This is a genomic window from Bacillus sp. JJ1532 (assembly GCF_036965085.1).
Classification (GTDB): Bacteria; Bacillota; Bacilli; order Bacillales; family Cytobacillaceae; genus Cytobacillus.
The window spans coordinates 34,506-90,278 of sequence record NZ_JBALOW010000003.1 but is presented as its reverse complement, the minus strand read 5'-3'; the positions used below and the strand labels follow the sequence as shown (position 1 = coordinate 90,278).

Sequence of the window (55,773 nt, the reverse complement as noted above, 5' to 3'; positions counted from 1 at the left end):
TTTTCCGACTGGACGGGAAACAGATGCTGAGACTGAAGACCCGGACTCGCCTTTTTTGCTGCTTATGGGAATCAAAGCGAGAGTTTGATAACCGTTTACTGCAAATATCCGCCGGGCGGGAACCGTATGCAGTGAATAGTTACGAAGAATACTTTTTTCCCATCCAGAAAGTTAAATAGCTAACTCTCTGGACAGCCCCGCCACCAACATAACCCTATTATTTCTTCACCCACCCAAGCCCCATCGAGCCTTCGCCAAGATGTGTGCCAATGACTGGGCCAAAGTAGCTGATCATAAATTCTACATTCGGGAATTGGCCTTCTAGCTCCGTCTTCCATTCCACGGCCTCTTCTTCCCGATTGGCATGAATAATAACGGCGCGGTAGGGATCGCCGGATTTCACATCTTCTGCCAATAGGTCGACAACTCGCTTTAATGCTTTTTTGCGGGTGCGAATTTTTTCGGAAGGGACGATTTTCTTGTCTACAAAATGGAGAAGTGGTTTAACTTGGAGCAGGCTGCCAATGAGTGCCTGGGCGCTGGAAAGCCGGCCGCCACGCTGCAGATGAGAGAGATCGTCCACCATAAAATAAGCGCGGATGGATTTCTTCATTTCCTTTAGTCGAGCGATGATTTCTTTAGGGGCTTTGCCTGTTGCTGCCATTTCTGCTGCCTCCAGGACATAGAAGCCTTGCACCATGCAGCTAATTTCTGAATCGAATGGGTAAACCTCAATTCCCTCTGCCATTTCACCTGCAGAAACAGCTCCTTGGAACGTGCCGCTAATCCCGCTCGAAAGATGAATGCTGATGACCGCATCATATTCCTTGGCCAAATGGTTGAAAAGCTCTACAAATTGACCGACGGAAGGCTGGGATGTTGTCGGAAGCTCTTTTTGCCTAACCTCTTGATAGAATTGCGAAGCGGTAATTTCGATTTCCTCCTGATAGCTTTCATTTCCGAAGATGACACTGAGAGGGATCATATGTATTTGTAGTGAATCCCGCAATTTCTTCGGGATATAGGCTGTACTATCCGTGACAACGGCCGTTTTCATATTTCGTTACCATCCTTATTTTCTACTAATATAGAATTCATTTTATCTAAAATCAACTATGATTGCATTAAATAAGGATAAAAAAGGCCTAGATATGTATATTTCAAAAATACTATGAAATAACTTTGCTATCAGCATTCTCCTTATCACTTTTTACCTCTAAGCCTCTATTTTCTAATTCTGCAGATAAGATCTCGATAAAGGAAGGGTCAAGGTTTTGATCAATCGCTTTCAAGTACGTATTAATAAGGACTGTATCTGTCAAACACGCTAAACTATTCATAAGTCATTCCTCCTATAACCATATTCCTATTTTGTATAAATTCTCAATTTTTGTAAATAGTTGTAGGCGAATTGTCATTATTTTAACAAATCCGATACAATTTGGCGGTTTTTATCAATTATGGTAAAGTGAACTAATAAGCAGGGTCCCATTGCCGGTTAATCTGCGAAAAAATATCCTTAACAAAGTGCCCTCGATTTCTTCAAAGGGATAAGGATGGAAATATTATTAACACTTGTTCGGGGGAATTTAAAATAAAATGCTACAGAATTATAAGTTCAATCTATTAAAACATGAGCTGGGCCGACACAAATCAATCAAGGTACCGAATATGAACTATTCTATAAGCGGGGATGAATTAGCAGACTGGTTACTTGAGGTTTCCTCTCCACGGGAAGTAGATGAAATCGTTCTGATGATTCAATGTGCACGCAAAAGAGGTTCCAAAATCATGTCACTTCTTCAAACGATCGCAGCCGCGTTATTAAAATAAAGTAAAAAACACGTCATAGCTTTTAACAGCCATCACGTGTTTTTTTCTTTACAATTTAATTACTGTCCAATGAATGGTGCCCTGCACCGACAAAATTTAGCGAACTTCCACCCAGCCATTTTTAATCGCTACGACAACGGCTTGAGTGCGGTCGTTAACATTCATCTTTTGGAGAATATTACTTACGTGGTTTTTAACCGTTTTTTCGCTGATGAAGATGGCTTCGCCGATGCCGCGGTTGCTTTTTCCGTCAGCAAGCAGCTGAAGGACTTCGCATTCGCGGCGAGTTAGCAAGTGAAGCGGGCGGCGAATTTCTACTCTTTGTGTGTAGCCCCCACCCTTGCCTGACTCTTCAAGTGCTAGACGGCGATATTCATTCACCAAATTATGAGTAACTTTTGGATGCAGGTAGGATCCGCCATCTGCAACAACCTTTACAGCCTCGATTAATGCATCCGCATCCATTTCTTTCAATAAATATCCACTGGCGCCAGTTTTAAGTGCATGAGAAACATAATTTTCATCATCGTGAATAGATAGAATGATGACTTTTGATTCTGGATATTTCTCAATTAACTGTCTCGTTGCTTCTACTCCGTTTGTTGTAGGCATATTGATATCCATGATTACAACGTCTGGCAGATTTTTTTCTACAAGGGCTAATGCCTCGCAGCCGTCATCACCTTCTGCAACAACCGAGAATGATTTTTCAAAATCTAGTATTCTCTTTACACCTTCTCTAAACAATTGGTGGTCATCGATTATGACAATCTTTGTAGTCAATTGTGTTCCCTCCCAAATAAATCCCAATTTGTCTAATTCTATTTTTTTCCTCTTATAATTCTACAATTACTATTTAAATACCTGCGTGTTGATTCTGTTACGAACGCCTTTTTGTTTGCAAAAGCCGCTTCTCAGTAAGAGAACCAATTCTGCGGGTATAAGATCTGCATTTTTTACAAGGTCACAATCTCTTTAAAACCTATGTAGTAAAAAACAATTAGTTATAATTGTAATGGAACCTGTATGATGACAATGGTCCCTTTTCCAACTGCTGAATCGATGGCTAGCTGTCCTTCCAGCAACTCGACTCTTTCTCTCATGCCCATAATCCCAAAGGAATTGTGCTTCTTTTCTTGAATATCAAAGCCTTTTCCATCATCTTTAATGACAACCGTTACCTTCGAATTATCCATTTCCAGTCCGACTGTGATCTTATTGGCCTCTGCATGCTTTAAAGCATTTTGCACGGATTCCTGAATAAGGCGGAAAAGAGCTACTTCATATTTACCAGGCAGGCGTTTTTCCTCTTTTATATTTGAAAAATCTATTCTAATCGACTTATGATATTCTTCGATGGTCACTAGGTATTTTTTGAGGGTTGGGACTAAACCTAAATCGTCAAGGGCCATCGGGCGCAAATCATAAATAATCCTTCGAACCTCATAGAGGGCGCTTCGGACCATTTTCTTAAGATCGCGGATTTCCCCAATTGCTGCAGGACCCCCTTGTTCCTTATATACTCGTTCAATCAAATCGGAACGCATCATCACATTCGCCATCATCTGTGCGGGGCCATCGTGAATTTCACGGGACAGCCGCTTTCGCTCTTCTTCCTGCGCTTCGATAATTTTCAAGCCAAATTCCTGTTTCAGCTTGGCGTTTTCCAGCATTTCTCCAACCTGTTTCAGATCACTCATTAAATAATTCATAACCACTGAAATTTGCGATATCAAATGCTCGGCACGTTCAATTGTATCATTTAAGCCCACGAGCCTTCTCTCAATATCATCCCGTCTGTCCCGGAGCTGCTTTTCGAGCTGCTGATTCATGGTATAATCCATTTGCAGGCGGTGAGCCTTTTCATAAGCGTCCCGAACCTCAGCCTCAGAATAGTCCTTAAAGTGCTTGCTAACCTCGGAAAGCTTCTTTCTGGCAAAACGAGTCTGAGCCTCAAGCTTGTCCCCTTCGTCAATGGACTTTTTGACAAGCACCCTCACTTCTTTTAGCTCATCGGATAATGTTAAATGCTCCTTGCGGCATTGTTCACCAATTTGAAACACTTCGTCCTTGCTCGAACCAACTGCTTCAACCATTTGCTCTAAAATCATATCAAGTGTTTTCGTATCAAATTTCTTATTACTCATAAGATTTTCCTCCAATGATTAGACGCCCAAAACATCGCATGAGTTTCACTAGGGTCTAACTCAATTTGGCGGGCTAGCAAAGGCTCATTACCTCTCAACTTAGTATTTTTAGCCTTGCAGCGATCGGAAGAGTACTAACGGCATGTTTACAATGAATAATATTACTAGGTACCTTCTTTTAAGCCCATTACCTATTTCCATTATATTAGTTTTATTTAATAAGAGATACTATCATTCCACCCATTAAATTATACTAAATCATGAAAAAATCGGTAAAAAGCCTCACGCTTGAGTTTTTCCTCTATGTCTTATATCCTAGTATAATGACTATACGTGTGACCAAATTCTAAAGTGTTTTAGCGTTAGGAAGTCAACAATCTGTACTAGCCTAATTACTCACTATTAGGATAGTGTTATTATACCATGGGACTAAAAATGCTATATTAAGATTTCATTACAAAACAAACTATTTTTTTCAAATTTATTATATTTTAGGAAAAGGCGTAACTTTTACCATTATTCATTGATGTAAGATTCGTGTCGAATTATAATGATAAAAGCGGAAACGCCTCGAAACAATCCAATCCCTGCTAAGAATAGTCACTTGTGATCAGCCACGACAAGCAGGTAGGAGGTTGTTCTTAAACTTTCGTTTCGTATTATAATGTAGAAAGGCGATTCAATGTTAGAAGAGAAAGGAGCGGTTATATGCTGCCCCGTTACTATACAGTTAAAGAATACGGCGAAAACGAAATCGTCATCCAAAAATCACGATTTATTGCTTATGTGACAAGAGCAGAGACGGAAGCAGAAGCCCAGGACTTTATCCAGCAAATCAAAAAGAAGCACTGGGATGCTACCCATAACTGCTCTGCCTATATGATCGGTGAAAATGATCAAATTCAAAAGGCAAACGATGACGGAGAGCCAAGCGGCACAGCCGGAGTTCCCATTCTTGAAGTATTGAAGAAAAAACATCTTAAAGATACAGCCGTTGTGATTACCCGTTATTTCGGCGGAATTAAGCTCGGTGCTGGCGGCCTGATCCGCGCCTATGGAAAAGCCACCTCGGAAGGCATCGATGCAACCGGTATCGTCGAACGGAAATTAATGAGAGTCATGCATACAAAAGTCGATTACACCTGGCTTGGCAAGCTAGAAAATGAACTCCGCTCATCCGTTTATACGATTAAAGACATCCATTACCTTGATAATGTCGAGTTTGAAACGTATGTCGAAGAGGAGCAAACGGAGAACTTCATTAACTGGATGGTTGAGCTTACGAATGGACAAGGTGTTATGTCGAAAGGTGACAAGGTGTATTTGGAGGAAGAAGTGGGAAAATAATTATATTTACGATTGCCTATTATTTATGTAAAATTAACTATTGTTTCAACATTTTTTCCTTGTTCAAAAAACACTATATTAATAAATAAAGTAGGGATAGAATGTCTAAATCTAGGTCAAATAGGCGAAAAAACAGAAAAAAGCGCTTTTGGCGAATTACTGTCCTCCTTTTCCTGCTCCTTCTTTTAGGTGGCGGGTCCTATTTTGCTTATAACGTACTTTATCATGCCAACTTAGCCAGTAAGAATATTTATAAAGAAATTGATCGGGATAAAGTAAAGAATCATCGTACAGAAGAAGTTAAAATTACGAAGGATGCTTTTAATATTCTTTTACTAGGGATAGAAGAGCAAGGCGGCGGTGAAAGATCTGATGTTGTCATGCTTGTAACAGTCAGTCCGCAAACAGGAGAAGTATCCATGCTCAGCATTCCTCGGGATACTAGAACGATGATTCCAGCAGCAGGTTTCCAGACAAAAATTACTGAATCCTATAGCTATGGCGGTGTAGAGTCCACTATAGAAACAGTTAATCAGCTATTGGATGTACCGATTGATTACTATATCACGACAAATTTCGAAGGTTTTGAAGATATCGTTGACACCCTTGGCGGCGTTCAGGTGGATGTACCTTTTACATTTAAAGCCCAATTAACAGGGAGTTTAAAATGGAAAACTTACTATGAAGGCCAAATGGACTTAAATGGAAATGAGGCACTTGCCTACGTTAGGATGAGAAAAAAGGATCCAGAAGGTGACAAAGGACGTAATGAAAGACAAAAAGAAGTCATAAAAGCGATCATTGACAAAGGCACTTCTTTTGGAACGATTACAAAAATTGATGATCTATTAGGAGATCTTGGAGAGAATGTTAAAACAAACATCCCTCCATCTCAATTTGCTAGTTTTGTTAAACTTTATTCGAAACTAAAAAGCTCAGAAATTCAAACCCTTGCTATAAGAGGAACAGATGGTAAATATAATGGGATCTCTTACTTTTTCCCAGAAGATGATTCCATCGAAGAAATTAGCACGATTCTTAATAACACGCTCAACAATACGCCTACCAATAACCTGACAGGAAATCAATCATCCGATTCGAGTTCTTCTGAACAGGCGTCAACTGGTGTAGAATACTAATTTCACTTTTTAGCAGATTACAAATTTAATAGACATATAAAAGTTGCCGATGCTGTGCTGAGGCAGCTTTTTTTGTTTTTTTCTCTAAATGGGGTGCTTTGCTCAGCCAATGCTGAGGTTGAACGATTCTATGTTTGCCTTTGGTCTCCTTCCCCGCTAAACCCTTACATTGAACAACCCTATGTTACCGTTTTATCTCTTTCACCCGCTACCCCCTTACATTGAACAACTCAACCTTAACGTTTTTGACTCCCCCACCTTCTAAAAGCAAACATCAAACATTTCTATTTTTAGCTTAATCTACCACCTTACATTTTTTTCATAATTATAAATGCCTAAATTTGCTTTTACGGGTTGGAACATTAGACAAAATTCGCTAGAATAAGGTAGTATCTATTAAATTTTGACAACGGAGGGAAGAAATTTGAAAAAACTCATTGCCTCTTCTGTTCTTGCCACTGCTGCTTTATTCCCTGCCATCGTACAAGCCGAAAATCTAAATACTCCGGCTAATATGTTCGTAGACCAAAATGTTGAGATTAGAAAAGGCGCTACAACTGCCTATCCTCTAATAACATCTCTTCCTATAGGAAAAAGCGTTACAGTCATTGATGAATTCATCAACTCAGCTGGTGAAACATGGTATCGAGTTGATTTAGGCAGCAAACAAGGATGGGGATTAGCGAACAGCTTTACCGAGAATTCTACTAATCAAGCTCCTCTGCAAACAGGGAAAGAAGCAACCATTACAGAAAATCAAGTAAATGTTAGAAAAGGCGCTACAACCTCTTATGAAGTAGTGACGAAGCTATCAAAAGGAACGAAGGTAAAAGTAATTGATACCTTTAAAAATAGCAAAGGGGAATTATGGTACCGAATCGAAGTTGGTTCGATTAAAGGATGGGTCATTCAAAGCTACTTAACCCCGGTGACCGATTCGAAGCCTGCACCTCCTGCTATAGAAAGCAAAACAGTTCAATCACAGTCCGCAGTCAGAAAGGGAGCCACTGGATCCTACAGCATTGTTACATACGTTTATAAAAATCAAAAGATTAATATAATTGACACATTTAAAAATACTGCTGGAGAAACTTGGTATCGTGCAGACTTAGGGACTATTAAGGGCTGGATTCACGAGGATGCCTTTAAGCCCGCTGCCAATCTGCCAAGCCCTCCTGATACAGAGACTCCCTCCCTTCCAGAGGTTGGCAGCTATGTATACAGCAGTCAAAAAGGAATTGATGTAAGAAAAGGAGCGACTGACTCCTATGCATCTGTAACCAAGCTATCGGTAAACCAAAAGGTAAAAGTCATTGATCATTTTACAAATGCAAATGGAACCTCTTGGTTAAGAGTTGAGGTTACCCCAACATTATTAGGCTGGGTCCCAGCTCATACAATAAGTACAACTGAATCATTAAATATTGATTTATATGTAAGTGTAGCAGTAGCCAATTTAAGAAGCGGCCCATCAACAAATGATCCTGTTATTGAACAAGCGACAATGGGAACTTTGTTTACAGCTATAGATAAGGCATACGACCCAAGCGGTGATCTATGGTACAAAGCCCTCAACAGTTCCAATCAAACAGTTTGGTTACATGAAACGGTCGTATCTACTCAGCCAACCTTTAGTAAAGGGGCTACATTAATTGTAGGAGCGAGCAATATTTCTTTACATTCCGGTGCTTCGACCCAATATAAAGTAAAGGAAGTTCTTAAAAAAGATAGTAAAATAACCTTCGTTGGCGACTTTACAAATTCACTCGGTCAATATTGGCTGCAAGTGAAAAGCGCTACAGGAAATACTGGGTGGGTTCAAGGCACACACATGGATTCCCTTCAATTATTAGAGAAGAAGCTTCTTTCTCCTGTAGTGACGAGTTTGGATGGACATCAATATCTAAACTGGAAAAAACCTAGTAAATATTCAATCTCCTACTCTACTTTAACGTCCAATCGATTAAAGCTTTCCGGAGGATTAACGGACGTTGATCTGCCAAAAGGGGCTATTCCAGGTATAAAATCCGTTGAGACAATTTCGTCCGGCAGTGAAAAATCTGTCATCGTCACATTTGAACCAGGTTACTCTTTTACAATCAGAGATTATAACGATAAGTTATCGATCAAAATTGTTCCATTAGGATTGCTTGGCAAGCATATTATTATCGATGCCGGGCATGGCGGAAAAGACGCAGGGGCTGTTGGCCCGACTGGGCTAAAAGAGAAAGATGTGAATTTAGGCACGGCTCTAATCCTCAAGGAGGAACTGGAAGCATATGGAGCGATTGTCACTTTAACTAGGAGTACAGATATCTTTTTAGAGCTATCACAAAGAACCGATATCGCAAATCGTTCACAAGCGGATGCGTTCATTAGCATTCATGGAGACTCTTTTTCTTCAACATCAAAAGGAACAACGACCTATTATAATTCAACCGTTAACTTTAACGGTCCTAGAAGTAAAACGCTAGGAACGGCAATTCAGAAAAATATGGTTTCCTCTATGAATACGTATAATAGAGGTGTAAAGGAACAATCATTCTATGTAAACCGTATGAATGATCTTCCAAGTGTTCTTGTTGAACTAGCATTCATTTCTAACCCAAATGAAGAAGCGTTACTAAAAACAACAGCATTCCGCAAAAAAGCGGCCGTTGGGATCACGAAAGGTTTAGAGGAATACTTTAACAATTTCTAAAATCTAGTAATCCTATTTCCCGACAAAAAAATTTATGTTAATCTACTATATGTAAGTGAATTTGGGTATTTTTTATATAATACCCAAATTTTTTTTTATAAAACTATTACATACATAGGGGGAAAAAATAAATGAACCGGTCTAAAAAATTAATTGTTGCTGGAGCATTGACACTTAGCATTGGAGCAGGCGCTGTATTGGCAACTCCACAGGCGATGAACGCTTCTAGCAATGTTGTATTAGCCAGTGTGGATTGGGTAACCTCTCAATTAAATCCAATGAAGACAAAAATGACTGAGCTTGAGAATAAGATTAATTCACAACAGCAAGAGATTAATAGTATGAAAGCTCAGATTTCTCAACTAGGTTCTAATCCTGTAACGCCACCGCCAACTACGACTCAGCCACCGGCAAACGGAGAACTTCCATCGGCTGTTTATGTAGCCAATGCATCGGTTAATATTCATTCCGGCGCAACGAAAATCTATAAAGTCATCGCTACAAAAACACAAGGAACATCCTTGAAGGTCATTGATCAATTTACTTCCTCAACAGGCCTTTGGTATCGTGTCGAACTTTCAGCTACTGTAAAGGGATGGGTATTTTCGAATGAGGTTTCTGTAACCAAACCGAGCACTAGCGGACCGACACAGGTCGTTACATTTGGAGATGTTCATCTGCGTAAAGGTGCCACGACTAGCTATGCCGTCATCGAAACGCTGAAAAAAGGAACAACTTTGAAATATATTTCAACATTTACTAACGCAAAAGGAGAAGTTTGGTACAATGCTGAAACTTCTGCTGGAGTAAAAGGATGGGTATCCGGATCTCTTAGCGAGGTGAAATAAGTTGAAGAAATTCATTTCTATCATTGCTAGTATACTATTGCTCCTAGTCTATCTTCCAACAGACTCAAAAGCAGCTGAACTAGTAAATTATCCGAAGGAAGTAAATGTATCTGTACATCTGGCAGCTAGTGTTACACTAACTGCAAATGGCAGTTATCAGTTAAGCAACAAAGATACTGCTGAAATCACAGAAATACCACAAGGCACAGTTCTCACCGTTAAAATGGACGGTTCAAATGTAAATGTCACTTTCAATGGGAATAGCCTTAATTCTATAACAGGCTTTAATTTACAGGAAAAAATCAGCACGAGTACATCTCTTGTAAGAGTCAGCAATGGCACTACATATAGAGGAAGCTTCTTTTTAAAGCCAAATGGAAACAAGGTCGAAATCATTAACATTCTTGATATGGAAGATTATTTAAAGGGTGTTGTCCCGAGTGAAATGCCTGCCTCCTTTCATAAGGAAGCACTGAAGGCTCAAGCAATTTCAGCAAGAAGCTATGCTGCCAACACGTTGATGCTGACAAGCACCGCAGCTAGCCAAGTATATCGAGGCTATTCTGGTGAAGATGCAAGAACGAATGCGGCCATTAAGGAAACAGAGGGAATGCTAGTCAAATATAACGGCAAGCCGATCCAAACATTTTTCTTTTCCACTAGCGGCGGCAGAACGGCAAATGTTGGTGATGTTTGGAACTCGAACCAAGCGCATTTTCCATATCTAGTTTCTGTAGATGACCCATATGAGTCATCCCCATTCAGTAACTGGACAGAAACATTTCCTGCTGAAACTCTGCTAAAATCTTTTGGATTCACAGATCTATCAGCACAAATCTATGACATTGCCTTATCAAAAACAGGTGCTAACGGAGAAGTAAGAGGCATTACAATAAAAACCTCTGTAGGGGATAAAACCGTAACGGGAAATGAATCAATTATTCGAAACTATTTTCCGCTGAACAACGTACAGCTGTATAATAAATTGCAATCCAACTGGTTCGATATTCAGCTTAATGGCTCTGCTTCGCAAAATATTTCTGTACAGACTTCTAGCGGAACGTCCGCTCTTGGAGATTTGAAAGGGCAAAAAGTGCAAACAGCAAATGGCGAAGTCACACTGACGGATTCAAAAGTTTCCATTCAAACGGCGAACGGTGTCGTGACGAACGAAGGAACAGGAAACATTACAACTGTTACACTAAACGGGAAAGGCTGGGGCCACCGAGTCGGCATGAGCCAATACGGTGCAAAAGGCTTTGCGGAAAGAGGCTGGACTGCCGAGCAAATCCTTACTCATTACTTCCAGGGAACAACGATATCTCGATAATAAGCTAAAAGCCAATTCCACAATCAGGAATTGGCTTTTTCTTTTCGCTTCATATCAATATTATCCAGAATATCATCGACAATGCTCTTCCATGAATACTGCTCAATCGCAAGCTTGCGTCCATTTTCACTCATGGCTTGATACTCATCATCAGATACTTTCATTAGCTCCTCAATGGCAGCCGCAATTCCCTCTGGGTTTTCCGGCGGAGCAATTTTACCGCAATGATATTCATCCAAAATGGCAGCACTTTCTCCATCCCCGCAGTATAAAACGGGTTTCCCTGAAGAAATAGCAGGGAAAATTTTCGATGGCCTTGCTCCTTTAAACAGTTCAATGTTTCTTAACGAAACAACACTATAATCACAAATCGAGAACATTCTTGGCATTTCCGAGACAGGAACGGAACCGTAGAACGTCACATTATCAAGCTGAAAATCCTCTTTCATTTTCAGCAGCTTTTCTCGCTCCTGACCGTCTCCAACGAAGAGAAAATGTACATCTGGAAGCTTGTCCTTTAATATAAGAGCTGCCCCCAATACAGAATCTAATCCTTGAGCATAGCCCAAAGCACCTGCGTACATAAATACCTTTTTCCCTTGAATGCCGATTTTCTCTAGCAGTTCATGATCTTTTGGAAGTGGCAAAAAGGTATCTGTATTTACTCCATTCGGAAGAAGAAACACATCTGCTTCATCCTTGCCCTTTCGAACCATATAATCCTTAATACCTTCAGTAGCAGTCGCAATTTTCCACGACTTCTTATATAAGAATCTTTCAAGGATCTCCGCCATCCGGATAAAGCTTTTGTTTTTCAAAATGCCAAGCTCCACCGCTGATTCCGGCCAAATATCCGCAATGTTGAAGACAAACTTAGCCCGCTTCATTTTCGCACCGAGGTAACCCGTAATCCCAAGAAATAACGGCGGGGAATTACAGATGATCACATCGGTTGGCTTGGATTTCATAATGGAATAAAAGGCACTAAAGGTGAAGGAAAAATAAGAAGCAAGCCGCTTCCAAAAGCTTCCCTTTGGAGATGGGTAAATCCAAGAACGATGAACAGGGATCCCATCCCACTCTTCAAACATATAAAACTTTCCTCGATATTCCTCTGGGATAATTCCGTGAGGGTGATGAGGAAATGCGGTAATCACTTCCACCTGATGTCCTCTGCTAATTAGCTCTTTACTTACTTCATACACACGAATTTGCGGAGCACCTGTTTCAGGGGGAAAATGTTGACATAAATAAATCACTCTCATTTTCCCATCTCCAATTAGTTCACATTTAACTGTTTAATATACGCTTCCAGCTTATCTTTAAGATCTGGACGTTTTAAAGCATAATCAATTGATGCCTGTAAGAAACCAAATTTATCCCCAACATCGTACCGCTTTCCTTGAAGAATATAGGAATAAATCGATTCTTTTCCTAATAAACGATCAATCGCATCCGTAAGCTGAATTTCACCCTTTTTATCCGGGGCTACCTCTTCAAGCAATTCAAAAATGGCTGGTGATAAAATATAACGCCCCACTATCGCCTGTGTAGATGGAGCCTCTTCAATCGCTGGTTTCTCAACCAAACTTTCTACCTTATAAAGGTCCCCCGATTTTTCTGAGTAATTCACGATTCCATACTTATTTACTTCTGAAAGCGGTACCTCATTACAGCCCAATATGCTGGACTGAACTTGATTATACTGATTAATCATTTGTTTAAGAGCCGGAACCTCACTATCAACGATATCATCACCAAGCAATACCGCAAAAGGCTCGTTTCCGATAAACTTCTTCGCACATAACACAGCATGTCCTAGGCCAAGCGGCTCTTTTTGGCGAACATAATGTATATCAACGAGATTAGAGATATTCTCGACAACTTCGAGCATATCATGCTTGCCAGTTCTTTCAAGCAGCATTTCTAACTCTACGGATTTATCAAAATGGTCCTCAATCGCCCTTTTGCTTCTTCCCGTTACAATAATAATATCCTCAATCCCCGATTCAACGGCTTCTTCAATAATATATTGAATCGTTGGTTTATCAACGATTGGAAGCATTTCTTTCGGCTGTGCTTTTGTTGCCGGCAAAAATCTAGTCCCCAACCCTGCAGCAGGAATTACCGCCTTTTTAATCATGATTTCATCCCCTCTTTCAAGGTTTTTTCATATAGATCTAGCATTCCATTGGCATTATCTACCCAATTATAATGAGCTTTCACATGCTCTATTCCTGCTAGCCCCATTTCTCTGCTCTTTTCTTTATTTTCAACTAAAGAAAGGATGGCTTTTGCTAACTCATTCGGATTTTCCTTCGGTACAACGTATCCAGTCTTGCCTTCAACAACGACTTCAGGCAATCCGCCAACATTAGAAACGACTACCGGTACTCCGCACGCCATCGATTCAACCGCCGCAACACCGAAGCTCTCACTATCCTCTGTTGAAGGGACAGCAAATACATCCATTTTATTGATATATTCCGGAACCTTGTCATTTGGAACCCGTCCAGTAAAAGTAGTGACATCTTCAATTTTCAAATCGCGGGTTAATTGGATATATTCATCTCTTTGACGGCCATCCCCTACAATGAGCAGCCTTGCATTGCTTTTACTCTTATAGATGTCTGCAAAGGCATGAATTAAATCAGCAATCCCATATTTATCTTCGAGTGCCTTTACCGTACCAATCGTAATATGGTCCTCAGATTTTAAGCCTGGAAGAGGTTTGAACTTCGCCATATCTACTCCAAATGGCGTAACAAAAATGTTTTTGTTTGTATACTTATTCGTTTCTTTAGCCATGATATGACTTGTAGAACCAATCACATCCGTTTTCGACAAAGTATATTCAACCATTTTCCGATTTAAACTGCCCTGCTGCGGAAATTGAAAAACATCTCTTCCCCATACAGACAAATAAAAAGGCTTATAATTCGCAAGTGCTCCGACAAAGCCATAGCTTGAGGCGTAATGGGCATGGAAAATATCGGGCTTAAATTGTTTTAGCACCTTCTTAAGGGCAAAAACGCTTGAAAAATAAGATAGCTTCCCCGGTAAAAGCTTTGGAAGTGTAATCGTATCAATTTCCTTCGCATTTTCTTCAGAATAATGGTCCGCAAAGGTAACAACCTTAACCTCTATCCCGTTATTTTTGTAAAATAAGGCCCACTTATGCGTGTGTATCGATCTGCTTGGAGCCAAAATTAATACTTTCATAAATCCTCCTGTAAATGCGCTTTAGCGCCTCGAAACTACTCTTTTACTAAGGCATTCTTAATTTTTTCCACCCTAGCAGTCCATGAATGCTTTTGCAAAAAGGTTTTTTGAATGTTTTCCCGATATCCTGTAGCCTTAAGGGCCATCTCTTTAATGGCTCTTGCCATATCCTCAGGCTTATCCTCGCAAATAATTCCGTACCCATCTGACTCTATTATCTCTCGTTGAGCCTGACAATATGTGGCGACCACTGGCAGTTCATTAGAGAGGTACTCAACAAGCTTAACAGGAACAGAGAAATCATTGTACGTGCTCCGATATCTAGGAATATAGGCAAAGTCCATTTCACGATAAAGATCATTTAATGCTTCGCCGCTTACGTGCTGAATGGTTACATCCATCTCTTGCAGGCGAGCCTTTTTCTCTTCGGGCAATTGTTTGTATTCATCCTCACGGCAAACAATCGTCAATTCGGACACCTTTTCCTGCTTGTTCGCAATTTCTAGTGCATCCAGCAGCAAAAATAATCCGTAATCTTCATTATTAATACCGCCGACATAAAGACCTTGCGCGAACTGAGAATCCTTTTCCTTCTTCACTACGTCCACTTTCTTGCCGCCTGGCGGGAGAGAAATCTTCTCTCTTTGAATATCAACATACTTCCCCATTGCATCGCTAGGCAAGAAAATAACTTGGCAATACTTGTTATAAAACCTTTCCTCCATCCGATAAATGGTTTGCATAACCGTCTTTTTAACACCTTTTAACGGATAAAGCTCATCAAACTTCCAATATACATCACGATAGAAAACGCCAACAGGCACATGACGCTGCTTTAAATAGCTCATCACCTTTTTATCGATCAACGGCTTCTTCGGAATATGCCCTTTATCTGTCAGCCAGAAAGGAATCGTTTGATTTTCCATATAGCAAAACCAAACATTTTCAAGCTTCCCTTCTGCCTTCCATTGTTCAAAAAGGGTTTCCCTCGCAGAAGAATTTCCTGACAAGAGAAGAATTTCGATATTCTCCTTCGCTCCCCATTCCTGAAACGCCTTATACATTTCCTTAGGTCGAAGCTTGGAACCGCTATTCGCATTTTCAGCTATTTCAAAAGGATAATAAAGCAAAACTGATTTCATTATATGTTCTCCTTATCGTTCGTTGCCTGCTTTACAAGAGTAGGGATAAACGCCAAGCCGTATCCTTTAACTAGGCTCTTAAAGCATTTTCGCCCCACCAGTATTTTTCATTAGGACTTTACAGACCCTCTTTTTGAAAAGTAAGCGAATAAATCCAAACGAAGTCTAATAAACAATAGAATTCCCGCGAATAGGCAAGTGATGAAAATCCAAATGGGATTGAATAGAAAATCTGTAAATCCACCTACTAATGTCCGCGGAATATTAATGGAAAAATAAATAAACAGGCATAAAAAGACAGGATTTTTTGGCAGTCTGATAAAAATGATATAGATAAGCTGAACGAGAACCCCCACGTAAATCGTGCCTAGGATAATTCCCAAATAGCCGAAATTCGCATAAGCTTCAGCAATAAATAACGTATTCAGCACTCCGCCAGTCCCATCTTCAATCCGGTTCGGGAAAGCATTCGCCATTACCAATCTCGCGGAACGGACCTGCTCCATATCAAACCTTTCGATAATAATTGACGGAAGACTCCTGCCATTAAGAAATGGGATGGAATGGCCAAAAAGATCCAAATGCAAGAAAGTAGGCGAAATTTGAGCAAGAATAATTCGTCCGATTGGTCCGGATGAATAGTTAAGAAAACTGTCCAGATCATTTACACCTTGGATAAAAACATACATGACAACAATGACTGCTGCTCCACTAATCGTGTAGCCTACTATTTTCTGCCACTTTAACACCAGTTTGCCAACATACAGTCTTACAAATATAAACATAATGATGTAGAAAATAATCGGTGATTTCGATAAGTCATATACACTAATCACCAATGCACTGACAAAAAGGGCGAAGAATAAAAAGATCCATTTCAAATGCCTTGTTTTTACCGCATATACATACGCAATTAACGATAGAAGCGGTGTCAAAGCAATCGCGAAAATATTTCTTATTAATACATTCCCACCAAAGTTCCTTGCTGCTTCAATCCGCTGTAACCCTAATTCCGAAAGATTCCCTTTTAAAAGGGAGAAGATCGGTACTTGATTCGTCTTTAAAAGCGTATAGGCAACGGCCAGCATACAAATCATCGAGAGGCCTAGAAATAACAAGTAAAATTCATTTTTTTGATTAAACGTTTCTTCAATTGGTTTTTTCAAATAGTCATTGAATTCCTTTTTTGCATCAAACCCAGCCAGCTTGCTGACAAGAAACATCGTAAGCGGCAGCATAATCATGACAAAGGATACCGCTCCGAAGCCGATATAGCGATAAACATCATGATCAAGCTTGTTAATCATATAATAATGATCGATGTCTAAAGCAATCAGCAGGCTTCCGATATAACAGGAAACAAACAAGGAGTAATAAAAGATTAATGAATTTAAATTGGGTTTCGTAAAGGAAAGGCTCCCAGACACGCTAGAAAATAGTTTGATGGAAACAATTAATACGATCACCCATATCGTGAAAGCCAACATTCGTCAGCACCTACTTTTTGTTAAGAAGTTCAACAATTTTTTCTGAAGCCTGACCATCACCGAACACTTTTTTATATTCAGGATGAACCTCTTTTTGAACGGCAGCTAAGATTTTTTCAGTATCTGTGCCTGTAAGGATATTGGCTTCCCCTGTTAAGGTCTCTACCCATTCCGTTTGCTCACGGATTGTCACACAAGGTACTTGCATGAAATAGGCTTCCTTCTGAACGCCGCCAGAATCGGTTACAATTTTCTTCGCATTAGCTTCTAAAGTTAACATATCTAAATAGCCAACAGGATCAATGACTTTTAAGTTTGGAACATCTTCGAGATTTAAACCATAGTCAGCCAATTTATGTTTCGTTCTTGGATGAATTGGCCACACCTTAACCTCTTCAATTTTCGAAAAGGCTTCTAAAATATTTTTCATATTTTGCAGATCATCAGTGTTTTCCGCTCTATGAATCGTAATTAAATGATAATTTTTCGAAGTTAATCCAGCTTCAGCTAGGATATTTGATTTTTCCTTTGCTAGCTCACGGTTATACAGAACAGCATCGTACATGACATCCCCGATGTTAAACACATTGCGGGTAATATTTTCGTTTGTTAAATTTTTAACCGCTGTATCTGTTGGGCAGAATAGGAATTCTGAAACATGATCCGTCATGATGCGGTTAATTTCTTCCGGCATTTTCTTGTTAAAGCTTCTTAATCCAGCTTCTATATGAACAACAGGAACGTGCAATTTAGCAGCCACAAGTGCGCCCGCTAGCGTAGAGTTCGTATCCCCATAAACCATTAAATAATCTGGCTTCTCGCTTAATACGATTTCTTCAATTTTCGCAAGCATTTCGCCTGTTTGCTTGCCATGGTTGCCAGATCCGACACCAAGATGATAATCCGGCTTTGGAATATGAAGCTCTTCGAAGAAAATATCAGACATATTTGCATCATAGTGCTGACCCGTATGAATGATTTTCTCATCCATATGCTTTCTTAAAACCCTTGATACCGGTGCTGCTTTAATAAATTGTGGCCTTGCGCCAAGAATCGTTAGTATTTTCATTTAAATTCACCTTTCAAGCTTTGAATATAGTCTTTTGCTAAAAATGAATTAATATTATAAGGCTGTGAATATTTGTATCCATTATGTTTGAAAGACAAAGCCATCACGTACTCAGGATATGTCTTATAAATCCCATACCATTCCATAGGCTCTGTATAGTATTGCTGATAAAGCTTTTTCTTGTTATAGAGCTTTTTCGCCGTATTATAGAAGACACCGTATTTCTGTTTTAAAGATGTCTCCTTCCCAACTGGCTTTACAGGCTCAGGGAAATAATCCGGATACATTTTGTTCAATGTGTAATCATATAAGTACTTCTTGAAGCGATATTCAACAGGGACTGTTTTGAAAAACTCCATTAACCGGTCATCCCATAACGGAATATCCCATCCCTTTTCGTAAAACTCATACACTCGAATAGAGTTGATAATAAACTTTGCCTGCCGCTCTCGCCAATCCCAGTATTCAAATAAGGCGCTTGCCTGCTCATTTGTTTGATACGGGAGGTCTTTGAATGACCTTTTCATCTCAGCTATAACGTCTGTAGCAGATGAGTGAAGCCCTTGTCCCATTTCCCATAACTTGTGATGCTTATTAAGGTTAAACTGTACAACATCGTCAGCCGTAAATTCACGGTCCACCGTGATTTCATAGGCTAAGTGGCTGCCTGCTACAAAGTCGCCGGAATGCCCTGGTATGAAGACGTAATCTGCATCCTGTTTCGTAACAATCTCCCTTACTGCTGGCCAATCCTGAAGATGGGCCATGGACGAACCATTCACAGCAAAATCAACATAGTCCTTCCATTCCTGAGAATGATACCAGCGATGCCAATCATCCTTTTTGTACTCAATAAAGTCCCACTTTAATCCAAGTCGCTGGGCGATATCACGGCTTACCTGAGCTTCTTTATTTTCCCTTTTTCCATATGTGAAGGAAGCAATATGTTCAATCCCATATTCCTTCAGCATAATAGCAATAATCCGCGAATCATATCCGCCACTCAATGGCAAAATCGGAACCTTATTAATCAAACGTTTGATTAAATCATTGAATACCGCATGGAAAACCGCCTGAAGCTCTTCACTGAATTGCTCGAGCTCCTTGTTTTCCGGATGGTGGTAAAATTGGTAGTATTCATGATTATCGACTGTTCCCGCTTCATCGATTTGAATATAAGAGCCGGCTTCAATTTGGTATACCCCTTCATAAAGTGTTTTTTCATTCGCGGTAAACCCTGTAAGAAGGAACTCTTTTGCAGCGGTCTTCTGCAGCATCCGATCTTGCTGATGAGCAATTTTATCTGTCACAATCCAGCGAGATCCTTCTTTATAGTAGAAAAGCGGAATACTGCGCTTCCGATCGACAATCGCTGTTATTCCATTTTGGTCAGCTTGAATAAAAACAAACTCCCCAATTAAATCTTGTAAATGTTTTTCAAAAAAGTTTGCCTCTAGGATATCTTGAATATTATCCTGATGATAATATTTTCCCTGATAAATCACATAGCCGCCAAAATAAGCATGGCCAAAGGGAACTGAAATTTCTTTTATGAGCCTGTTATTGGTAATTCTAACTTCATAGAACAAACGGATCACCTATTTTACATTAAATTGCCCTTGATCTTTTTTTCAATAAATCTTTGTCCACCCGCGATAACAGGATGGCAACGATAAATCCAAGCCAAGCAAAAATGATATTGAGATCAGGGATGCTGCTCTCTTGAATATAGACAATCGCGATCACAGCTAATAGAGAGGTTATGAATAAAAAAGTCATTTTGCCAAATGAAACAGGCACATGGTATAGCTTTTGGCTTTTAAAGAAAATATACGTAATGGCCACGATATAGGAAATCAAATAAGCCGCAACGCTTCCCCAAATCGAAAACGATGGGATTAATACTATGTTTAAAATAATATTCACAACGGCTGCCATTCCAAACGCGTACGAAATAATTTTCGTTTGTTTCGTAAAGAAAATGCCAACTGAAATAATCATATAGAAAAAATTCAGGAAGGTAACAGCCGACAAAATCGCAACATACTGATAGGCTTCATGATATTCGCTGCTTAACATGCGAATAATCCACGGCATAAGTGTGGCAACCATTAAAACACCAATGGTTCCTACTAACAGGATAGCATAGTAGAGCTTCGCAAATAAAACGGGACTGTCCTTTTTGTCCTTTAGTGACATTGAAAAAGGTCTCCAAGCCATTTGCACACCGCTCGTAAGTAGCGTTATTAAAGAAGCAAACTTTACCGCTGACCCGTAAATACCTACTTCGTGAAAAGAAGTAAACTTTTCTAATAGAAGTGAATTCGCGTTGACGATCACCCAGAATGCGAGAGATGCCGGAACAAGCGGTGCCGCATAGATTAAGATTTCCTTTAATAGCTTTTTATTAAAGGTAAATTTAATGAATTTCAATAAAGGCTTGATTAACAGCACAGCAACGATGGCTACACTGATCAGCCGTCCATATAAAATGCCATCGATTGTAGGGCTGACATAAGCTAAAAATCCGTAGGAAAAGACTGCAATTAAGAGCATTTTCAATATCGTAAAGATAACGACCTTTTTTGTAAAAAAGTCGTACCGAAGAACCGTTAAGATTAAGGCGATGACGGTATCCAAGGCCATAACCCCAATGGCAATGTAGAGCAAATTATAGAGGGCGGCATCATCTAAAAGCAGTTGAGCCAGCCATTGGCCGCCGATAAGAAAGACGATAGCAATAATAAGAACAATCAGGAGTCTAAAGGTCATGACGGACCTAACATAATCAAGCTTCTTCTTTTTATCCTCCGATTCGAAGTAATAAAAAGCGAGAGCCGAATCGGTGCCAAAGATGACTAAGAAGGTAAGCATCGAGGTAATCCGATCCAAATAATCTATTACCCCATATTCCGCAGGGGCAAGAAAAGAAGTATAGATAGGAAGCATGATAAAGGCAATCAGCTTCGTACCAACGTTCATAAATGCGTAAAGGAGCGAATCCGCTCCTAAACGCTTAATTTGGGCGAACACCCTATAATAGCTCCCGCTCGTCTACCATTTTGGTGAACTTAGCAGGAACTCCTTTAATCAATGTCTTAGGCTCTGTATCCTTCGTGACTAATGCACCTGCAGCCACAAATGTTTCTTCTGCCACTGTGATTCCAGGCAGGATAATGGAGGCTCCGCCAACACGAGCTCCTTTTTTCACATGGGCGCCCTTGATCTTATCAAAGCGCTCTTCCGTTCTGCCCATAAAATTGTCATTTGTCGTTGTTACGCATGGAGCAATGAATACTTGCTCTTCAAGAGTCGTGTAAGCTGTAATATAAGAGTTAGATTGAATTTTTGTCCGGTCGCCAATCTTCACATAATTCTCTACGGTTACCCCTCTGCCCACAATGACAAGGTTACCGATTTCGACATTTTCTCTAACGCTTGCAAGGTCCGCAATCAGCGTGCTCGAACCAATTTTGGCGCCGCGATAGATCACGCAATTCGCCCCAATTGTCACTTCTTCCCCGATTTCCAGTGCCGGGATTGAAGCCGAAAGCTTAACCGTACTAGTCTTAGCAGGCTTTGGCGGCTTCCCAACAACTGCTCCATCGGCAATTGTCGTGTTGTCGCCAATGATTGTACCTTCGTGAATCGTTACACGGTTACCGATGATGGCATCTTTACCGATTTTCACATCTTTTTCAATAACCGAAAAATGTCCAACTTGAACGGATGGATCTACTTGAGCGGAAGGATCAATATAATTCATATTCGAAAGTCTCCCTTTACCTTTAATAATATAGTTGCGGATATATCGCTAAATTAGCGGATATCTATGCCAATGTCGCGGATATTTCGCCAAAGTGGCGGATATCTGTGCCGATGTCGCGGATATATCGCTAGAGTGGCCGATATCTATTACAATTTAATATATTTATTCGGCTTTTCAATACCTTTCAATGCATTACGCGTATCAAAAATGACTTTGCTCTCTTGCGCAATCATGTTGTAATCGAAATCTGTGTGATCGGTCGTTATTAATACGAGATCTGCCTCATTTAATAGCTCTTTTGACAGCTCGACTGTTTCAACTTGCTGATCACATGATCTGAATGATTTTACATATGGATCAACCACAGTATAATCAGCGCCATGGTGCTCTAATTGCTCAACAATTTTAAGAACTGGTGATTCACGAACATCGTCAATGTCCTTTTTGTAAGCTACACCAAGGACAGCTACTTTTGCACCGCGAAGAGCTTTACCGTCTTCATTTAGAACTTGCATTGAACGTGTAATGACGTATTCTGGCATGCTGTTATTAATTTCGCCTGCAAGCTCGATTAATTTTGTATGGTAATTATATTCGCGCGCTTTCCATGTTAAATAGAATGGGTCGATTGGGATACAGTGACCGCCTAAACCAGGACCTGGGTAGAATGCCATGAATCCGTAAGGCTTTGTTTTCGCTGCATCAATTACTTCCCATACATCGATGCCCATTTTATCACATAAAATCGCCATTTCATTCGCTAAGGCAATGTTAATGTGGCGGAACGTGTTTTCAAAGATTTTCTCCATTTCAGCAATAGCTGGAGAAGATACTTCGTGTACATCCCCTTCAAGGACATTTCGATAAAGGGCAGCTGCCACTTTCGTACAATTTTCGGTAATACCGCCTACAACCTTTGGGGTATTCTTCGTTTTAAATTGCTTGTTACCTGGGTCAACACGCTCTGGTGAATACGCAACAAACACAGTTTCTCCAACTTTAAAGCCTTTCTCTTCAAGAGCTGGCTTTACAATTTCCTCTGTTGTTCCTGGGTAAGTTGTGGACTCTAATACAACAAGCATGCCTTCATGTGCATATTTCGCAATCTCTTTAGATGAGCTTTTCACATAAGAAGTATCCGGCTGCTGATAAATATCAAGTGGTGTTGGCACGCAAATAGCTACAGCATCAACCTCTTGAATTCGAGCGTAATCAGTAGTAGCTTCCAAATGACCGTTCTTGATCATATCCGCTAAATCTTGATCCACAACGTCTCCAATATAGTTAATTCCCATATTTACTTGCTCAACACGCGCTGCCTGCACATCAAAACCGATTACTTTATAGCCGGCTTTTGCTTTTTCAACTGCTAGCGGCAGACCAACATAACCTAGTCCGACTACTCCAATGACAGCTTCTTTCTTTTCAATTTTATTTAATAATGATGTATATACGTCCATCTTTATTTCTCCTTTTAGAGCAGATTACGGGCAGCAAGGCTGCCACTTAATGAAGTTTCACTTATAGAACGACTTTTTTCCCTGTTTCGGCTGATTCTAAAATGGCCAGTATTAATTTTACAGGAGCAAGACCGTCTTCGCCAGTTACAATTGGATTACGATTTTCTTGCACAGCAAGCACCATATCTTCGATGATGCATTGATGCCCTGGCTTCCCAAATGGATCTGCTTTAATTTCATTTTTTATTTTGTCCGCATCCTCTTCAGATACTCCCTCAATGTCCCATGTTTCAATGAAATTAGCATTTCGACCGCTAATTTTCACAGATGCAGTTTCGCCGAAAATCGCAAGGGACTCTTCCAAGTTTTTCGGATAAATGGTTGTCGCTGCTTCAATGACGCCTAGTGCGCCATTTTTAAATTGGACAACAGCCGCCGCAACGTCCTCTGTCTCAATTTTTCGCAGACGGGTTGCTGCCATAGCCTGAACAGATTCAACTGGACCCATTAGCCATAGCATTAAATCAAGATCATGAATGGCCTGATTCATTAGAACACCGCCATCAAACTCCTTCGTTCCTCTCCATTCAGCCTGATCATAATAAGCTTGATTACGATTCCAGCGAACTGTTGCATTCGCATGGCTTAGTTCCCCGAAGGCACCTGCATCCATTTGCTCTCTTAACTTCTGAATCGCTGGTCTGAAACGGTTTGGATGAACGACAGCTAGCTTCACACCGTGGTCATTCGCGTATTGAATCATATCTTCAGCATCCTGAAGCTTTAATGACATCGGCTTTTCTACAATAATATGTCTTCCGTTTTCCGCTACAATTTTCGTCAATCGGGCATGCAGGCCGGATGGTACACAAATATTGACGACATGGATTTCCGGGTTTTCTTCTAGCATTTTTTGAAGATCGGTATACTTTTTCACATTTGAATTATCCATTTCCAAACGTGCAGGATTTGTATCGCAAATAGCAAATAAATTTGCATTCTCTGCTTTTTCAATTGCCTCAATATGTTTGTTTGCTATATGCCCCATTCCTACGATGGCAAAATTAATCATGTTTGTAATACCTCCGGGCCTCGTTAATATAGTTCCAAAGTATAAGGATTAAGAAAGTCGCAAAAACTCCCAAAATTAGACCTGCTAATGAAAACTCCAATTTATAGGTGTCCACTGTCTTCACGTCTTGACTAACAATGGAAGGCGGCTCGAAAAAGGTTAAATCACCTTCCATTTTTTGAATAGAAGCTGAAGTTGAAGCCATTTCAAATTCTGTGTATTCAAGTAGACTAGTAATATGTGATGTTTCATCAATTGTTAAGTTATTGCTTTCTAATTTCGCACTGCTTGAGCTTAATACACCGTCAAGTGCATCAAGCTTGTTTTCATTCAGGACTATAGCGGCTTTTGTCGTATTAGATCTTAGGTCAAAATTTTCCAAAAGTGCCTTTTCAACACCTGACGTCATCTTTTGAAGATCCTGCTCAAGGCGTTCTTTGTTATCATCGTAAATTTTAATTTTTATATAGCTTTCACTTGATACATAAGTATCAATGACACCATGGACATCCTTGCCATATTCAGCCTCAATACTGATCGGATTCGTTAATGCCTTTAATTTTATGGATCCAGTAAAAACCGTTGCACTTCCTACATATTTTCCGTCTTTAGGAACTAAATATGAGCCTCCAAATCCTAATAGAGTAAAAATCAGAGGAATAATTAAAAAGAAAACCTTCTTTTTCCAAAAGAATACGAGGTATTCATATAATACAAACCTTTTCTGTTCTGCCAACAGGACCACCATTCCTTTTAAAATTTATCAATATTCTTTGATTCCCAGCTAAAAATGTTCCAACCGATCTCTATGAGTTAGAAGAAAGCCGGGAATTAGCCAGCCTTACTGGCAAGTAAAGAAACGCCCCCTTTTCGGCGACGTTTCATTCGGTTTTTTATTTGTTGTAAAACTCCTTGATTTTAGCTACAACATATTCCTGCTGCTCCTGTTTTAGTTCTGGGAACATTGGAAGTGATAACGCTTCTTTTGCAGCCTTTTCGGATTCAGGCAGATCTCCTTCTTGGTAACCTAAATCTTTAAATACAGGCTGAACATGAAGCGGAAGCGGGTAGTAAATCATCGTTTGTACGCCTTGTTCTTTTAAAAACGCTTGAAGCTCATCACGTTTTTCTACACGGATCGTATACTGATGGAAAACATGGTAATTTCCTTCTTTTACGACTGGAGTTTTTACAAGATCACCTAATTGATCATTAAGTAGCTGTGTATAGACAGCCGCTTTTTCTCTTCTAAGCTCGCTCCATTTATTTAAATGAGGAAACTTCACATTTAGGACAGCCGCTTGAAGCTCATCTAGACGGCTATTATAGCCTAATACATGATGGTAATATTTCGGTTTGCTTCCGTGCACGCGGATGACACGGCAATTCTCAGCTACTTGATCGTCACTTGTCACGATCATTCCAGCATCACCGTAAGCACCAAGATTTTTTGTCGGGAAGAAGCTGTATGTAGCAGCAGTTCCTAATTCACCGACCGTCTTTCCATTTTGTTTTGCGCCAATCGCTTGGGCAGCATCTTCGATAATGGCCAGATTATGCTTGTCCGCAATTTTGCGAAGCTCTTCCATATCTGCCATTTGTCCATATAAATGAACTGGAATAATCGCTTTTGTCTTGTCTGTAATAGCTTGCTCTACCTTCGCAGGATCGATATTAAATGTAACCGGGTCAATATCTACATATACAGGTGTCGCACCTGCACGAACAATAGATCCGCCTGTAGCAAAGAATGTGAATGGAGTAGTGATGACTTCATCACCAGACTTGATACCTGCAGCCTGAAGAGCAATATGTATCGCATCACTGCCATTTGCACAGCCAATCCCATGACTAACATTACTAAATTCAGCTACATCAGCCTCGAGCTTTTTAACGTTATCACCCAAAATAAATCGGGAAGAACTCATAACCTGGTCTAAGGCTGTTAACATTTCTTCTTTTAATTCTTGATACTGTTCACTTAAATCTAACATTGGAATGTTCATACTCATTTCCTCCAGCTTTCTAGATGAAATACTAAATTATATTATCACATAATAGACGATATGCAGACAAATTTCGTTACTGTTTTTTGACACTTTTCGATTTTTCTTTTCAAAAAAAGCCGTTTGCGGGCGTCCACAAACGGCCTATCCTATTGTCGTCCAGTAACCTTACGATACATTTTAATAACAGGCTGATACTTTTCATGGACTAGGCCAATCGCTTCAGCCAGCAGTTCAAAAATTAGCAGCAGGCCGAAGATGAGGAAAATACTAACCCAAAGTGTTGCTGTTGAGAATAGTATGGCACTTACGCTGAAAACAATTCCGAAACCGTAAATACATAATACGGTTTTTCTATGAGATAGCCCTAATGCAAGCAGACGATGGTGCAAATGTGATTTGTCTGGAGCAGAAATTGGCTTTTTATTGACAATCCTTCTAATGATTGCATAAGTTGTATCGAAAACAGGAACACCTAATATGATGATTGGAACAATAAAGCTAAATAACGTTACACTTTTGTATAGTCCAAGCAAAGAAAGGACGGAAATCGAATAGCCCAAAAATAAGGCTCCCGTATCTCCCATGAAGATCTTTGCCGGATGAAAATTATGGAACAAGAAGCCTAACGTACTGCCTAGTAAGATAAGCGATAGCATTAAGATCATCGGTTTCCCTGCAATTCCAGCCATAAAAGCAATTGTACCAATTACAATGGCTGAAATTCCGGCAGAAAGACCGTCAAGTCCATCAATTAAATTAATCGCATTCGTGATGGCCACAATCCAAAAAACTGTAATTGGATAGGTCCATAATCCAAGATCATACGTTCCGAAAAACGGGATCGTTAAATGATCAATAGTTAAGCCGCTTCCCACAACAGCACCAGCAGCAAGAAGCTGGCCAAGAAGCTTATACTTTGCTGATAATTCATATTTATCATCAAGAATGCCGGTAATCACAATAATAATGGCACCAACTGTAATTCCGGTAATTTTTTCATTGTATAGCCCACCGACAAAATAGCCTGCAACTACCCCTCCAAATATGGCCAAACCGCCAAGTCTAGGCATAATTTTTGAATGCACTTTCCTTTTGTTCGGTTTGTCTATAGCGCCAATCTTAATGGCTAATTTTATGACAAGGGGCGTTATCAGTAAGGATGTAACTATAGCCGCTAGAAAGGCAGCGATAAATTTTATCTCCAATAGTATCACCTTGTATTCGTAGTAATCCTGCTAGAGGCAAGTATTATCCCTCGAAAAAGCAAGTTTTATTCTATACCAATTCAGATTAATCCTAACATATATACAAAAGAATTCAATTAATTTCATTTTTACAAATATTACAGAATAGCAACATTTGATAACTTTACTATATTATCACCTTTTTCATAAAAAAGTCTTTATAACATTTCGCCCTAAAATGGCATTATCCTCTAAAATTGACGAATATTCTCGAAAAAGGTTTCAAATAATAGAGAATAATAGAATCTGTAAAAATTTAACTGCCGTTTTTCGACCAAATTATATTATACTACATTATATGTTATAATTTAGCTAGAAAAAAAGTTTTAGGAGAGAACAACATGCTATCTTTAATGAAGCGAGTATTTAATGAAGATTCTGCCGAACTAAAACGTCTATATAAACATGTTGCAAACATTAATGAATTAGAGGCGAATGTCTCAAAACTCAGTGATGAAGAACTTAAAGAAGCTACGCAATACTTTAAAGAGAAAATTGCGTCAGGCGTTTCGATATTCAATTTAAAAGAAGAAGCCTTTGCAATTGTCCGTGAAGCATCCAAACGCGTTCTCAACCTTCGTCATTATGATGTGCAATTACTCGGGGGACTTGTCCTCTTAGATGGCGGCATTGCTCAAATGGCAACAGGTGAAGGAAAAACACTTGTCGCAACACTTCCAAGTTACTTAAAAGCACTTGAAGGAAAAGGCGTTCATGTGATCACCGCCAATGAATATTTAGCAAATCGTGACTTTGAGCAAATGGGAAAAGTTTTTAAATTCCTTGGACTAACAGTTGGTTTAAACATTTCCCAAATATCAGAATCCGAGAAGAAAGATGCCTACAATGCAGACATTACATACGGAACAGGCACGGAGTTCGGATTTGATTATTTACGGGACAACATGGTCACACGTCTTGAAGATCAAGTGCAACGACCATTACATTATGCAATTGTCGATGAAATCGATAGTATTTTAATAGATGAGGCTAGAACGCCATTAATTATTGCTAGTAAATCTGATATTGCTACCGAACTCTTTCAAATTACTTCTGAAATTGTCAGAGACTTTGAAGATAGCAATCACTATGAATTTTACCCTGAAACGAAGCAAATCGTATTGGCTGATAATGGAGCGAATGTATTCGAGGAGGCTTTCGGAATAGAGAACCTTTATGATGCTGAGCACCGCGAACTGCTTCATAACATTATGCAGTCATTAAGAGCCCATGTGGTCATGCGCAAGGACGTAGACTACATTGTTAAAAAAGATGAAGTGATGCTTGTTGATCAATATACAGGCAGAATTATGGAAGGCCGTACATTCAGCGATGGACTTCATCAGGCAATTGAAGCAAAAGAAGGCGTAACGATTAAGGAAGAAAATCAAACACAAGCTTCGATTACCGTTCAAAATTACTTTAGAATGTACACGACCCTCTCTGGCATGACGGGCAGTGCGATTCCTGCGAAGCAAGAGTTCTGGGAAACGTATAATTTAAGGGTTGTCGCGATTCCAACGAATAAACCGAATGCTCGCCAAGATGAAGAACCATTAGTCTATAATGATTACGAATCGAAAGTGAAGAAGATTGTTGAAGAAGTTAGCAAGCATAATAAACTGGGACGCCCAGTCTTAATTGGAACATCATCGATTGAACAATCTGAGCGTTTATCTTCTTATTTAAAGAAAGCAGATATTAAGCATAAGATTTTGAATGCCAAAACCGAAGAAGACGAAGCCCTTATTATTTCTCAAGCTGGGCAAAAAAATAAAGTGATGCTTTCCACGAATATGGCTGGACGCGGAACCGATATTCTTCTTGGAGAAGGGGTACGGGAATTAGGCGGTCTTCAAATTATCGGAACTGAACTTCATGAAAGTGCACGGATTGATATGCAGCTAAGAGGACGTGCAGGCCGTCAAGGTGATCCCGGCTCCACTCAATTTATTATTTCTATAGAAGATGATATTTTCCATAGCTATGATAAAGAGGAAATGGACAGATGGAAGAAAAAAATGAAGTTCGATGAAACTGGTCTTGTCCAGTCACCAAACCCTGTTAAATTCGTTAAGAAGGTGCAGGAAACGGTTGAAGGTGCGCATTTCTCATCTAGAAACCATTTATTGAAGCTCGATGACATTGTTGACGAACAAAGAAAAATCATTTATAAGAAGCGCAATGATTTACTTACGATTTCTAATTTTAATGAACTGCTGAAGGAATCGCTAAATAATCATGTACAAAAACTCCTTGAAAAATATTGTCCAGAACATGTAATAGAGGAGGATTGGCCAACTGAAAGTCTTTATGAAGAGCTAACACTTGTTTTCGGAACTCCTCCTTTCCCAGCTTCCGAATTAAAAGGAGCCGAAAAGCAAGTCATCCAAGGCAAAGTAGACGAGCTAATTAAAAATCAGCTAGAGTTATTAGATAAGCTTGAGGCTAACGAAGATTTCCAAGTTCAAATCAAGAATATGTACTTGCAGACTTTAGATCACTCATGGATTGTCCATATGGAAATGCTGTTCCATATGAGAGAAGATATCGGCGTTCGCGGCTATGGACAGGAAGATCCTTACCGATTATATGCTCGTGAAGCGTACGATGAATTCTTGCACTTCTTAGCGGAATTGGATGCCCAAATTGCTAAGCAGGCAAAATTGTATATTCACCATTTTTTAGCTGAGTAAATACAGCCATACTAGCGGTGACCTCCATTGGGGCCACCGCACCATTCATTTTTATACAAAATACTATTTTAAAGGTGGCTTTTTAATGGGAAAAGAAAATAAAACGGCAGAAGGTATTAAAACGAAGCTATCCTACCACCCTGATTGGGATTTAACCGTTCAAGAGAAATATGTATTTCAATATAATCATCAAAAGCTTTCACGCCTTCAGCCGAACCAGCTATCAGTAAGCGGAATCAATCTATATGAATATGATGATGGCTTTGTGGTAACGGCTTTCTTAAGCAGCTCACTGCCACAAGCAATTTCTTTTGAAGTGATTGACCTCGTACTCGTTAATGAAAATAATGAACCACTAGCGAGAAAAGGCTTTGAAATGGACCTATTTGGGGAACTCCCTCCAAACACAAGCAGACCATGGAGATTCCTATTCGAGAATGACAATAAATTAGTAGAGGAAATTCCGAAAAAAGGCTGGAAGCTCGTATTTGAATTAAAGAAAAAGCAAGTAAACGAGCTCGCTCTTGATTTAGAGGATAGCTGGAAAGAAACATTAAGCGATGAGCAAAAATCAAAGCTTGAAGAGATTAATAAAAACCTTCCGCCGCTTCGGGATGGAGAAGTTAATTTCATGGGGCTAGAGGCTAATATGGTTGAAGGAAAAGGGCTGGCCGTTACATTACTTATTCGCAATGCCAGCAACCGCAGTATTTTCATTGAAAACATCCCTCTTGCATTTGAGGATGCGTCTCAGGAAGTGGTAGCGCAAGCAGGCTTCCAGCTAGATAATTTAGAAGTTAAGAGTCAAACATGCAAGCCATGGACATTTGTTTTCCCAGAGTCCTCTATCACAAAGGAGAACTTGGATTTGTCTAAATGGAAAGCGTATGTTCCACAATCAGCAAAAGTGGATGTGAAGCAATCATAAAGGATGATAATATCCGCCTATTTTTAAAGCGCCATGTCAGTGGCGCTTTTTTCTTTCGATCTGTTAACTCTAAAAACCGTCATATGCGCGCAAGTTTTCTTACCGAAAACCGTACACATAATCACTAACGTTAAAAAGAGGTCTGAAGCAGCATAGCTTCAGACCTCTCATTATTATTTACTAGCATCTAGTGCGTGGTATTCAATATGTGTTTTCATATCTGTAATAAAGGTTCCACCTAGGCCGTACTGCCCGCCGTGGTTTGAATCATATGTATAGACGCGGAACTTATCCCCTGGCTGAAGCACGCGAACCATTTCCAGTTCATTATTCTTATCGCGCTTCCAAAGATTAATCGGCTTCTTAATTTCAACGACACCGATTTGGTTTTCCTTTAGATCAAGACCCATGAACTTTCCATCTGCCGGTGGAGCTGGCGGAGACTCAAGGTCTACGAATCTTTTAGCACCTGCGTAACGATTCTTCCAATACTTTTCTGTATTTAAATTACTAATTTTGATACCATTTGTTGAATCTGCATGAATAAACTGGTTATCACCAATATAGATGCCTGAATGTGAGACACGAGATCCAACTGTTATAAAGAAAACAGCATCCCCAGGAACGAGGTCTTCTTTATCCACAGCAGTACCTGCATGATATTGATCAGTTGAGATTCTTGGCAGATCTACACCAAAGTGGCTGTACACATAGGATAAAAATCCTGAGCAATCAAAACCGCTTGTAGAATCTCCGCCATAAACATAAGGTATTCCTATGAATTTTTTACTATATTCAATTATATTAGTATTTGTATTTTGTTCTGCTGCACTTGCTTGACTAACCCCGAAAAAGGTAGGAAATAGCAATGAGGCTGTGATGATGACTTTCGCTAATTTTTTCATGTTGGCCCCCTGAATTCAAGAAAATTGTCATATCTTATCGTTTACTAATATGATTTTACATTATTTTCTGTCATTTTTACGTTTCAATTCTATTAAATAATAGTCGTTATATTACAATCATGTTACAAAAAAGACTATTTTACTAGGATAAGAGAAGTAGGTAATATAATTGACAATTTTTTTCATGAATATTGCTTGACAGGGTAAAAGTGTTGAAGAGACAAGCTTAAGAGATTAAATGTGCGAGGATCAGTTGGAAATTGTTATGAGACTGCACGGGTTGAGATGGGGATATAGTCGGGGGTAATCATGTTTATTCGACAGGATAAGCGGGCTGTTGGAAAGTGTTTAAATATCCTACCCTTAAACCCCGACAAAAACAGGAAAACCTTCTTGATACCAAGAAGGTTTAGGAAAAATCCGGCCAATTTTTTTGAAATTGGTCTCCTTTAATTTTTACAAGTGTTTTATATCGGAAAGGCATTAAATCGCTTGCATCTTTATTAATAAACTCTAGAGCGAGCTCTAAAGGAATGAGATGAAATTGATCCTCTACTTCAGAAAGAAAGAAAGCGTCCTTGATTTTTCCACTTTTCTTCGTGTCAATCAGTAAAAAAGCTGGATAATAGCTGCCATCATTAGCTTCGAGAATTGCCTTTGCCGTTACAAACCCTTTCGGCTCTTGCTCAATATCATCATTTGCTGTTTTATCTAAAGTTTTCTGAGCCCAGCCTTGTCGCTTATATCCCCCAATAATTTTCGGAGGATCCTTTTCAAACTGTTTTTTAATTTGATCGTATTCAGAACTAAATGACATTCTTTTCCCTCCAACGAAAAGGGTCTTTAAGGATTTTCCTAAAACTAGGAACAAAATTAAGATTGCATGTACTAGCGTATCATATCATAAATGACAAATCAAACAGATGTCTATAACAATTTTTAGCACAGTCAGAATTTTATAACTCCCCATACATTTATATCTTGTATGCTTCCCCATTAAACCGCTTAAATTACTATTGTTTTTTTATTAAATAAAAGGGGCTTTTCTCTGCAAAAACATTGAACAGCCAGCATGTTCTGCATTGAGAAAATTTGCCCCTTTAAAAATGATTACTTGTAAACAGCTTGAATCTGATCAATATAGATGATTCCACTATTTTTATTAGCGTCATCTACTTCCATATAACGGACTGGTACGTCAATGATTAGTGGCGTTTTGATCACTTGCGGAACAACTGCCTCCACATACTTCCAGCCTGTCCAATCTAAATTCTTCGTAAAATCAAGTTGGATTTCTTTATTATCCGCATCTTTCAGCTGCATTCTTAACCAATGTCCTTGGCCATCTCCGTACACCCACATACCTATTTTCTTAGGGGCACCTTTAATGGCAAGTGGTTTGACTGCATCAACATAAGCACCAGAGGTACCTGTTGTTCCTGAAAAATCATAGCTTAGCTTGATTGAATTTTTCCCAGTTTTGACAATAGAAGTTTCATTTTCAATTTTCACATTGTTGTATCTGGCACCTGAGGCTTTGTAATTAGCGATGCCACCCTCGAATCCTTCAAGCAGAATCGGTTCAGGTGTTCCTACAGTAACATTCACTTTTACAGAAACAGCTCCGTGACTGATCGTAATGGTGCCTGTTCCTTCCGTAGCGCCAGCTTTAAATTCACCTTTATTATTAATGGTGCCAATATTTGGTGTGACACTCCATTTAAATAAATTTGGATCAGTAATGACCGTTTTTCCTTTATAAATTCCTTTTGGCTGGATCGTATAAACGTTATTTTTCTCAACGATTATATCCTTCTCATCAACATGTATACTTTCCAGTGTATTGATTATATTAAGCTTAACCTTGCTGCTGATATTGCCAGCTGAAACAGCAATTTCACTTTGAGTCAGAGATGTTCCTACTGTATAGCTTCCATCTGCATGTTTCTTTAATGCTGGTGATGAAAAAGCGATTGGCTGTGTGACCGGTACCGCATTATAGAACTGATCTATTCCTTTTACGGTAATGCCTAAGTCCTTATATGTAGCCCCTGCAAAGAGTGTAACGTCAGCCGGGTTAACGACAAGCTGATGAAGCGGTCCTTTTAACCATTGGCTAATAAAAAGTAATGCATTTGAAACCGAACGTGGTGGTCCATCCGAAGGCTTGTTGACAACAGAGACTTTATCATCCCCATGGTCCCTTGTTACTAGGGTGGATGAGCCGCCCCCATCAAAAGTAAATGCATGAATAGCGCCAAGATCCTTCATAACTGACGCCATTTCCTGTAAAGTCAGACCTGTACTTTGCGTACTGCGTCCATCAACAACAGCTGTAACGATTCCGCCATCTGCTTTAATTCCAATGGCTGATCTAGGGTGAACACCTGGAACATCTTGGGGAACAATAGCACCATTTTTCACAAGATGGTAACGTCCGCTAATTGCCTCTGTTACATCATTCCATTCACTTGGAGAAAACTGAGCCGTAACCTCGACCTTGTCTCCTTCATTGACAGTTTGTAAAAAGTCGCTGGCAAAATGATGTCCTGATAAAACAAATTCGCCATCATTTAAGGATTCATTTCCAACTTTACTTACAACCTTTGACACCGTACCTGTTAAAACACTATGCCCATTCAACTGACCAGCATCAATTTTCACAACAACCTCTGTGCCAAGTTCATTCGTTCTTGTCGAGCTAGCAAAAGAAGGCGTGTAGAGTACAAGATGATTCGCTGATCTTGTACGGTTTACTGAATTAATTTTATATGGCTCTTGTCCATTTATTTGGACCGAAAGTGAAAGCTCTGGACTGCCAATGATCGGTTTCCCAGCATTGGTTAGCCCAAAAACAGCTAACTGGTTGATAGGAGTTTGACTTGTTGAAACGATATTTCCCTTTTGAATCATTAAGTCAATCGGATGGCCATTTTTATCAAAATAATCTCCGTTGATTCCTGCAATAACATGCTTACCTTCCGATTGTGCCTTGTTTGCTTGACTCGCAACGGTTTCAAACCCAAATAATTGCCCATTTGCCAATGATGTTTCCAAGCTTATCTTTTCTGTTTTCCCATCATATTCAACAGTATAAATCTTCTGTTTCCCACGGTTACTATCGACTGAAAGCTGTGTTTCCGTTACCCCAGGAGCAATTTTCTTCGATTTCTGCTCGGTTACAGCTCCGATCGAAAGCTTTCCAATAGGCTTAGTTGGAGTAGTTCCGCCATAAGCTGCTTCAAGCTCAGCAAGCTTTTTCTTAGATGGTGTACGATAATCCACATATCCTGCTATTTTCGTAATATAATAGCCGCCGCCAAGTCCATACTGACCCCCATGAAGATTGTCATAGCGATAGACCCTATATTGCTCGCCAGGCTTTAATATACGAGTAAAAACTAGTTTATTTCCATCTCGTTTCCATAGGTTAATAGGCTTAAGAACTTTAATTTTACCTACTTGCCCTTTAACCATTAGCAGGCCGTCCCAATATACCTTAGGTTCGCTTGCCTGAGCCGGAGATTGAAGTCCAAAAATCAATGCTGCCACAACTGCTAAGTTAATAATCCACTTTTTCCCCATTTTTCCTCTCCTTCATTATACTATTCTATTATTATATGACATTTTCCCAAAAAAATGGACAATTAACTACATAAAACGACTATTGAACTATGATATTGTTGGTTTTTGCTAATTTTGGCTTAAGATCTTAATTGTTGGCGTTCAAACCGGCTAATGTATGCATGCGAACGGGTTTTATTCGGGACGAATAACATGGAGAGCAGGTATACATTAGGCTTTAATCAATAAAATATAGCTTTTGGTAAAATAAAAACCCCTCGATCAGTCGAGGGGAGCATACTATTTAATATTTTCTATAAGTTTATAGGTTTTCGGTGCAAGAGTCTGCAGTCTTTTTCTTTCATCTTTGTCACGATAATACATGGCAAAGCATTCTGCGAAATACTCTTCTGGATATAGAGTGAAATATTCTTCATTTGGGAATAGCCTTTTCTTTTCTAAATTCCAAATGGCACTGAATTCGGCTGAAGAGGATAAATGATTTTTTAGTATATTATCTATGGTGTGGGCTAGTTCATGTAACTCAAGATTAACAGAGCCATGTCCATTCCCTTTTTCACTATATCCAACTCTAACGACAACCGTTTTATTTCCTCCAATGCCAGGAACATCATCCCAAGTCTTATTCAAATTCTCCCAACCTCGTGGAATGACTCCCTTTAAGTAAGCATATTCTTTTGTTTCTGTTATAGGCCCATTCACAAGCAGAATCCGAATATTTTGCTGAAGCAGCTGGACTAAAACAGACTCAGGCAGAGCTTGCAGGCGTCCTTTTATTTGATTAACAGCAGTTGAGTCATAAGAATCCTGCGGTAAAACAATTAGCGTTTCGACTAAGCATTGTTGATTGCATTCCAGTAATTTTCTTTTTGATATTGAGGGGGTTTCATAGATCACATGATCAGACACTTTAGTAATATAGTAATCTCCGCCTACTCCATACTGGCCGCTATAAAGGTCATCCATTCGATAAACCCGGTAGACTTCCCCTTGCTGAAGAATTCTTTCAAATTGCAAGCCGTTCTCCGTTCTTTTCCATAGATTAATGGGCTTCACTACAGTAACACGGCCAATTTGCCCTTTTTTTAACTCCACCCCATCCCAGTATACGGTTGCAGCCTGTGATTTCTCAGGGCTTATCGAAATAAATAGAATCATTGCGGCAAAAACAAATAGAAGCCTTCTCACAAACATCCCCCCTACTAGCCTTATTTTAGCTCAAATGAAGACGGCATCATAGCCCTTTTGGATTTGTTAGTAAAACCTTGTAAATTTTATGCCAATGGCAGTGACTTGCGTGCTAATTTGCTGTTGTTGGTTTAACCTCATTAATTTTTTGTGAAATCTTGGACCTTTTCTGTCACTATTCTTGGTTAATCGTGCAAATTACACGATAATTGACAATTCAAGCTAGTTTATCGGTGAATTCTTGCAATTTATCGACCATTTTTAGTGATTTATCAACCATTTATGCTGTTTGTCAGCAATTCTAGTAGTTTATCAGCCATTTTTAGTCGTTTATCAGCCAATTATTCAGTTTGTCAGCCAATTCACATTTTGACGACCAACTCCACCAATTTATCAGCCAATTCACATTTTCACGACCATCTCCACTAAACTTTCAGTCAACCCACATCTATCTATCAAGCAGCCCCTACAAAAATTAAAGCCAGCCCACTATTCAAAATGAGCTGGCCCTGATTACTTATTTATAAACATTCAAAGTATATGGAGTTAACGTGGCATTGCCGTTCACGTCACGAACCTTAATGTGATAGGTACCTTTTGTTAAGTTAAAGTTAAGAACTTCGTTATCCCCTTCTGGGTAGTAATCGGCTGTGGCCACGAGCTTTCCGTCTTTATATAGAGAGATGACGCCATCAATCTCTATACCGGATTGAAGCTCAATTTTACCTTTAGCCGCTTTATCTAGCTTGAGTACGTACCAGTCTTCATCTCCGTAAGGGATTCCTGCATTTAAATGGCCAACCGCTTGCTGATGCTTAGCGGAAACGGTTTTGAGGGCAATCGGCTTAGATGGAATATTGTTTTTAACAACAGAGCCTTTGTCCTCGTCATTTTTGTTTACAGGATTGATCGATAACACGTACGGGAGAAGCGAGAAGGTATTTGGCCATTCGAAATAGGCAGATACTGAGAAAATATAATTTTTGCCTTTTTCTGTTTTGAAAGAACCAAAGGTCTTACCGGACATGGCTCCTTTTTCTAAGTACTGGCCCGTTCTCATTTCTTCATCATCAAGCTTGCGGTTTTTGTTCGTATCCTCGTAAACGACAAACATTCCATAGAAAGGACTGATCAGCTCTTTCGGATATTGAGCCTTGAACTGATCGCTAACCTGCTTTCTTTCCAATGTCATGCCATAAATTTCGTCATGCTTGCTTTCAAAATAGAAATTATCCTGGTCATATGGCATAGAGAAGTTACCTTCAATCACATTTGCTGGGAGATTTTTAACCTCTTCCATTTTGTCATTATCCTCATATTTATCCTGAGGATTTTTCACAGTCAGTTTTGAAGTAAACTTATATGGATCAAAAGAAATGGCCCCATTATAGTAGTTTGTATTTGCTTTAATATAGTAGGTTTCATTCTTTTTGAATCCAGCGAATAAACGGCTTTCCAAGCGGCCATTCATCCAGAAGGAATATTCATTTGATGTAATCTGCTCCATATAGGAGAATTCTTTTCCATCACGATCTTTCTCTGTTCTTACTTGGTAGATTCCAAACATCGGTACAGTTGCATTATTCTCCTCTAAAGAGAATTCGTAAATTCCGTTTTCCTCAGGTGTGACGCTGAACCAGTCCTCATCCTCCAATGTTTGCAAATAACCTGTCGCTTCATCGTTGATATTATAAGGCTGTGCACCATCCTTAATCATCTGAACATAGTCAAATTCTTCTGCTGGCTGTTCCATTAATAGAAGCTCTCTCTGTTTCTCAATCGAGCTGTCTTCATCCATGACATGCATCATTGGCAATGAATCTTCGTCTGGCGGAAGAACTTTTCCTTGTACCTTCAGCTCGTACGGAATAGCTGATGATTCAGGGGTTTGCTTTTCTTCAATCATTCCCCAGTTAAAGAAAAAGTCGAAAATCCCAAAGTAATTGCTTTCTTTATTTGAGACTTTGATTGAATAGTCCATTCCTGGCTGTGCCAAAAACGATAAGGATTCGCCTTCGCTCTTCCCTTTATTATTGGCATAGAAGTTCGGATCACGCTCGTCTTCCTTTAAAGCAGGAAGCTCGAATTCGACTTCCATTCCTCCTTCTTCAGGCGGAGGCATCTTGAAAATCTCGTAAACACTTAAACTTGTATCCACTCCCGGTATTCCTGACAGGTCAATTTTAACAACCTGCTCTTCCTCAACAGTAAAATTAAAATAATCATTGTCCCCTTCTTCACCAATTAAAGTATACTTTTCTTTTGATGTATCGTATGGCAGCTCGATTTTAATTGGTTCATCGAAGGTAGATTCATCTGCTGGAAGAACTGGGTGCTTTTTAACGGATAGTGTGTATTTGGATTGCTGTTTATTTGAATCATCATAGCTTCCATTGACATCTTTCACACCGAATGAAAGGGTTCCGGAATAAGGAACTTTATACAATTTCCCTTCAGTCTTCCCGTCCATCACATGGTTCACTTCGAGCTTATCTTTGCCCTCTTGTGATTGAAGGTTAAGCATTAATTTGTAATCAAATTGTTTAGACCCTTCTAAAGAAAATTGGATATACTCTCCTTTTTTCACTTCAGCCGAATACCACTTCTCTTCGAATGGCTTCGTAATGGCTCCCTTGACTTCGCTCGTTTTTGCTAAATCTACAGGGGCTGCATTTTCTTCAATTTCCTTATCAGTCCAAGGCTTGCTCGTAAAGGAAGGAAGCTTCTTAATATCAAAGTTAAGGGCAGCGACTGGATTGACAAGTCCATTTCCGTATTTAATATCAAACCCAGGGTCACCAAGGTCTTGTGCTGTATGCTCTAAAATATATTCCACCTGTGATGGCGTTAAGTTTGGATGCTTTGATAAAAGCAGTGAAGCTGCTCCAGCCACCATCGGAGAGGCCATCGATGTACCGCTCATTTCACGGAAGCTTGATAATTTCTCAGGTTCATAGATTGGAGCGTATACTTCATCACCAGGTGCGACAACATCTACGGACGGGCCATAACTCGAAAAGCTTGAGAGTTTTTTAGATTTATCGACTGAACCGACACTAATAACTCCCTCGAATGCTGCAGGATAACTAACCATTGTATCCCCTGTATTCCCGGCAGCAGCGACAATCGTAATATTTTTCTCTAATGCCTTTTTGATCGCTTCTTCAATTAATGGCGACTTCATCGGTCCACCTAAGCTCATGTTAATCACTTTCACGTTCTTTTCTACCGCATGCAAAATCCCTTGGGCAATCGAATAGTCATAAGCGCCCCAACTGCGATCAAAAACGTCAATAGGAAGGATCTTTACATTCGGATTGACCCCAAAGCCGCCAATTCCATTATTTTTATTACCTGCAATAATCCCTGTCACATGCGTCCCATGGTAATCAGGTGTGCCTTGATTCATCGGGTTTACGGCATTATAACTTGGGAGAAGTTTCCCCTTTAATTCCGGATGCTGCGTATCAACCCCTTGGTCAATGACAGCAACCGTTACCGTATGCTTGCCAGCCAGCTTATGGGCTTGATTTAAGTTAAGCAAGCCAATGTGATATTGCTCGTTCACCTTCGGATCGGGCAAACTTAAAGGCTTGTACATCGCACTTGGATTGACTGAATTCACATGGCTTAGGCCTTTATACTTTTGCATGACCTTTTGCAAATCTTTTTTATTCTTTACCTTTACTACGGCATAATTTAAGGCTGGTATATTCGTAACAAGTGTTCCGCCTGCCATTCTATGCTCGGCAGGAGTCAAAGGCTTAGTATATTTAATAATGAATGTATCTTCACTCAAAGCCTTTTCTTTATACTGGTCGAGCTTGCTTTGCAGCTGAGGATTGTTCACTTGAATAGCCGAGACATTCTGTAATTGTTTAGGAGACTCCGCCGATGCTATCATCGAAGGTCCTAGATTACTAGAGAACAAACCAAGCCCAACAGTAATTGTAAATGCATTCCTAACCCATTTCTTCATATGATCCCCCTTCTCTTTTATAACCCTATAGTACCTATACCTGTAAAAAAATAGCAACAATTACCATGACCAAACTTTTTATGAAATTCGACAACTACCTCTATCTTATTAAAATTCCTTTTACTATATGTTTAAAAATATGCTTTTTTCTCATTTGCTCGATTTCAGACCGTTCTATGTTTGATAGATTCAGAGGAGTCATGATTTTGGGGCCTTCTCCTTGTTGTATTGAAGCAGGATTGTTTACGATGAGCTCTCCCTTTTCAACCCCTGATTCGATCTGTAGTTTATTGCCTGACGCGATTCCAGTCTTGATTTCTCGTTTTTCCAGGATTCCGCCTGATGTAATAACCCAGACAAAGGACTTCTTCTTCTGTTTGATGATACTTTGCTTCGGAACCATGATTGCCCCATTTACTTCTTTTGTAATTAATGTGACCTCGACATGGGATCCTTGAAGCAGGTCAGGGACCTCATCATCCATCTGAATTGAAAATGGGTATAGACTTTCCTTTTCTGATTGGACGTAATCTGGTAATTTGTCAGCTTTCGTTAGCATCCCTTTACCATTAATATGTTTAGAAGAAATGACGACCGGTATCCCGGTTTCAACCTTAACCCTTTCTTCCTCATTTAATAGCCCTTCAATCGTTGGGATAGCTGAACTAATCGTGATTAGCGGGTTATGCAGTCCCACATTGATTTCTTTAATGATCCCTTCAAAATCACTGACAACTGTTATTTCCCCTTCATTCGCTTGTATATCCTGCAGCTCCTGCTCATGCTTATCAGCTGTCTGTCTTAACAAGTCAGCCTGCAATTCTTTTTCATAAATATCCTGCTCGACACTATGTAAAATGGAAAGCCCAACAGCCTTTTCTTCCTCATCAAAATGTAAGGAATCCTTGTAATAGCGGAGCTCAGTTATATGTCTTTCTACTACTTCGATTTGATTTTCAATTTTGGTTTTCTCCGCTTCAATCCTCGCCATATCCGCTTCTAAGTCAGCAGAAATATACTCGTATAGCGGGGTGCCAACTTCAACTGTTTCTCCTTTCTTTACAAAAAACTGCTTAAATACTCCCATTTTTTGATCATAATAATAATGATAGTCTTCCAGAGGGGCCACAATCCCTTTTTTATGTAGAGTTTCCTTGATGTCTTTTTCAACTGCCATTGAATAGCTTTTAATAAAGGCAGAGCGTTCAATTTTTGAATGATCTTTTACTATTAAAAACAAATTACCCGCTACTAATAGGAAAACACCCGCTGCTAAAATCATTTTGATCCGTTTCTTCATCCGTATCACCCCCGCCTTAAATGAGCTTCTCAATCTCAAGATAGGATAACAAGGCAGACACAACCCAAATGAATAGATGAGCGAGAATGATCGTGAGCAGGATTGTCTTCGGGCTTCTTTCACTCAAACCTTTTAACGCCTTATATTGGAAAAAAATCACCCAAACAGTAAAAAGTGATAGATGGGAGAAAAAATATACTAAAATACTGCTGGATGTTAAGTAGGCAGCTATGACGCCAAGGGAAAAAGGAGAAGCCTCCGGACCAATTCCAAGCCAAATATGAAATGGCAGAAATATGGCTTTTTCCAATAAAAGAATACAAAGTACAAATTGCTGAACAATGACTATTTTCTTATAAGACATATCGAGAATGGCCCAAAGGATCACAGAAAATCCAAAAAGGACTAGCATTGAAAAGATCATTCCCCATATTAGACGTCCAACTATGGCAAAAAGTTTCTTCATTTCAAATTCTTGCCTGCTTAAATCTGTTATTTCTTTTGTCAGGAAATCCAACCCGATTCCCAAATAGCCGCTAAGCGTAAACAGAATCATACTTATCACGGTTAGCAAAATAGCCTTTTTCCACAACCCTCTTATCGTCTCTGCCCTCATGATTTGATAGGAGAATGTGTTCGGGGCCAGAAGTCCCTTCAATAGGTGCACGTAATAAACCATGGGCGTACCTCCAAATTTTATCTATCTATCATTCTAGCTTACTAGCAGAAATAATTCCCCTAATAACCCCATAGTTTGAAATAATTGGGTATATAATCACAGAACTACTACTTCTGGTACATTTTGTAGGATTTATTTAGTCGAATGGGGAGATTGTGGCCTATTATACTAATTTGGCAGCAAATTGGGGAGCGTTGTCGGCCTATTTGTGAGGTCTATAGCTAAATCGAGCAGGTTGTCAGCCAATTCAAGTACGTTATCAGCCAATTCCGGGGGTTTACAGCCAATCCATTTTTTAAATAAAAAATAAACCACTGGCAAAAGCCCAGTGGTCTCTAATGAATTAATGATTCGTATAAGACTGTTTTTGCTTATCATAGTTTAAATAGTAACCGCCGCCTAGATCCAGCTTATTATCTTGGATCGCATAGACTCTAAATACTTGACCCTTTTTAAGCGTTCTCGCTACACTTCCATTAGAAGCGTAGAGCGGGCTATCGGCAGTGATTTGAATCGTTCCTTTATAAAAAGAAACCCCTGCATTCCTTTGAATATAATAGCCTCCGCCCACATAATAAGCATTGTTATCAAAACTAAACACTTTAATGAGCTCACCTGGAATTAACTTCCGATGAACTTTGCCATCTGGGCGGTATAGATTAATATCTTTATTTTTAATATGCAATCTTCCAATATAGACACTCATTTTACTGCTGTTAGCGGGAATATAATAATTACCGCCCAAATTATAGTTGTTTCCTATTGTTCCAAACACTTTATATGAGTACCCTTTTTTCAGCATTTTGGCCACTGATCCATCAGGACTGATGAGCGGCATATCCGCTTTTAAATAAACGGCAGCAGCTGGGAGCTTGGATGTCCATTGACTCCCTACATTTGGAATTTCCAAGTTAATACTCTTCATCTCTGAAAAAATAGCAAGAATCCGCTCGCCGTAAAATTCTCCCGGCACGGCCCAGCGATTATTCAAATCTGTCCAGTAAGGAGCAATCCCCCTCTTTACATAATCAAAGCGCGGATCGTTTTTTTCTGTAACGAGAGGTTCGTTGTTTGCATAGGCTTTCAAATGCTGAATCTGAGCTCTTACCCCTTCCTCAGGCGTGTTGAAATGAGCCCCTTGTGCACCGCCCCCAACGGCCCCAATCCCGGAGTAGTTATTCTGCTCAGGCAGAACATCCTTCCCATATTGAAAATAGCCTGTTTCCAGAATGGCTTGGGCAAAAGCAATATCCCCGCGAATCCCCTCTTGGCGACCTAAAGATATATATAAATCTGCTAATCTATAAATATCAACAGTCGTTAATTTAGGTTCAGGATACTTTAATAGGACAAAATCACCCATTTGTTTCGCGGTTAAAATGGAGCTGCCGCTAATAGATACCTTTTCATCAGAAGCTTGTACCGGAGCATATGAGACGAAGCTTAACAGTAAAACAAACAGCAAAACATAAACTTTTTTCATCACTTTCTCCCTTAAAAACTTTTTTTTAGTTCATAGTTACTATCTTACACTTTTGACAGTAGCAGTAAAAGGGAATTGGAGTTTTATTAAAATAGGTAAATTTAGACTATTTATCTTGTTTTTCCATTTCCCCTTAAAAAAGTAAAAAGCAGAGAGCCAACTACAGCCTCCGCTTTTTACTAAACTTTACTTATTCAATTCCGCCAATTTCTTCTTAGAAGGTGTTTCATATTTAACAAACCCTTCCATCTTCGTTACATAATGGCCGCCGCCAACTCCGTACTGGCCGAAGTTCTGGCTGTCATAGTTGTATACTCGATATTTTTCACCTGGGTTTAAGACACGAACAAAAGTAAGCTTGTTGTTTGCATCTTTCTTCCATAGATTGATAGGCTTTTCAATGATCACACGGCCAATTTGACCTTTTTTCATTAATAGGCCATCCCAGTAAACTTTTGGAGCTGGTTTTGTTTCTTCTTTTGGTTCTTCTTTTGGTTCTTCTTTTTCAACTGGCTTTGCCACAATACGGGCTTCATATTTCGTGTTAACTGTTCCAAGCTTTTGGATATAAGCAATTAGGGCTTCATCAAGAGCAGGGAACTCATTTTCGATTGGGCTGTCTTTAAAGGAAGTATACTCATCACCGCCTGCAGCCATGAAATCATTTGTTGCAACAACATATTGTTTATTCATATCGACAGGCTGCCCGTTAATTTTCATAGAATGAATACGCTCGCCCACTTTTTGTGCTGTATCAATGGCAAATGTCAGACCGCTAATATGCGGGAAGGCACCTTTGGATTCAGGATATGAATTGACTGCATTTTCAAGACTGGATTTAAGTTGCGCTCCTGTTAACTTCTTCGTAACGATGTAGTTTCCGAACGGCAATACTGTCACGACTTCACCTTTCGTAATATCTCCTTCATCGATGGATGCACGGATACCGCCGCCGTTCATAATTGCTACCTCTGCACCGGTCATATCGACCATCGCATCTGTAATCAGGTTACCGAGGTTCGTTCCGCCTGTACGTACTTGTTCACGTTCGCCGTCAAGCTTCACTGCTGTCTTTCCGATTACTTCTGATAAAATTTCTTCTTGGGCTGCTTGAATATCTTTAATTACCTTCTCCACTTCTGGATCTGGTTTTACATCAGCTGTTTCTTCTTTTTTGATTAATTTTGCTTTTTTGCCAGTTAATTTCTTGCCTTCAAATGTTAACTCAACAACACCAAGATTTTTCGTATATTCACCTGAGCTTACAATTAACGTATCATTTTCACCTTGCAATCCCTCTACAAGAGTAGAGTGGCTGTGACCATCTACAATCAAGTCGATTCCAGGTGCACCTTTTGCTACTTTAATAGATGTATCAGTACTGGACTCATCAATCCCTAAGTGTGTCACAGCAACGATCATATCAACATTTAGACCTTTTAATTCTTTTACCATTGCCTGAGCTTCAACAACCGGATCAGTAAAAGTTAAACCCTCAACATTCTTAGGGTGAGTTTTATAATGTGTTTCTGGAGTGGATAAGCCAAAAATCCCTAGCTTTATGCCATCCACTTCTTTAATAACATAAGGCTTTAATAGCAATGAGCCATCCGCTTTACGAACGTTCGCACTTAAAACTGGGAAAACTACTTTCTTTTCTAATTCTAGCAGTCTCTCATACCCATAGTTAAAATCATGGTTACCTGCAGCCATGCCATCATAGCCAACTTTGTTCATCACTTCCGCAACGCTTTCCCCTTTACTAAGTGTGGCAAAAGTTGTTCCGTGTAAGGTATCTCCCGCATCTAATAAAAGCGTATTCGGATTTTCACTTTCGAATTGCTTAACCAACGTTGAAATCTTTGCAAACCCCATTCCATCACTGCTGCTTTCCACTACGCGGCCATGTGAATCATTCGTATGCAAAATCGTAATTTTCTTTGTGTCCGCACTCGCAGTTCCTTCCGCGTTAACGAGAAACTGTCCTCCAAACCCGGACCAAACTACTAACGATGAAACTAATACAGCAAAACCCTTTTTCAACCTTTGCATGGCTTACCTCCTATTAGTTTTTACTACTTCCATAGTATTATATATGATTATTATTAATTTATGGTAAACCATTTGTAAAATTAGTATTTTCTGCCTATAAATCTGTCTAATTAAACGTTTGATTAGTTTTAATTAAACGTTTGATTAATGAAAAAAGTACGCTGAAAGCAGACAAAAAGGCGAATGGAAAAATCCATCCGCCTTTGAAGATTACCATATTTCTTTAACACTATTATATTTTATAAACCTAGTTTGATCTTTATCCAAAATAAACACTTCATTGTTTGCATTCATCGCAGCTGAATGGATTTCTAAGGTGAATTTCTTTTGCTTGGCTAGAGTCGCTTTATCATAATACCCATTAGTCGTAATAATATGATTTTTTCCAACATATAAAATAACCTCATCTAAAATCTTCACACGGTTAGACAAATCTAAATTTATCCGATTCCTTCCTGTGTATAAATAATTCCCGTCAACAAACATTTCAAAAACACCTGGATACGTATCAAAATTCAATTTGTTCTTTTCTTGAAACGTATCGGCATCGAATGCGTAAATAGATCCACCTGAAGTATCATCTTGCATGTAAAGAACGTTTCTGCTTTGGTCAAGCTTTAAATTTGCCCTGTAAATGTTTGCCGCCTCAACAGTTTGTCCATTTCGCCGATCATAGGCAGAAACATAATAATTATTATGACTATAATAGATATAGTTTTTTCCTACCTCTATTTCACTTGGTCTATCAGTTACAGATATATACGAAATCGGCTTAGTTGGGTCTGTACTTGCTACGGCAATACGATGGGAACCCTCTAATGACACATAAATGGAATCTCCATTCACTACAAGCTCCCAAGGCCTCGAACCAATATAAATCTCTTTCTCAACATTCATGGTACTTGCATTTATATAGAATAGTTTATTTTCACTGATTGACAAAGCATATATTTTATTAGTTTTCTGATCATATTCCCAATCTGTTATCGCCTTTTCAAATTGAAGTTGCTTATTAAGCCCATTTTGAAAAGCTGGCAAATGAATCGGAAGAATGTTTAATTTTAATTTCCTTAACATCCCCTCTTCACTATTGTAAGCGTATAAATTCATAGAAGAATCAACCGATACTTCTTCATATCGAGAGGTTGGCATTGAGCGGTAAGGGACAAAGGATTCACGGTCATATATGAACGAACCGCCAATCGCATATTTCCCCTTTACTAGACTAACAGGTTCGAAGCCATCCACATACTTTCCGATAATATCCTTCAAATTCGTTGGATTCATTTTGAAACCATCAATAATAAGCTCTCCATTATCCCAAATATTACTTGCATCCCACGATGGCCAAAATCCTGGGCGATAATTATCCTCCGAAAGAATATTATATGTACTTAAATCAATGGCTTTCACATGAGAATTGCTGACATATAATATTTTTTTAATGGGATCAATAGATAGTTTTATATTGGAATTAAATATGTAGTCTTCTGGATTCTCCTTTTTGCTGATGACCTTAACTGTTCTCGATTTCATGTCAAAATCATGAATCTCTGTAGCTCCATTTTTAGGCGCATAGTAAATATGATCATTACTAATAATAAATCGTTGGGCTTGAATCGGCGTACCGTCCAATGCCTCAAGATACTCTGATTTCTCCGTTACCGGGTCAACCGCCCGCATTGGATACCCACCTAGTATGACTTTCCCATTATATAGCTGCATTCCCCATCCTGTATCATAGGAAAATTCCTTTATCATGCTTAAATCCTTTGTTGACAAAACATACAGCTTTTGATAAGCACTTACATATAAATATCCCCTGCTCTCATCTACCAACATTTTATCAAAGTTGAAATTCTTCGGTGCTACTTCCCACTCAGCGAGAGTCACATATCCTTTGCTCAACGTTTTCAAACGATCTAAGAGCGGCTTAATAGCCGTGTTTGGTTTATACTTGATAGAGTCCAGCATCGTCTGAATGCGTTTAGATTTCTCTTCTATTTGCGCTTGACTCTCATTGTTCTTGATTGCTAATTCTAAATTGACAATCTCCTTTTTTAGCCGATCATAGTCCGTTAAAGGGGGTGCCGGTGTGCGGTATACACATGCTTGAGCTTGAAGCTTAGCTTTGCTCGGAGTTTCATATCGAACTCTGCTGTCACGATCAACATAATAACCGCCTCCAACTCCTAGCGTCCCCGGCCGAAAAGAATAAATCCGGAACGTTCCTTTCGGATTCAAGTTGTGACTAATAATTTTCTTATCCCCATTGTAAAAAAACAGCGGCGTACTCTTCACAGTGTGTAGACGTCCAATTTGTCCCTTTTTTAATTCGATTCCATCCCAAAAAACCTTCTTCATGCCTTTATAAGGAGCACACGGGTCTGCTGCTGAAGCAGAATGGCTTTGGAAAATAGGTGTAATCAAAGTAATTGCTAACAGTAAAACAAAGATGCGTTTCACATATACTCCTCCAATAAATCCTATGTATTAGATTCATCTTACCTTACTAAAATTTTAAATTCTTGTGCCAATTATTGGTACAAAATGTAGTTTATATGACAGATCTAATACTTTTTCGCCAATTCTAGTGATATGTCAGCCAATTTTGGTAGGTTATCAGCCAAATATAGTCATTTGTTAGCCAGCTTTCATCTTATCGCCAAAAAAAGCCTACCAATCCATATTAGACTGATAGGCTTATATCTACCTTCAACACTTTTTCAATTTTCCACGTTCATCCTTATTCGTAAAATATGCTTTTCTATATTTTTATAAAGGGATAAAGTCCCTTTTATAAAATATTTGCTATATTTCCACCACTAGATATATTACCTGCTTTATAACCGGTAGTTTGAGCAATTGCAATGGGAGTACCAGCAGAACCCATTCTCACGATATTACCAATGAAATTCACCATTCCGTTGTTAATAGAATATAGACCAATGTTTGATTTAGAATGTTCTAATTTAATAATATTCCCATTCACTTGTCCATCTTCAACATTTGAAACTTGAATACCACGCTGCAATGCTGTAGCACCCTTAGCATCAATAGTGTTATTAGAAATATTTAAAGAATATGATTTTTGAGAAGAAGTAGAAGAACCAACTCTAATACCGTAAAAACTTGTATCCACCGTTCTTGAATCAACACCAATAATTTGGTTTCCAGTAATCGTCAAACCATCAAATACATCTACATCAATAATAGAATCTGTTGCTCCGCAATTTTTCACTAAGTTATCAGAAATAATAGCATTCAATTGAATTTTTTCACGAGAATAACCAGGTCTATACCCGCCAGCCATTATTGCTCCTAAACCTGTTCCATTAGCACTACAGTTTGTTATCTTGTTTCCTTTAATAATAATATCTTGACTTTGTTGTAGGTCATGACCCCATTTAGCAAAAATCCCACAAGCATAAGAATTTTCAATAATATTGTCTGTAAATATCATTCCAATTCCAGTATGACTATCAATCCCTTTTCTTTTGTTATCTCTAAAGATTGAACCTTGGACAATAACATTTTTAGCCTCACTCCAATTAGTTCCTCTCAATGCAATACCATAACCCGGGTCTATAAATCTATGTGAGATTTGAGAATCAGGATGTCCAGCTCTTTCACTTATACAATTCATGATTTGAACTCCATCTACCGCTAAAGCGTGTATGTTGGCATCATAATTATCATGAACATAGCAATTTTGAATAAGAATATCTTTAGAGTCGTTATATCTTAAGTCTTTCGGAACAAAGTTGCCGTTATGACCTATACCAATACCAACATAGTTAAATCCATGAACGTCTAGATTATAAAGTTTAATGTTTTTAGAGCCATTATGAATTAAAATACCATATGAGACGTTTCCAATAAATCCACCATTTCCAAATAATCCCCATGGTCGTCCATTATTGATTGATGCGTGAGTTTTTCTTGTTGAAGTATCTAGGCTGTTATTTTTATAATACCCCCAAAAACCAGAAGTGTAGTATCCACCATTAGCAGTACCTTTTTCTCCATATCCCGTATACCCAACAGAAGTTGTGTCAATTGCTGGAAATTGTCCATAGCCTGCTATTTCCAATCCTTCAACTATTATGTTAGATGATAATTGGATTTCAAGAATACCCTGTGCATGCTGATCAACCCATAGTTTTGCTCCATAGCCAACTATTCGAACATTCTTTTTATTTCTTAACAATAAGCATGGTTGGTCATTATTAGGGTAACCTGTCAAATTCACATTTTTGCTTACTTTATAAATACCTTGATCTATTATGATTGTTCCACCATCAGTTACATGATCAAATGCTTCTTGCAGGTCAAGTGTTAAATCATTTGTTCCATTGGCTGGAAACATTGTGTTAATAACAATTGTAGAACCATTAGATGTATACCGTATCGACATCACAACCACTCCACATAATTAATATCATTATCAAAAGTGAACAAAAGAGTCCTTATAGGCTGCTAACACGCCTGACTTGCCCTCCAGGCATCACCCCTCCTCTTAATGTAAATTCGAAATAATAAAGTTCACTACAACAGTTTATTATAATTTTCTGTCAACGCTAGTGCAGGTACCCTCGTACATAAAATAATATTGTAGATTAATGAGTTGTAAGAGCCCCACTTACAGGTTTTTCTATTTTGCCGTTTCCGTTGCCTTTCATCAGAAATAGTAGTCTCATTTAATGTTAAAAAGGACTTTATCAGTCAATTTGGATGGTTTATCAGCCAATTTTGATAGTTTATCAGCCAAATTAGGCACTTTGTCAGCCAACTTACATTTTATCGTTAAAAAATACGATAAAAGCCTACCAATCTATATTAGACTGATAGGCTTATATCCAGCTTCAACACTTATTCGATTTTCCACAACTCATCCTTATTCGTAAAATAAATAACCCCGTCCAGTCCCTTTGTTAGTCTTTCTGCACCATTTTTATGAAGGATTTCCAATTTAAACGTGCCTGGGTGGACTCTAAATAGTGTATTTTCCACTGTTCCGTAAATATATTGATCATTTCCGATCACCAGCGTGCCATTTCGGAAACGGCCGCTCGTATTTTTGACGACATTAACCGTTTGCGTTTTCTTCTTATGCGGATCATAAGCAAAGAAATTGCCATCTGATAATCCATATACCCTCCCTTTGTCATCTGCTGTCAGAGCATGAATCATTCGGGGCTTCTTAATGCCTAGTGGCAGAATTTCTATTTTTCCGCCAGGAGATTTGCTCTTTAATCGGAAGAAAACCGCATTTTGCTTGCCCTCCAAATCTTTACCGCTAAAAATGGAGGTGCCCCCATATACATAGCCTTGATGGGCAGTTAGGGAAATAATACTTTGATCCTTCACTATATTTCTTCTTACTGACAGGCTATTTTTGCCCGTATCATAAATGGTTAAACTGCCTCCCGCTTCACCATTTCTAGGATGAGTACCGATGTATAAATAGGAGGTTCCCGGTGCACTTGTCATCGTAACCGGCCGGTCCTGTCCGTTGCCAATCGTCTTTAAAGGCTGTACTTTAGGAGTGCCAGACATCATCAACTCATTGATATTCCCGCCAGGATAGACACCCATATAAAATCGGCCATTCACCGCTGCGAAACCTTCCACTTGACCAACCTTTTGGATGGTTGAAAAGGAATCCGCACCCGGCTGATATACACCCATTTTCTCCGAAACATAGCTGCTAATATAAATATTGCCATCCGGACCAGCGGCTAAATTATATATCGGTACCCCAAGAGCCGGAAGAGGAAAACGATCCACCACTAGTTCCTCCTTCCCCAAGTCATAGGTGAAGAAAGTTCCGGTATTTCCTAACAATCCAGTTAAAAACATTTTCGTTCCCTGCTTCACAAAGTCAAGTGAAACCGCCTCTGTCCCCTGCAAGGCCCTTTTGGATGGTGTTATTTTTCCAGTGGATAACTCAAGCTTTTGCAGGTGAAAATCATTAGTAAAATAAACATCCTTCCCGTTCGGAGCCAGTTTCGAAACCCCTCTTGATTTCGCCTTTAGCTCACCCTTGAACTTCAGTGACTTGGCATCAAACATGAGAATCTTATCCTGCTTCTCTAGCTTGGCAAACAACACTCCCCCAGCTTGATCCAGATCATAAATAGAAGAGATGCTCTTCTTATATGAATCAGGCAAAATGGATTTCTTTGTATTTGTTTTTAAATTCCAGGCAATCAAATCGGCATTGGCCCCTACGCCAACAAACATCGTATCGGTGGAAGGATCATATGCAAGACTTCGCCCAATTGTTTTTCCTTTTGATGCTTGTCCCAGATTCTCGAACTTTCCGCCGTTGTATTTGAAAAGCCCGCCCTCATAGGAGGTGCTTCCATAGATATTCCCATTTTTATCAACTTCAATATCATGAATCGAGGTGCTGCCGCTCGTTGCCTTCCCAAGATCCGTCAGCTTTTTTTGATTGGGCTGATATTTATAAAGTTTGTTTGAAGGCGTGCCTCCAATCCAAACCTCACCCTTCCCATCCGTTTGAATGGCCCAGCCACTTGTCGAACCCGCCAAAGGCTTTTGGTCCACCATCGTTTTCGTAAAAATATCAAAAACAACTAACTGGGCTGGCTCCCCTTGTAAAACGATATACATAAGGGCATTCCCATTGGCATCATTTCCGGATGTAGCCGTTATGGCTGTGCTATTTGTAATCGGTTTGCCGATCTTGGTGATTTTTTTAGGAGAACTTGCTGAAACTTTCCCTAATTCAAAAGGGGATAAGATTAAAAATAAACATAAAACGAATAATAGCAACTGCGACTTCTTCATTTCCATTTTCCCTCTTCCATTTGTGATAGTCATATTTTACTATAAAACACGAAGGAGTTACCGACTTTTTCCAATATACTGACTTAATATAAAAAATGCCCCAAAGTTTTCCTCTGGGGCATCCTCTATTTCTATTAATTCACTACATCCACATCACTCTTCTTTACAAATCCCAAACGATGATTAAAGTAGATTTGATAATATTCATCCTGACCTTTTACGACTTGGTTTGTAGAAGGATCATTAAAGATTTTCGCATGGTAGTAATCTGATTGAATCGGTCCAGTTGCGACATAGGATTGGCCTTTTGGAATTTGATAGAGTGGATCTGCAATCCCCCTTGCCGATTCTGCTATCCCTGTCCCATCATAGGCAGATTGTTCTGGATAGGCGGCACCATAGACAGGAATGGAATCTAGCCCTTCTTTAGGAGTAATGAGAATTCCGTTGCCTGGAACGGTATATTTATTATTTGGATTATAGAACCAAGCCTTTTGTCCGCCAAAGTCGATAGCCGTCCAATCACCTTGCTGATCTACTTGATAATAGCTTTGCCCGATTGCTGCCTTGTTGCCCCAATCATTAAGATTGGTCGTTCCTTTTCCTCCGCTTTTATGAAAATGAGGGTCACTAATTAGCGGGGCCTCGAAGCTCGGTTCCGTGTATAAATGAATGAGACTGGAAGATTGAGGTTCCAGTAATTGATTCGCGTATGTGAAGGACGGTTTATTTGTGTTGTAATTTGGTTTGATTGTTACAATACCGCTATGCTTATCTCCTTTGCTCGGGTTAATCGGTTCGCCGAGGAGATTAAAGAAATGGGACCAATCCCAATAGGCGCCTGGATCCCAATGCATCAGTCCTTGTCTGGCAGGAGTCAATCCAGGAATTTCATCATGGCCGATAATATGCTGTCTGTCGATTGGAATATCAAATCTTTCCGCCAAGTATTTTACTAGTTTTGCAGAGGAGCGATACATTTGTTCGGAGTACCATTCTGTTCCCTTGGCGGCAAATCCTTCATGCTCAAAGCCGATGGAATGCATATTGAAGTACCAATTCCCCGCATGCCAAGGAACATCTTCAGGTCTAACCATCTGTGTGATTTTTCCAGTATCGGAATCTAGGATGTAGTGGGCGCTAACAAACGATCTATTTCTAAAATGGTTAATCGCAGATTGTGCGCTGCCTTCAATATCGTGAATGATAATATAGCGGATGTCGAGACCATCGTGTGGACGATTGGCAATATCGTAGTTACCGTAATTGGTAGGGCTGCTGGAGAATTGTTCGTATAAAGCCGGGATGAAGGAGCACTCTAGTCCATTCGGACAGTCCGTACCAGTGAATTTTGCATTGCGTAGAGGGATGGAGTCTGCTGTCGATTTATTAGGTGTGACTGCTTCAGCCTTCATACTAACTTTTTGACCAGTGATTGTTGTTCTTTCGGCACCTTCTTGCATGGTGGCATATACCTCGTCAGCAAATTCTTTGGCGACGGTGTCGAATTCGGATCCGCTGTATTTCACGATGGCTCCATACCAATCAGAAGAATCAGTTGGAATATCTCCTGCTGTTTCACGTGCGTATTCGGCTAGTAAGGCTGCACCGCCGCGGATATTTTGTTCTGCATCACTCTTTAATGCTTCTGGGTCAACTCCTATTAGATTTGCGGCTTCGTCTAGTGTGTTGATTACGGAATTATCCGCACTTTGAGCTCCAGCATCCTCACCCTTTCCATGAGCAAGCTCGTCTCCATCAATCTGAACAAGGTTCATCACCCCATAACCGCCAACCTCGCTATGTCCTTTGTAATGATCCCACCGAGACTGATTGTAGGCGACTGCCATTAAAACATTATGCGGGACTTTAAATTCCTCTGCCGCTTTCTCGAACGCCTGCTGCAAAGCTTCTGAATTCATGGTACTTTCAGCCGCTGCATATTCGTTGGCAGTCGACATGAACCCAGATGGAACAACCAAGCCAGCCGCTAAAGCAACTGTCAAGAGCGTTGCTGAAACTTTACGCATAGAAAACCCCATACCTCTTCCTCCTTTATTTAAAAATATAAGGAAGGAATTCCAGCTTGAGAGTCATATCCCTGCTTGAAATGGGAAAATGATCCAAAGTACATATGGGGTTATTCCTTGCCTAGGTATATGGTGGGAAAAGTTAGCGGACCTATAGTCATGTGTGAATTCTAGTGGATTTTGCAGTATGTCAGAATTTCACCTAATCCCTACTCTCACAAAATATACTATGCTGGATAGTTTTTTGGATTTGCTTTTTCCTGTAAAATAAATCACTTTGATGGACAGGTTTTACTGATTTCACAGATTCCTG

General features: G+C 39.4%; 39 protein-coding genes and 1 pseudogene. 8 read left to right on the top strand and 32 right to left on the bottom strand.

Annotated features, from left to right (window positions below; genetic code table 11):
- Positions 1-217 precede the first annotated feature (217 nt).
- Both V7122_RS01805 and sda read right to left on the bottom strand, forming a co-directional pair.
- Complete coding sequence (locus tag V7122_RS01805; RefSeq protein WP_335525628.1) at positions 218-1,057, bottom strand: DegV family protein; 840 nt, start codon at positions 1,055-1,057, stop codon at positions 218-220.
- A 112-nt stretch (positions 1,058-1,169) separates the two neighbouring features.
- On the bottom strand, positions 1,170-1,340 hold the full coding sequence (gene sda, locus V7122_RS01800; protein ID WP_335525627.1) for a sporulation histidine kinase inhibitor Sda: 171 nt from the start codon (positions 1,338-1,340) through the stop codon (positions 1,170-1,172).
- A gap of 259 nt (positions 1,341-1,599) precedes the next feature.
- Here sda and V7122_RS01795 point away from each other — a divergent pair, with 259 nt between their 5' ends.
- A complete protein-coding gene (locus tag V7122_RS01795; protein ID WP_335525626.1) occupies positions 1,600-1,833 on the top strand; it encodes a hypothetical protein in 234 nt (77 codons plus the stop codon).
- Between the two features lie 96 nt (positions 1,834-1,929).
- Here the strand turns inward: V7122_RS01795 and V7122_RS01790 are convergent, their stop codons facing one another.
- On the bottom strand, positions 1,930-2,616 hold the full coding sequence (locus V7122_RS01790) for a response regulator transcription factor (protein WP_335347061.1): 687 nt from the start codon (positions 2,614-2,616) through the stop codon (positions 1,930-1,932).
- A gap of 221 nt (positions 2,617-2,837) precedes the next feature.
- A complete protein-coding gene (locus tag V7122_RS01785) occupies positions 2,838-3,980 on the bottom strand; it encodes a sensor histidine kinase (RefSeq protein ID WP_335525625.1) in 1,143 nt (380 codons plus the stop codon).
- A gap of 708 nt (positions 3,981-4,688) precedes the next feature.
- Here V7122_RS01785 and V7122_RS01780 point away from each other — a divergent pair.
- From V7122_RS01780 to V7122_RS01760, 5 genes are all read left to right on the top strand, one after another.
- Positions 4,689-5,327, top strand: a complete 639-nt coding sequence (locus V7122_RS01780; RefSeq protein ID WP_335525624.1) for a YigZ family protein — start codon at positions 4,689-4,691, stop codon at positions 5,325-5,327.
- A gap of 101 nt (positions 5,328-5,428) precedes the next feature.
- Positions 5,429-6,466, top strand: coding sequence for an LCP family protein (locus V7122_RS01775; protein ID WP_335525623.1), 1,038 nt, complete (start codon positions 5,429-5,431; stop codon positions 6,464-6,466).
- 424 nt (positions 6,467-6,890) lie between these two features.
- On the top strand, positions 6,891-9,167 hold the full coding sequence (locus V7122_RS01770) for an N-acetylmuramoyl-L-alanine amidase (protein ID WP_335525622.1): 2,277 nt from the start codon (positions 6,891-6,893) through the stop codon (positions 9,165-9,167).
- 131 nt (positions 9,168-9,298) lie between these two features.
- The gene (locus V7122_RS01765) at positions 9,299-10,015 is read left to right on the top strand and encodes an SH3 domain-containing protein (RefSeq protein ID WP_335525621.1); all 717 of its coding nucleotides are present in this window, start codon (positions 9,299-9,301) and stop codon (positions 10,013-10,015) included.
- A 1-nt stretch (position 10,016) separates the two neighbouring features.
- Positions 10,017-11,345 carry a SpoIID/LytB domain-containing protein gene (locus V7122_RS01760; RefSeq protein WP_335525620.1) on the top strand — a complete coding sequence of 443 codons (1,329 nt, stop codon included), beginning with the start codon at positions 10,017-10,019 and terminating at the stop codon, positions 11,343-11,345.
- Positions 11,346-11,368: 23 nt separating this feature from the next.
- Here the strand turns inward: V7122_RS01760 and V7122_RS01755 are convergent, their stop codons facing one another.
- The 14 genes from V7122_RS01755 to V7122_RS01690 all read right to left on the bottom strand — a co-directional run bounded on the left by V7122_RS01755 (position 11,369) and on the right by V7122_RS01690 (position 27,780).
- Positions 11,369-12,610 carry a glycosyltransferase family 4 protein gene (locus V7122_RS01755; protein ID WP_335525619.1) on the bottom strand — a complete coding sequence of 414 codons (1,242 nt, stop codon included), beginning with the start codon at positions 12,608-12,610 and terminating at the stop codon, positions 11,369-11,371.
- 14 nt (positions 12,611-12,624) lie between these two features.
- Positions 12,625-13,488 (bottom strand): UTP--glucose-1-phosphate uridylyltransferase GalU, encoded by an 864-nt coding sequence (gene galU, locus V7122_RS01750; protein ID WP_335353287.1) that lies wholly within the window; start codon positions 13,486-13,488, stop codon positions 12,625-12,627.
- Positions 13,485-14,567: a glycosyltransferase gene (locus V7122_RS01745; RefSeq protein ID WP_335344515.1), complete on the bottom strand. Its 1,083-nt coding sequence runs from the start codon at positions 14,565-14,567 to the stop codon at positions 13,485-13,487. Before V7122_RS01745 ends, galU begins: the two co-directional genes overlap by 4 nt.
- 35 nt (positions 14,568-14,602) lie before the next feature.
- Positions 14,603-15,709: a glycosyltransferase gene (locus tag V7122_RS01740; RefSeq protein ID WP_335525618.1), complete on the bottom strand. Its 1,107-nt coding sequence runs from the start codon at positions 15,707-15,709 to the stop codon at positions 14,603-14,605.
- Between the two features lie 110 nt (positions 15,710-15,819).
- The gene (locus V7122_RS01735; protein WP_335344513.1) at positions 15,820-17,196 is read right to left on the bottom strand and encodes an O-antigen polymerase; all 1,377 of its coding nucleotides are present in this window, start codon (positions 17,194-17,196) and stop codon (positions 15,820-15,822) included.
- Positions 17,197-17,206: 10 nt separating this feature from the next.
- Positions 17,207-18,265: a non-hydrolyzing UDP-N-acetylglucosamine 2-epimerase gene (gene wecB, locus V7122_RS01730; protein WP_335525617.1), complete on the bottom strand. Its 1,059-nt coding sequence runs from the start codon at positions 18,263-18,265 to the stop codon at positions 17,207-17,209.
- A complete protein-coding gene (locus tag V7122_RS01725) occupies positions 18,262-19,854 on the bottom strand; it encodes an asparagine synthase C-terminal domain-containing protein (protein ID WP_335525616.1) in 1,593 nt (530 codons plus the stop codon). The genes wecB and V7122_RS01725 overlap by 4 nt, the downstream gene beginning before the upstream one ends.
- Before the next feature lie 19 nt (positions 19,855-19,873).
- Entirely contained in the window at positions 19,874-21,298 is a 1,425-nt protein-coding gene (locus V7122_RS01720; RefSeq protein WP_335525615.1) for a lipopolysaccharide biosynthesis protein, read from the bottom strand.
- 1 nt (position 21,299) lies between these two features.
- On the bottom strand, positions 21,300-22,031 hold the full coding sequence (locus V7122_RS01715) for an acyltransferase (RefSeq protein ID WP_335344509.1): 732 nt from the start codon (positions 22,029-22,031) through the stop codon (positions 21,300-21,302).
- Positions 22,032-22,180: 149 nt separating this feature from the next.
- On the bottom strand, positions 22,181-23,494 hold the full coding sequence (locus tag V7122_RS01710) for a nucleotide sugar dehydrogenase (RefSeq protein WP_335344508.1): 1,314 nt from the start codon (positions 23,492-23,494) through the stop codon (positions 22,181-22,183).
- A 61-nt stretch (positions 23,495-23,555) separates the two neighbouring features.
- On the bottom strand, positions 23,556-24,566 hold the full coding sequence (locus tag V7122_RS01705; protein ID WP_335525614.1) for a Gfo/Idh/MocA family protein: 1,011 nt from the start codon (positions 24,564-24,566) through the stop codon (positions 23,556-23,558).
- Positions 24,559-25,302 (bottom strand): hypothetical protein, encoded by a 744-nt coding sequence (locus tag V7122_RS01700; RefSeq protein WP_335525613.1) that lies wholly within the window; start codon positions 25,300-25,302, stop codon positions 24,559-24,561. Before V7122_RS01700 ends, V7122_RS01705 begins: the two co-directional genes overlap by 8 nt.
- Before the next feature lie 157 nt (positions 25,303-25,459).
- Positions 25,460-26,572, bottom strand: coding sequence for a DegT/DnrJ/EryC1/StrS family aminotransferase (locus V7122_RS01695; RefSeq protein WP_335353277.1), 1,113 nt, complete (start codon positions 26,570-26,572; stop codon positions 25,460-25,462).
- A gap of 149 nt (positions 26,573-26,721) precedes the next feature.
- Positions 26,722-27,780 (bottom strand): glycosyltransferase family 4 protein, encoded by a 1,059-nt coding sequence (locus tag V7122_RS01690; protein ID WP_335353276.1) that lies wholly within the window; start codon positions 27,778-27,780, stop codon positions 26,722-26,724.
- Positions 27,781-28,160: 380 nt separating this feature from the next.
- Between V7122_RS01690 and secA2 the strand changes: the two genes are divergently transcribed.
- Positions 28,161-30,515 carry an accessory Sec system translocase SecA2 gene (gene secA2 / locus V7122_RS01685; RefSeq protein ID WP_335525612.1) on the top strand — a complete coding sequence of 785 codons (2,355 nt, stop codon included), beginning with the start codon at positions 28,161-28,163 and terminating at the stop codon, positions 30,513-30,515.
- 85 nt (positions 30,516-30,600) lie between these two features.
- The gene (locus V7122_RS01680) at positions 30,601-31,443 is read left to right on the top strand and encodes an accessory Sec system S-layer assembly protein (RefSeq protein WP_335353274.1); all 843 of its coding nucleotides are present in this window, start codon (positions 30,601-30,603) and stop codon (positions 31,441-31,443) included.
- A 173-nt stretch (positions 31,444-31,616) separates the two neighbouring features.
- Here V7122_RS01680 and V7122_RS01675 read toward each other — a convergent pair whose 3' ends face one another.
- From V7122_RS01675 to V7122_RS01610, 14 genes and pseudogenes are all read right to left on the bottom strand, one after another.
- Positions 31,617-32,348, bottom strand: coding sequence for a C40 family peptidase (locus V7122_RS01675; protein WP_335344501.1), 732 nt, complete (start codon positions 32,346-32,348; stop codon positions 31,617-31,619).
- A gap of 409 nt (positions 32,349-32,757) precedes the next feature.
- A complete protein-coding gene (locus V7122_RS01670; RefSeq protein ID WP_335344500.1) occupies positions 32,758-33,165 on the bottom strand; it encodes a hypothetical protein in 408 nt (135 codons plus the stop codon).
- Positions 33,166-33,458: 293 nt separating this feature from the next.
- On the bottom strand, positions 33,459-35,933 hold the full coding sequence (locus V7122_RS01665) for a phosphodiester glycosidase family protein (protein WP_335525611.1): 2,475 nt from the start codon (positions 35,931-35,933) through the stop codon (positions 33,459-33,461).
- 279 nt (positions 35,934-36,212) lie between these two features.
- Positions 36,213-36,791 (bottom strand): anthrax toxin lethal factor-related metalloendopeptidase, encoded by a 579-nt coding sequence (locus tag V7122_RS01660; protein ID WP_335344521.1) that lies wholly within the window; start codon positions 36,789-36,791, stop codon positions 36,213-36,215.
- Positions 36,789-37,067 (bottom strand): annotated as a pseudogene (locus tag V7122_RS01655) (bifunctional 2',3'-cyclic-nucleotide 2'-phosphodiesterase/3'-nucleotidase); the annotation flags it as partial. The pseudogene V7122_RS01655 and the gene V7122_RS01660, both read right to left, overlap by 3 nt.
- A 571-nt stretch (positions 37,068-37,638) precedes the next feature.
- Positions 37,639-41,100, bottom strand: a complete 3,462-nt coding sequence (locus V7122_RS01650) for a S8 family peptidase (RefSeq protein WP_335525610.1) — start codon at positions 41,098-41,100, stop codon at positions 37,639-37,641.
- Positions 41,101-41,200: 100 nt separating this feature from the next.
- Positions 41,201-42,400, bottom strand: coding sequence for an efflux RND transporter periplasmic adaptor subunit (locus tag V7122_RS01645; protein ID WP_335525609.1), 1,200 nt, complete (start codon positions 42,398-42,400; stop codon positions 41,201-41,203).
- Between the two features lie 16 nt (positions 42,401-42,416).
- Complete coding sequence (locus V7122_RS01640; protein ID WP_335525608.1) at positions 42,417-43,079, bottom strand: hypothetical protein; 663 nt, start codon at positions 43,077-43,079, stop codon at positions 42,417-42,419.
- Positions 43,080-43,422: 343 nt separating this feature from the next.
- The gene (locus V7122_RS01635; protein ID WP_335525607.1) at positions 43,423-44,562 is read right to left on the bottom strand and encodes a glucosaminidase domain-containing protein; all 1,140 of its coding nucleotides are present in this window, start codon (positions 44,560-44,562) and stop codon (positions 43,423-43,425) included.
- A 186-nt stretch (positions 44,563-44,748) separates the two neighbouring features.
- Complete coding sequence (locus V7122_RS01630) at positions 44,749-46,614, bottom strand: bifunctional metallophosphatase/5'-nucleotidase (RefSeq protein WP_335353268.1); 1,866 nt, start codon at positions 46,612-46,614, stop codon at positions 44,749-44,751.
- A 210-nt stretch (positions 46,615-46,824) separates the two neighbouring features.
- On the bottom strand, positions 46,825-49,080 hold the full coding sequence (locus V7122_RS01625; protein WP_335525606.1) for a YncE family protein: 2,256 nt from the start codon (positions 49,078-49,080) through the stop codon (positions 46,825-46,827).
- Positions 49,081-49,411: 331 nt separating this feature from the next.
- Positions 49,412-51,031 carry a right-handed parallel beta-helix repeat-containing protein gene (locus V7122_RS01620; RefSeq protein ID WP_335344492.1) on the bottom strand — a complete coding sequence of 540 codons (1,620 nt, stop codon included), beginning with the start codon at positions 51,029-51,031 and terminating at the stop codon, positions 49,412-49,414.
- A 455-nt stretch (positions 51,032-51,486) separates the two neighbouring features.
- Entirely contained in the window at positions 51,487-53,430 is a 1,944-nt protein-coding gene (locus V7122_RS01615) for a WD40 repeat domain-containing protein (RefSeq protein ID WP_335353266.1), read from the bottom strand.
- 134 nt (positions 53,431-53,564) lie between these two features.
- Positions 53,565-55,472: an N-acetylmuramoyl-L-alanine amidase gene (locus V7122_RS01610; RefSeq protein ID WP_335353265.1), complete on the bottom strand. Its 1,908-nt coding sequence runs from the start codon at positions 55,470-55,472 to the stop codon at positions 53,565-53,567.
- Positions 55,473-55,773 lie beyond the last annotated feature (301 nt).

Excerpts from the sequence above, each read along its gene's own strand:
- V7122_RS01705 (WP_335525614.1), bottom strand. The coding sequence starts at position 24,566 with ATGATTAATTTTGCCATCGTAGGAATGGGGCATATAGCAAACAAACAT.
- V7122_RS01745 (WP_335344515.1), bottom strand. The coding sequence starts at position 14,567 with ATGAAAGTATTAATTTTGGCTCCAAGCAGATCGATACACACGCATAAG.
- galU (WP_335353287.1), bottom strand. The coding sequence starts at position 13,488 with ATGATTAAAAAGGCGGTAATTCCTGCTGCAGGGTTGGGGACTAGATTT.
- V7122_RS01710 (WP_335344508.1), bottom strand. The coding sequence starts at position 23,494 with ATGGACGTATATACATCATTATTAAATAAAATTGAAAAGAAAGAAGCT.
- V7122_RS01635 (WP_335525607.1), bottom strand. The coding sequence starts at position 44,562 with ATGAAAAAAGTTTATGTTTTGCTGTTTGTTTTACTGTTAAGCTTCGTC.
- V7122_RS01775 (WP_335525623.1), top strand. The coding sequence starts at position 5,429 with ATGTCTAAATCTAGGTCAAATAGGCGAAAAAACAGAAAAAAGCGCTTT.
- V7122_RS01675 (WP_335344501.1), bottom strand. The coding sequence starts at position 32,348 with ATGAAAAAATTAGCGAAAGTCATCATCACAGCCTCATTGCTATTTCCT.
- V7122_RS01615 (WP_335353266.1), bottom strand. The coding sequence starts at position 53,430 with ATGAAGAAGTCGCAGTTGCTATTATTCGTTTTATGTTTATTTTTAATC.
- sda (WP_335525627.1), bottom strand. The coding sequence starts at position 1,340 with ATGAATAGTTTAGCGTGTTTGACAGATACAGTCCTTATTAATACGTAC.
- V7122_RS01765 (WP_335525621.1), top strand. The coding sequence starts at position 9,299 with ATGAACCGGTCTAAAAAATTAATTGTTGCTGGAGCATTGACACTTAGC.
- V7122_RS01670 (WP_335344500.1), bottom strand. The coding sequence starts at position 33,165 with ATGTCATTTAGTTCTGAATACGATCAAATTAAAAAACAGTTTGAAAAG.
- V7122_RS01650 (WP_335525610.1), bottom strand. The coding sequence starts at position 41,100 with ATGAAGAAATGGGTTAGGAATGCATTTACAATTACTGTTGGGCTTGGT.
- V7122_RS01610 (WP_335353265.1), bottom strand. The coding sequence starts at position 55,472 with ATGGGGTTTTCTATGCGTAAAGTTTCAGCAACGCTCTTGACAGTTGCT.
- V7122_RS01755 (WP_335525619.1), bottom strand. The coding sequence starts at position 12,610 with ATGAGAGTGATTTATTTATGTCAACATTTTCCCCCTGAAACAGGTGCT.
- V7122_RS01805 (WP_335525628.1), bottom strand. The coding sequence starts at position 1,057 with ATGAAAACGGCCGTTGTCACGGATAGTACAGCCTATATCCCGAAGAAA.
- V7122_RS01695 (WP_335353277.1), bottom strand. The coding sequence starts at position 26,572 with ATGAACATTCCAATGTTAGATTTAAGTGAACAGTATCAAGAATTAAAA.
- V7122_RS01645 (WP_335525609.1), bottom strand. The coding sequence starts at position 42,400 with ATGAAGAAACGGATCAAAATGATTTTAGCAGCGGGTGTTTTCCTATTA.
- V7122_RS01680 (WP_335353274.1), top strand. The coding sequence starts at position 30,601 with ATGGGAAAAGAAAATAAAACGGCAGAAGGTATTAAAACGAAGCTATCC.
- V7122_RS01735 (WP_335344513.1), bottom strand. The coding sequence starts at position 17,196 with ATGTTGGCTTTCACGATATGGGTGATCGTATTAATTGTTTCCATCAAA.
- V7122_RS01665 (WP_335525611.1), bottom strand. The coding sequence starts at position 35,933 with ATGGGGAAAAAGTGGATTATTAACTTAGCAGTTGTGGCAGCATTGATT.
- V7122_RS01795 (WP_335525626.1), top strand. The coding sequence starts at position 1,600 with ATGCTACAGAATTATAAGTTCAATCTATTAAAACATGAGCTGGGCCGA.
- V7122_RS01620 (WP_335344492.1), bottom strand. The coding sequence starts at position 51,031 with ATGTCGATACGGTATACATCTAATGGTTCTACAATTGTTATTAACACA.
- V7122_RS01715 (WP_335344509.1), bottom strand. The coding sequence starts at position 22,031 with ATGAATTATATTGATCCTTCCGCTCAAGTAGATCCATCCGTTCAAGTT.
- secA2 (WP_335525612.1), top strand. The coding sequence starts at position 28,161 with ATGCTATCTTTAATGAAGCGAGTATTTAATGAAGATTCTGCCGAACTA.
- V7122_RS01785 (WP_335525625.1), bottom strand. The coding sequence starts at position 3,980 with ATGAGTAATAAGAAATTTGATACGAAAACACTTGATATGATTTTAGAG.
- wecB (WP_335525617.1), bottom strand. The coding sequence starts at position 18,265 with ATGAAAATACTAACGATTCTTGGCGCAAGGCCACAATTTATTAAAGCA.
- V7122_RS01780 (WP_335525624.1), top strand. The coding sequence starts at position 4,689 with ATGCTGCCCCGTTACTATACAGTTAAAGAATACGGCGAAAACGAAATC.
- V7122_RS01640 (WP_335525608.1), bottom strand. The coding sequence starts at position 43,079 with ATGGTTTATTACGTGCACCTATTGAAGGGACTTCTGGCCCCGAACACA.
- V7122_RS01740 (WP_335525618.1), bottom strand. The coding sequence starts at position 15,709 with ATGAAATCAGTTTTGCTTTATTATCCTTTTGAAATAGCTGAAAATGCG.
- V7122_RS01630 (WP_335353268.1), bottom strand. The coding sequence starts at position 46,614 with ATGCAAAGGTTGAAAAAGGGTTTTGCTGTATTAGTTTCATCGTTAGTA.